The sequence below is a fragment of the Microbacterium sp. MYb72 genome, assembly GCF_002979415.1.
Lineage (GTDB): Bacteria > Actinomycetota > Actinomycetes > Actinomycetales > Microbacteriaceae > Microbacterium > Microbacterium natoriense.
Window position 1 is genome coordinate 23,368 of sequence record NZ_PCOT01000011.1, and the last position, 56,765, is coordinate 80,132.

At 69.6% G+C, this 56,765-nt stretch carries 53 protein-coding genes, 2 tRNA genes and 1 other RNA gene (1 of these 56 running past the window's edge); 16 read left to right on the forward strand and 40 right to left on the reverse strand.

Annotated features, from left to right (window positions below; all coding sequences use genetic code 11):
* From pstS to pstB, 4 genes are all read left to right on the forward strand, one after another.
* The coding region (pstS, locus tag CQ047_RS08050) for a phosphate ABC transporter substrate-binding protein PstS (protein WP_258132539.1) at nt 1-1,028 on the forward strand (1,028 nt) is incomplete at its 5' end.
* A gap of 91 nt (nt 1,029-1,119) precedes the next feature.
* The gene (gene pstC / locus CQ047_RS08055; protein ID WP_105674043.1) at nt 1,120-2,070 is read left to right on the forward strand and encodes a phosphate ABC transporter permease subunit PstC; all 951 of its coding nucleotides are present in this window, start codon (nt 1,120-1,122) and stop codon (nt 2,068-2,070) included.
* A gap of 1 nt (nt 2,071) precedes the next feature.
* Nucleotides 2,072-3,169, forward strand: a complete 1,098-nt coding sequence (pstA, locus tag CQ047_RS08060) for a phosphate ABC transporter permease PstA (protein ID WP_105674045.1) — start codon at nt 2,072-2,074, stop codon at nt 3,167-3,169.
* A gap of 23 nt (nt 3,170-3,192) precedes the next feature.
* A complete protein-coding gene (gene pstB, locus CQ047_RS08065) occupies nt 3,193-3,972 on the forward strand; it encodes a phosphate ABC transporter ATP-binding protein PstB (RefSeq protein ID WP_105674047.1) in 780 nt (259 codons plus the stop codon).
* A 196-nt stretch (nt 3,973-4,168) separates the two neighbouring features.
* Here pstB and CQ047_RS08070 read toward each other — a convergent pair whose 3' ends face one another.
* The 5 genes from CQ047_RS08070 to CQ047_RS08090 form a co-directional block, all read right to left on the reverse strand.
* Nucleotides 4,169-5,053, reverse strand: coding sequence for an aminodeoxychorismate lyase (locus tag CQ047_RS08070; protein ID WP_105674049.1), 885 nt, complete (start codon nt 5,051-5,053; stop codon nt 4,169-4,171).
* A gap of 181 nt (nt 5,054-5,234) precedes the next feature.
* On the reverse strand, nt 5,235-5,864 hold the full coding sequence (locus tag CQ047_RS08075; RefSeq protein WP_105674051.1) for a DNA-directed RNA polymerase subunit beta: 630 nt from the start codon (nt 5,862-5,864) through the stop codon (nt 5,235-5,237).
* Nucleotides 5,865-5,893: 29 nt separating this feature from the next.
* A complete protein-coding gene (locus tag CQ047_RS08080; RefSeq protein ID WP_105674053.1) occupies nt 5,894-6,745 on the reverse strand; it encodes an anti-sigma factor in 852 nt (283 codons plus the stop codon).
* A complete protein-coding gene (gene sigK / locus CQ047_RS08085) occupies nt 6,742-7,341 on the reverse strand; it encodes an ECF RNA polymerase sigma factor SigK (protein WP_181155875.1) in 600 nt (199 codons plus the stop codon). The genes CQ047_RS08080 and sigK overlap by 4 nt, the downstream gene beginning before the upstream one ends.
* 30 nt (nt 7,342-7,371) lie before the next feature.
* Nucleotides 7,372-9,084, reverse strand: a complete 1,713-nt coding sequence (locus CQ047_RS08090) for a cytochrome c biogenesis protein DipZ (RefSeq protein ID WP_105674055.1) — start codon at nt 9,082-9,084, stop codon at nt 7,372-7,374.
* Nucleotides 9,085-9,228: 144 nt separating this feature from the next.
* On the opposite strand from CQ047_RS08090, the gene CQ047_RS08095 reads away from it, so the two are divergent.
* Entirely contained in the window at nt 9,229-9,888 is a 660-nt protein-coding gene (locus CQ047_RS08095) for a fasciclin domain-containing protein (RefSeq protein ID WP_105674057.1), read from the forward strand.
* Nucleotides 9,889-10,352: 464 nt separating this feature from the next.
* The gene (locus tag CQ047_RS18675) at nt 10,353-10,847 is read left to right on the forward strand and encodes a hypothetical protein (RefSeq protein ID WP_146114296.1); all 495 of its coding nucleotides are present in this window, start codon (nt 10,353-10,355) and stop codon (nt 10,845-10,847) included.
* On the opposite strand, the gene CQ047_RS08105 is transcribed toward CQ047_RS18675, so the two are convergent.
* The gene (locus tag CQ047_RS08105) at nt 10,844-11,365 is read right to left on the reverse strand and encodes a CGNR zinc finger domain-containing protein (protein WP_105674061.1); all 522 of its coding nucleotides are present in this window, start codon (nt 11,363-11,365) and stop codon (nt 10,844-10,846) included. The genes CQ047_RS18675 and CQ047_RS08105 overlap by 4 nt on opposite strands.
* A 25-nt stretch (nt 11,366-11,390) precedes the next feature.
* Between CQ047_RS08105 and CQ047_RS08110 the strand changes: the two genes are divergently transcribed.
* A complete protein-coding gene (locus tag CQ047_RS08110; protein WP_105674063.1) occupies nt 11,391-11,591 on the forward strand; it encodes a hypothetical protein in 201 nt (66 codons plus the stop codon).
* Here the strand turns inward: CQ047_RS08110 and CQ047_RS08115 are convergent.
* From CQ047_RS08115 to CQ047_RS08170, 12 genes are all read right to left on the reverse strand, one after another.
* Nucleotides 11,581-12,123 (reverse strand): DUF1697 domain-containing protein, encoded by a 543-nt coding sequence (locus tag CQ047_RS08115; RefSeq protein ID WP_258132540.1) that lies wholly within the window; start codon nt 12,121-12,123, stop codon nt 11,581-11,583. The genes CQ047_RS08110 and CQ047_RS08115 overlap by 11 nt on opposite strands.
* Nucleotides 12,120-12,701: an isochorismatase family protein gene (locus tag CQ047_RS08120; protein WP_105674065.1), complete on the reverse strand. Its 582-nt coding sequence runs from the start codon at nt 12,699-12,701 to the stop codon at nt 12,120-12,122. Before CQ047_RS08120 ends, CQ047_RS08115 begins: the two co-directional genes overlap by 4 nt.
* A 61-nt stretch (nt 12,702-12,762) precedes the next feature.
* Nucleotides 12,763-12,838: transfer RNA gene (locus CQ047_RS08125), tRNA-Thr, on the reverse strand.
* A gap of 51 nt (nt 12,839-12,889) precedes the next feature.
* Nucleotides 12,890-14,407 (reverse strand): alpha/beta hydrolase, encoded by a 1,518-nt coding sequence (locus tag CQ047_RS08130; protein ID WP_105674067.1) that lies wholly within the window; start codon nt 14,405-14,407, stop codon nt 12,890-12,892.
* 35 nt (nt 14,408-14,442) lie between these two features.
* Nucleotides 14,443-15,600 (reverse strand): DNA polymerase III subunit delta', encoded by a 1,158-nt coding sequence (locus CQ047_RS08135; RefSeq protein ID WP_105674069.1) that lies wholly within the window; start codon nt 15,598-15,600, stop codon nt 14,443-14,445.
* A 49-nt stretch (nt 15,601-15,649) separates the two neighbouring features.
* Nucleotides 15,650-16,279, reverse strand: a complete 630-nt coding sequence (gene tmk, locus CQ047_RS08140) for a dTMP kinase (RefSeq protein ID WP_105674071.1) — start codon at nt 16,277-16,279, stop codon at nt 15,650-15,652.
* Nucleotides 16,276-19,110, reverse strand: coding sequence for a type I DNA topoisomerase (gene topA / locus CQ047_RS08145; protein WP_105674073.1), 2,835 nt, complete (start codon nt 19,108-19,110; stop codon nt 16,276-16,278). Before topA ends, tmk begins: the two co-directional genes overlap by 4 nt.
* Nucleotides 19,111-19,188: 78 nt before the next feature.
* Nucleotides 19,189-19,518, reverse strand: a complete 330-nt coding sequence (locus CQ047_RS08150) for a helicase (RefSeq protein ID WP_105674075.1) — start codon at nt 19,516-19,518, stop codon at nt 19,189-19,191.
* Nucleotides 19,518-19,868: a TadE family type IV pilus minor pilin gene (locus tag CQ047_RS08155; RefSeq protein WP_105674077.1), complete on the reverse strand. Its 351-nt coding sequence runs from the start codon at nt 19,866-19,868 to the stop codon at nt 19,518-19,520. Before CQ047_RS08155 ends, CQ047_RS08150 begins: the two co-directional genes overlap by 1 nt.
* Nucleotides 19,868-20,065, reverse strand: coding sequence for a DUF4244 domain-containing protein (locus CQ047_RS08160; protein WP_105674079.1), 198 nt, complete (start codon nt 20,063-20,065; stop codon nt 19,868-19,870). The genes CQ047_RS08155 and CQ047_RS08160 overlap by 1 nt, the downstream gene beginning before the upstream one ends.
* A 33-nt stretch (nt 20,066-20,098) precedes the next feature.
* Nucleotides 20,099-20,995 (reverse strand): type II secretion system F family protein, encoded by an 897-nt coding sequence (locus CQ047_RS08165; RefSeq protein ID WP_105674081.1) that lies wholly within the window; start codon nt 20,993-20,995, stop codon nt 20,099-20,101.
* Complete coding sequence (locus CQ047_RS08170; protein WP_105674083.1) at nt 20,989-22,002, reverse strand: TadA family conjugal transfer-associated ATPase; 1,014 nt, start codon at nt 22,000-22,002, stop codon at nt 20,989-20,991. Before CQ047_RS08170 ends, CQ047_RS08165 begins: the two co-directional genes overlap by 7 nt.
* A gap of 391 nt (nt 22,003-22,393) precedes the next feature.
* On the opposite strand from CQ047_RS08170, the gene acs reads away from it, so the two are divergent.
* The gene (gene acs / locus CQ047_RS08175; protein WP_105674085.1) at nt 22,394-24,361 is read left to right on the forward strand and encodes an acetate--CoA ligase; all 1,968 of its coding nucleotides are present in this window, start codon (nt 22,394-22,396) and stop codon (nt 24,359-24,361) included.
* Between the two features lie 74 nt (nt 24,362-24,435).
* On the opposite strand, the gene CQ047_RS08180 is transcribed toward acs, so the two are convergent.
* Nucleotides 24,436-24,894 (reverse strand): RidA family protein, encoded by a 459-nt coding sequence (locus tag CQ047_RS08180; protein WP_105674087.1) that lies wholly within the window; start codon nt 24,892-24,894, stop codon nt 24,436-24,438.
* Nucleotides 24,891-25,115 (reverse strand): hypothetical protein, encoded by a 225-nt coding sequence (locus CQ047_RS08185; RefSeq protein WP_105674089.1) that lies wholly within the window; start codon nt 25,113-25,115, stop codon nt 24,891-24,893. The genes CQ047_RS08180 and CQ047_RS08185 overlap by 4 nt, the downstream gene beginning before the upstream one ends.
* Nucleotides 25,116-25,193: 78 nt before the next feature.
* Here CQ047_RS08185 and CQ047_RS08190 point away from each other — a divergent pair, with 78 nt between their 5' ends.
* From CQ047_RS08190 to CQ047_RS08210, 5 genes are all read left to right on the forward strand, one after another.
* A complete protein-coding gene (locus CQ047_RS08190) occupies nt 25,194-27,782 on the forward strand; it encodes a transglycosylase domain-containing protein (RefSeq protein WP_181155876.1) in 2,589 nt (862 codons plus the stop codon).
* A complete protein-coding gene (locus CQ047_RS08195) occupies nt 27,779-28,720 on the forward strand; it encodes a metallophosphoesterase (RefSeq protein WP_105674091.1) in 942 nt (313 codons plus the stop codon). Before CQ047_RS08190 ends, CQ047_RS08195 begins: the two co-directional genes overlap by 4 nt.
* A 91-nt stretch (nt 28,721-28,811) precedes the next feature.
* Nucleotides 28,812-28,888 (forward strand) — tRNA-Pro (locus tag CQ047_RS08200).
* 67 nt (nt 28,889-28,955) lie between these two features.
* Nucleotides 28,956-29,420 (forward strand): VanZ family protein, encoded by a 465-nt coding sequence (locus CQ047_RS08205; protein WP_105674093.1) that lies wholly within the window; start codon nt 28,956-28,958, stop codon nt 29,418-29,420.
* A complete protein-coding gene (locus tag CQ047_RS08210; RefSeq protein ID WP_105674095.1) occupies nt 29,417-30,172 on the forward strand; it encodes an HAD-IIB family hydrolase in 756 nt (251 codons plus the stop codon). The genes CQ047_RS08205 and CQ047_RS08210 overlap by 4 nt, the downstream gene beginning before the upstream one ends.
* A gap of 60 nt (nt 30,173-30,232) precedes the next feature.
* Here the strand turns inward: CQ047_RS08210 and CQ047_RS08215 are convergent, their stop codons facing one another.
* From CQ047_RS08215 to ffs, 16 genes are all read right to left on the reverse strand, one after another.
* Nucleotides 30,233-31,492, reverse strand: coding sequence for an alpha-hydroxy acid oxidase (locus tag CQ047_RS08215; RefSeq protein ID WP_105674097.1), 1,260 nt, complete (start codon nt 31,490-31,492; stop codon nt 30,233-30,235).
* 22 nt (nt 31,493-31,514) lie between these two features.
* Nucleotides 31,515-32,213, reverse strand: coding sequence for a FadR/GntR family transcriptional regulator (locus tag CQ047_RS08220; protein ID WP_105674099.1), 699 nt, complete (start codon nt 32,211-32,213; stop codon nt 31,515-31,517).
* 308 nt (nt 32,214-32,521) lie between these two features.
* Nucleotides 32,522-33,133, reverse strand: coding sequence for a thymidine kinase (locus CQ047_RS08225; RefSeq protein ID WP_105674101.1), 612 nt, complete (start codon nt 33,131-33,133; stop codon nt 32,522-32,524).
* A gap of 7 nt (nt 33,134-33,140) precedes the next feature.
* Nucleotides 33,141-34,613, reverse strand: coding sequence for a malate:quinone oxidoreductase (locus CQ047_RS08230; RefSeq protein ID WP_105674103.1), 1,473 nt, complete (start codon nt 34,611-34,613; stop codon nt 33,141-33,143).
* An 87-nt stretch (nt 34,614-34,700) separates the two neighbouring features.
* The gene (locus tag CQ047_RS08235; protein ID WP_105674105.1) at nt 34,701-35,774 is read right to left on the reverse strand and encodes an aspartate-semialdehyde dehydrogenase; all 1,074 of its coding nucleotides are present in this window, start codon (nt 35,772-35,774) and stop codon (nt 34,701-34,703) included.
* Nucleotides 35,775-35,972: 198 nt separating this feature from the next.
* The gene (locus CQ047_RS08240; protein ID WP_105674171.1) at nt 35,973-37,253 is read right to left on the reverse strand and encodes an aspartate kinase; all 1,281 of its coding nucleotides are present in this window, start codon (nt 37,251-37,253) and stop codon (nt 35,973-35,975) included.
* Between the two features lie 114 nt (nt 37,254-37,367).
* A complete protein-coding gene (locus CQ047_RS08245; RefSeq protein WP_105674107.1) occupies nt 37,368-38,291 on the reverse strand; it encodes a DMT family transporter in 924 nt (307 codons plus the stop codon).
* Nucleotides 38,288-38,881 carry a recombination mediator RecR gene (recR, locus tag CQ047_RS08250; RefSeq protein WP_105674109.1) on the reverse strand — a complete coding sequence of 198 codons (594 nt, stop codon included), beginning with the start codon at nt 38,879-38,881 and terminating at the stop codon, nt 38,288-38,290. Before recR ends, CQ047_RS08245 begins: the two co-directional genes overlap by 4 nt.
* A complete protein-coding gene (locus tag CQ047_RS08255; protein WP_181155878.1) occupies nt 38,881-41,289 on the reverse strand; it encodes a DNA polymerase III subunit gamma and tau in 2,409 nt (802 codons plus the stop codon). Before CQ047_RS08255 ends, recR begins: the two co-directional genes overlap by 1 nt.
* 212 nt (nt 41,290-41,501) lie before the next feature.
* Nucleotides 41,502-43,982, reverse strand: a complete 2,481-nt coding sequence (locus CQ047_RS08260; protein ID WP_105674112.1) for a glycoside hydrolase family 65 protein — start codon at nt 43,980-43,982, stop codon at nt 41,502-41,504.
* Nucleotides 43,979-44,773: a beta-phosphoglucomutase family hydrolase gene (locus CQ047_RS08265; protein WP_374954055.1), complete on the reverse strand. Its 795-nt coding sequence runs from the start codon at nt 44,771-44,773 to the stop codon at nt 43,979-43,981. The genes CQ047_RS08260 and CQ047_RS08265 overlap by 4 nt, the downstream gene beginning before the upstream one ends.
* Before the next feature lie 82 nt (nt 44,774-44,855).
* Nucleotides 44,856-46,076, reverse strand: a complete 1,221-nt coding sequence (locus CQ047_RS08270; RefSeq protein WP_105674116.1) for an acetate/propionate family kinase — start codon at nt 46,074-46,076, stop codon at nt 44,856-44,858.
* Nucleotides 46,073-48,190 (reverse strand): phosphate acetyltransferase, encoded by a 2,118-nt coding sequence (gene pta, locus CQ047_RS08275; protein ID WP_105674118.1) that lies wholly within the window; start codon nt 48,188-48,190, stop codon nt 46,073-46,075. The genes CQ047_RS08270 and pta overlap by 4 nt, the downstream gene beginning before the upstream one ends.
* Nucleotides 48,191-48,194: 4 nt before the next feature.
* Nucleotides 48,195-48,914, reverse strand: a complete 720-nt coding sequence (locus CQ047_RS08280; RefSeq protein WP_181155879.1) for a hypothetical protein — start codon at nt 48,912-48,914, stop codon at nt 48,195-48,197.
* Nucleotides 48,911-49,504, reverse strand: a complete 594-nt coding sequence (locus CQ047_RS08285) for a rhomboid family intramembrane serine protease (RefSeq protein WP_223586027.1) — start codon at nt 49,502-49,504, stop codon at nt 48,911-48,913. Before CQ047_RS08285 ends, CQ047_RS08280 begins: the two co-directional genes overlap by 4 nt.
* Nucleotides 49,505-49,546: 42 nt before the next feature.
* An RNA gene (gene ffs, locus CQ047_RS08290) (signal recognition particle sRNA small type) lies at nt 49,547-49,643 on the reverse strand.
* Between the two features lie 107 nt (nt 49,644-49,750).
* Between ffs and CQ047_RS08295 the strand changes: the two genes are divergently transcribed.
* Genes CQ047_RS08295 through CQ047_RS08305 form a run of 3 tightly spaced genes read left to right on the forward strand, consistent with a single transcriptional unit; the run spans nt 49,751 to nt 54,170 of the window.
* On the forward strand, nt 49,751-50,740 hold the full coding sequence (locus CQ047_RS08295; protein WP_105674175.1) for a MoxR family ATPase: 990 nt from the start codon (nt 49,751-49,753) through the stop codon (nt 50,738-50,740).
* Nucleotides 50,741-50,752: 12 nt separating this feature from the next.
* Nucleotides 50,753-51,943 (forward strand): DUF58 domain-containing protein, encoded by a 1,191-nt coding sequence (locus CQ047_RS08300; protein ID WP_105674121.1) that lies wholly within the window; start codon nt 50,753-50,755, stop codon nt 51,941-51,943.
* The gene (locus tag CQ047_RS08305; protein ID WP_105674123.1) at nt 51,930-54,170 is read left to right on the forward strand and encodes a DUF3488 and transglutaminase-like domain-containing protein; all 2,241 of its coding nucleotides are present in this window, start codon (nt 51,930-51,932) and stop codon (nt 54,168-54,170) included. Before CQ047_RS08300 ends, CQ047_RS08305 begins: the two co-directional genes overlap by 14 nt.
* Nucleotides 54,171-54,189: 19 nt before the next feature.
* On the opposite strand, the gene CQ047_RS08310 is transcribed toward CQ047_RS08305, so the two are convergent.
* The 4 genes in view from CQ047_RS08310 to CQ047_RS08325 are tightly spaced (at most 32 nt apart) and all read right to left on the reverse strand, a layout consistent with a single transcriptional unit that may run on beyond the window.
* Entirely contained in the window at nt 54,190-55,083 is an 894-nt protein-coding gene (locus tag CQ047_RS08310; RefSeq protein WP_105674125.1) for a rhodanese-related sulfurtransferase, read from the reverse strand.
* A gap of 29 nt (nt 55,084-55,112) precedes the next feature.
* Nucleotides 55,113-55,832: a hypothetical protein gene (locus tag CQ047_RS08315; RefSeq protein WP_105674127.1), complete on the reverse strand. Its 720-nt coding sequence runs from the start codon at nt 55,830-55,832 to the stop codon at nt 55,113-55,115.
* Between the two features lie 32 nt (nt 55,833-55,864).
* Entirely contained in the window at nt 55,865-56,590 is a 726-nt protein-coding gene (locus CQ047_RS08320; protein WP_105674129.1) for a hypothetical protein, read from the reverse strand.
* A protein-coding gene (locus CQ047_RS08325; RefSeq protein ID WP_105674131.1) for an ABC transporter ATP-binding protein crosses the window boundary here: on the reverse strand, nt 56,583-56,765 show its final stretch. Its footprint extends 546 nt past the window's final position; 183 of the gene's 729 nt are visible here — the last part of the coding sequence; the start codon falls outside the window, past its right edge — the gene reads right to left on this strand; its stop codon occupies nt 56,583-56,585. The genes CQ047_RS08320 and CQ047_RS08325 overlap by 8 nt, the downstream gene beginning before the upstream one ends.

Here is a 56,765-nt window from a genome sequence, read left to right on the forward strand (position 1 = left end):
GCGGCACCGGCGGCTCCACCGACGCTCCCACGTCCGACGCCCCCGCTCTCTCGGGCTCGCTGGTCGGCTCGGGCTCCTCGGCCCAGCAGGTCGCCATCCAGTCGTGGACCGCTGAGTTCCAGAAGACCAACCCCGACGCCGTGGTCGAGTACGACCCGGCCGGCTCCGGCGCAGGCCGCGAGTCCTTCCAGCAGGGCGCAGTGAACTTCGCCGGCTCCGACCGGGCGTTCAAGACCGACGAGGTCAAGGCCGGCGGCTTCGGCGCCTGCGTCGACGGCTCCGACCTCATCGAGGTCCCCGCGTACGTCTCCCCCATCGCCATCGTCTTCACGCTCGACGGCATCGACTCGCTCGACCTCGACCCCGAGACCATCGCCGGCATCTTCGCCGGAAAGATCACCAAGTGGAACGACCCGGCGATCGCCGCGACCAACAAGGGCGTCGACCTCCCCGACCTGGCGATCTCGCCGGTGCACCGCTCCGACAAGTCGGGCACCACGGGCAACTTCACCGACTACCTCGCCCAGACCGCTCCCGACGCCTGGACCTTCGGCAGCGTCGAGGAGTGGCCGACCGAGCTCGGCGGCGAGTCCGCGGAGAAGACCTCGGGCGTCGCCAACGCCGTCAAGGGCGGCCAGGGCCTCATCGGCTACATCGACTCCTCGCAGGCCGCCGACTTCGCGTCGGTCAGCGTCAAGGTCGGCGACGAGTTCGTCGCGCACTCCGCCGAGGGCGCCGCGATCACCCTCGACGCCTCCAAGGTCGAGGACGGCCGCACCGAGGGCGACCTCGCGTTCGCGATCGACCGCACCACGACCGAGAAGGGCGCCTACCCGGTGCTCCTCGTCAGTTACCTGATCGCCTGCGCCGAGTACGAGGACGAGAACGTCGCCGCCCTGACCAAGGCGTTCTTCACGACCGCCATCAGCGCCGAGGGCCAGGACGCCGCCGCGAAGAACGCCGGCAGCGCCCCGATCTCCGACGACCTGCGCACCAAGGCGCAGGCCGCGATCGACCTCATCAAGTGACCCAGTAGACGGTGTCCGGGGTGCCACGGCATCCCGGACACCGTCTGTCCGCACCCGATACCCGAACATCACCGAGCAGGAAGCAGCTCCCATGACAGCCACGACAGCGGAGGCTCCAGCCCGCATCGTCGCGAAGAAGCGCGCCGGCGACATCTGGTTCTCCGGCACGGCGGTCGCCGCCGGCTCCATGATCATGATCACGCTCGCCGCGGTCGCGATCTTCCTCATCGTGCAGTCCATTCCCGCCTTCACCGCCGACCACGAGACCGCATCACTGCTGACGACCGGCTTCTGGGACTACGTCGGCCCGCTGCTGTTCGGAACCCTCTGGGCCGCGTTCCTCGCGCTGCTCATCGCCGTGCCGCTGTCGCTCGGCGTGGCGCTCTTCATCACCCACTACGCACCGCGCCGCCTCGCGCAGACCATCGGCTATGTCGTCGACCTGCTGGCCGCGGTGCCCTCCGTCGTCTTCGGCCTGTGGGGCATCTTCGTACTCGCCCCCGCGGTGCAGCCGGTCTATGTCTGGCTCAACACCAACCTCGGCTGGATCCCCTTCTTCGGCGGGGTCGTCTCGCCGACGGGCCGCACCATCCTCACCGCCGCGATCGTGCTCGCGGTCATGGTGGTGCCGATCATCACGGCCATCTGCCGCGAGATCTTCCTGCAGACCCCCCGCCTCCATGAGGAGGCGGCGCTCGCCCTCGGCGCCACGCGCTGGGAGATGATCCGCATGGCCGTGCTGCCCTTCGGCCGCTCCGGCATCGTGTCAGGATCGATGCTCGGCCTGGGACGCGCCCTCGGCGAGACGATGGCCGTGGCCATGGTCCTCTCCGTGAGCAAGGCCGTCACGATCGAGATGCTCACCTCGACGAACCCCTCGACGATCGCCGCGAACATCGCGCTCACCTTCGCCGAGGCCTACAAGACGAACATCAACGTCCTCATCGCGACCGGTCTGATCCTGTTCATCGTGACCTTCGCGGTGAACGCGGTCGCGCGCTGGTTCGTGAACCGCCGCAAGGAATTCTCGGGAGCGAACTGACATGACCGTGATCGCCCCCCAGACGCCTCGCGCGATCCAGACCTCGCGCGCATCGCTCTCCTCCGGCCACCTGCCCCGCTGGACCCCCTGGGCCCTCCTCGGCATCGCGCTCGTCGTCGCCGCCGCACCGTTCGGCGTGATGGCCGCGGCATCCGGATCCGCCTTCAACATCGCCGGAAGCCTCGTCGTCGGCGCCATCCTCTACCTGATCATCGTCTACGTGACCTCGCGCATCGTCGAGGGGCCGCGCAAGGCGCTGGACCGCTTCGTCACGGGCGTTGTCACCTCCGCGTTCCTCATCGCGATGGTGCCGCTGGTCTCGGTCGGCTGGACCGTGATCTCCAACGGCATCGCGCGCATCGATCCGCTGTTCTTCAACTCCTCGATGCGCGGAGTGCTCGGCGAGGGCGGCGGAGCGCTGCACGCCATCATGGGCACGCTGCTCGTCACGCTCGCCGCCACGATCATCTCCGTGCCGATCGGCCTCATGACGGCCGTCTACCTGGTCGAGTACGGTCGGGGCACGCGGATGTCGAAGATCATCACCTTCCTCGTCGACGTGATGACCGGCATCCCGTCGATCGTCGCCGGTCTGTTCGCCTACGCCGTGTTCGCGCTGATCTTCGGCCCCGGTGTGCGCATGGGCATCATGGGCTCCGTGGCGCTGTCGGTGCTGATGATCCCGGTCGTCGTGCGCTCCACCGAGGAGATGCTGCGTCTGGTGCCGAACGACCTGCGCGAGGCGTCGTACGCGCTGGGCGTGCCGAAGTGGCTCACGATCGTGAAGGTCGTGCTTCCCACCTCGATCGCCGGCATCACGACGGGCGTCATGCTCGCCATCTCGCGCGTCATCGGCGAGACCGCTCCGCTGCTGCTCACCGCCGGCTTCACCGACGCGATGAACTACAACCTCTTCGGCGGACGGATGCAGACGCTGCCGGTGTTCATCTACTCGCAGTACGCGTACCAGGGCATCCCCGCCGAGGCCTACGTGGACCGCGCCTGGGCCGCCGCCCTCACACTGATCGTCATCGTCATGGTGCTGAACCTGGTCGCGCGCATCGTCGCGAAGGTGTTCGCCCCGAAGACCGGCCGCTGAGCCACAACCCGAAGGAACCTCACGTGTCCAAGAGCATCGAAGTCAACGACCTCAACGTCTACTACGGCGACTTCCTCGCCGTCGAGGGCGTCTCTCTCGACATCGAGCCGCGCAGCGTCACCGCGTTCATCGGCCCGTCGGGCTGCGGCAAGTCGACCTTCCTCCGCACGCTGAACCGCATGCACGAGGTCATCCCCGGCGCTCGCGTCGAGGGCCAGGTGCTCCTCGACGGAGACGACCTGTACGGCGCGACCGTCGACCCGGTGACCGTCCGCCGCCAGGTGGGCATGGTCTTCCAGCGCCCGAACCCGTTCCCCACCATGTCGATCCGCGAGAACGTGCTGGCCGGCGTCAAGCTCAACAACAAGCGCATCTCGAAGTCCGACGCCGACGCGCTGGTGGAGAAGTCCCTGCAGGGCGCGAACCTGTGGAACGAGGTCAAGGACCGTCTCGACAAGCCGGGCTCCGGCCTCTCGGGCGGCCAGCAGCAGCGTCTGTGCATCGCGCGGGCCATCGCGGTCTCCCCCGACGTGCTGCTGATGGACGAGCCCTGCTCGGCCCTCGACCCGATCTCGACTTACGCGATCGAGGAGCTGATCGGCGAGCTCAAGACCGAGTACACGATCGTCATCGTGACGCACAACATGCAGCAGGCATCCCGCGTCTCCGACAAGACGGCCTTCTTCAACATCGCCGGCACCGGCAAGCCCGGCAAGCTCATCGAGTACGACAACACCACGAGCATCTTCACGACTCCGTCCGTCCAGGCCACCGAGGACTACGTCTCCGGCCGCTTCGGATAAGCCCCGGCCGCTCTGGCTCGGTCCTCCGTCTCGGGGGGGCACAGCTTCGGAGTCCGGATGAGAAACGCCGTGCGATCGTGAGATCTGCACGGCGTTTCTTCGTTCCGCTCCGAAGCTGTGCTCGGACACGGGTTCCGAATCTATGCCCGGAATCGGCACGACGACTCTCCGGGATCAGCCCCCGACCTCCCCGGGGTCAGTCGCGGGGAGACAGGAGGTATGCGTTCAGCTCGGCCGTGAGGGCGGAGTCGACGGGCAGCTCCACCCCGTCGACAGCGGTGATCGGAGCGGCGAGACGGACGCTCGAGACGAGCCAGGCGGCATCCGCCGTGGCGAGGTCGGATGCCGGGATCTCGGCGTACCCGACCTCGAAACCGCGGGCCGTGAGGTGGTCGTAGACGCTGAGCTGCGTCGTCCCGTGCAGGATGCCGCCGTTCGGCGCCGGCGTGACGAAGCGGTCCCCGAAGCGGAGGATGAGCGAGGCGGTCGGCGCCTCCAGGATGAATCCGTCGCTGGAGAGGAAGACCGCGTCATCCGCACCTCGACGGTGCGCCTCGCGCAGCGCCGCCATGTTGACCGCGTACGAGAGGGTCTTGGCGCCCAGCAGCAGCCACGGCGCACGCTCGGCGACGTGCAGGTCGTACCCGCGGTCGAGCGTCACGACGCGGATGCCGTGCACGCGCGCGGCCGAGAAGTCCGCCGCGGGCGCCGCCGTCACCCAGGCCGTCGGCGTGGGCCCGTGCTCGACGCCACGACTGAGGATGAGCTTGATCACGGCCTCCCCCTCGCCGCACTCCGCCGCGGCGACCGCGACCGCCTGCCGCCACTGCTCCTGATGAGGCGCCGGGAGGTCGCACAGCCGCGCGGAGTGCGCGAGTCGCTCCAGATGCGGCACGACCTCCTGCGCGTGCCCGTCGACCACGCCGATCGATTCGAACACGCCGTCTCCGCGCTGGGTGCTGAGCTCGCCCACGCTGAGCGCGGGGGCCGCGGCATCCACCAACGTGAAGGTGTCTGCGAAGTCGGCGCGCTCCTCGGATGCGGCGACGGGATCGATCATGAGTGCGAAGCGCCGGGTCATGATCCGAGCCTAGAGGTCGGGAATAGCGGAGGCGAGATCGCGTTACACTTGATCGGCCGGGCCGCATAACCCCGGGCTCCAATTTTTGCCGCTGCGAGCGGCCTTCCGCCGAGAGGCGTTCTTGCGGCCCGGTCTTCTCATACCCGGGCCCATCGGGCCTCCTCCGCCCTGACGCCTCCGGTCAGGCCAGCGCGTCCATCCGCCACAGCACCGCGGCCGCGGACAGGTCCTGCCCGTAGGCGCTCAATCTCAGCGCCCTCGTGGTGAGCTCGCTCGCCCTCGCCGGTTCCGTCACCTCGTAGTCGTCGGCCAGGTGCGTCGCGCCCGACGCCTGCACGCGGCAGAACGCAGCCGCCCTGTCGAGCGCGACCGCGAAGTCGCCCCGGAAGGCGCCGCGCAGGATGGTGTCGATCAAGGCGACGAGCTCGTCGGGGTTCGCCTGGACCGGCGCTCCGGCGATGACCGCGTCGGCCGACGCGAGCTCGACGCGTCCGCGCTCGTAGAGCAGCGCCGCCGTCTGCGGGTCGCCGTGGATCGCCAGCTGCAGCACGTAGAGCCGCCACAGCGCACCCGGGAGCGTGCGGGAGGGGGCTTTCGACCACAGCTCCGCGATCTCGTCGATGCCGTGCTCGGCAGTGAACGCGACGAGACGCTCGGCGCTGACGCCGCTCTCGTCGGCACGCACCCTGGTGAGCAGGGCGGATGCCGTCGCGTGCGCGACCCGCGTCTCCTCGGCGGGGTCGTGGGAACCGACGATGTTGTCGAAGGCGCTGGTGGGGCGGCGCACAGGGCGATGGTGCTGCTCGGGCATCCCTCCAGGGTACGCGCGTCGAGCAGCGTTCAGGCGGTGGGGATGACGATGACCGGGTCTGAGGTCGGGACGCCGGTGGGTGATCCTCCGGACTGCTCGACCGTCACGGCGATCGCGTCGCCCGCCTTCATCTCACCGCGCAGCTCCGCGGTGGCCTTCCCGTCGTCCACGGAGAACGTGCCCGCCGACACCGCCGTGTCCCCGCGCACGAACCACAGCTCGTACGTCTGCCCGTCGGCCGGAGCGGCGATGCCCTCCGTGACGAGCACGGCCCTGCCCAGGGATGCCGACCAGTGCGCCGTGGCGCTGCCGCCTGCTGCCACGGGCACCTCCGCCTGCTGCGCATCGCCTGATGCCTCGATCTGCTCCAGGGCGACGACGGCCGCCGGACGGTTCAGATAGGAGCTCAGGGCCGTCGCGCCCATGCCGATGCCGACCAGCAGCACGAGGCATGCGGCGAGCGCGAAGAGGATCCGCAGTCCGCGACGACGTTCACGGGGAGCCGGCTGGGGGTCCCCCGCGGGCGTGTCCTGCGGGAGAGCCGCAGAAGAGTGCGGGCGGCTCGCGGCATCGCGGCCGCCGTCATCGGTCCTGTCACGGGTCTCGGCGGCCGGGGTCGGAGCAGGAGGAGCCGACGCCGTCTCCCGGTCGCCCTGCGGCGCGTCCGCGATGGCGGAGAGGAGAGCCGAGCGGATGTCCCTCGGAGGCGTCACCGGAGGGACGGGCAGCGCGAGCGCGGCAGCGGCCTCGGCATCCGCTCGGGCGATCCGCCGCCATTCAGGGTGCACGGCCAGGGCGGTGCGGAACCGTCGCTCGTCATCGGGAGACAGCGCGTGCAGCGCCGCCGCCGCGGAGAGCTCTGCGAACTCCTGCTCGTTCATGCCGTCACCCCCATCGCGCTGCGGAGACGCATGAGCCCGTCTCGCATCCGTGTCTTGATCGTCCCCAGCGGTGCTCCCACGAGCACCGCGATCTCGTTCTGACTGTATCCGCCGTAGTAGGCGAGGACGAGAGCCTCCCGCTGCGCCTCGGGTAGCCCCGAGAGCGCATCGACGACCTTCTCTCCCTCGATGCCCAGTTCGACCTGCTCGGCGACGCTGTCGTGCGCCACCCCGATGTCCCTGAGTCCCGCCCGCACATCGCGATCGGCACTGGACTGGGATGCGCGCACCCTGTCCACCGCTCGACGATGGGCGATCGTCATCACCCAGGTCCGTCCCTGCCCTTTGTTCGGAGCGAAGCGGTCGGCGGATTGCCAGATCTCCAGGAACACCTCCTGGAGCACCTCCTCGCTCTGCGAGCGGTTGACGAGCACGCGGAGGATGAGACCGAACACGCGGGGCGACAGCGTGTCGTAGAGCGCGGCGAACGCCGCCTGGTCGCCGTCGGCGATGCGCCCGAGGAGATCGGCGACGGCATCCCGCGCCGTTCCGTCCTCGGGTACGTCCACCCCGTCGATGACCATCTCCACCAGCATGCCGCATCTCCTCTCGATCCCGTGCAGACCTCACCCGAAGGTGAAGGAATAGACCTGCACTCCGGTGGGCACCTCGAGGGTGAACGACCCCTGGACGACGGCATCCGCCTTCTCCAGGGCGTAGGAGCGCGGAGTGCCGTCGACGCGGATGCGCTGCTCATTGCCCTTGTCGTCGCGCACGACGACCTCGCCAGAGCCGGCGACGACCATGCGCACCTCGGCGGCGTGATAGTTCAGGCGGATGCTGCCGGAACCGCCGGACGGCGTCGCGTACTGCGTCTCCACCGTCCAGCCTCCGCCGAGAGCGAAGCTGTCGTCCGGCTGCTTGTCGGGGAGCGCGAAGTCGCGGGTGCCGGAGCGGTACTCCGTGACGCCGCCGTAGTTCACGTCCTTCGAGGAGCCGAGGAACGTCTCCCGCGTCGTCGAGCCGACGTCGGGCGTCTCATCGACGACATCCGTCGCCGCGGGCAGCTGGACAGCGGGATCGGCGTCCTTCAGCAGCTCCCGGATGAGCTTCTCGGTCGCGGCGTAGTTGCCCTCGCCGAAGGAGATGTGGCGGACGATCCCCTGCGCATCGATGAGGTAGTGCGCCGGCCAGTACCGGTTGCGGTAGTTCGTCCACGTCGCGAGGTTGTTGTCCAGGGCGACCGGGTAGTCGATGCCGAAGTCGGCGACTCCCGCAGCGACGTTGCCCGGATCCTTCTCGAACGCGTACTCCGGGGAGTGGATGCCGATGACCTCGAGCCCCAGGTCGCGGTACGCGGCATCCCAGGCGACGACATGCGGGAGCGAGCGCTGGCAGTTGATGCAGGAGTACGCCCAGAAGTCGATCAGCACGACCTTGCCGCGGAGGCTCTTCAGATCCACGGCCTCACCCCCAGGGGTGTTGAGCCACTGCTGGATCCCCTTGATCGAGGGCGCCGTGCCGCAGGATTCGAGTTCGGCGGCGCCGTTCGTGCACTTGTCGAGATCCTTGTTCTCGTCGTTCACGAGGCCGCCGAGATCGAGAGCATCCGACACCTGATCGGAATCGGCCAGCCCCTGCTGCAGAGATGACGTGTAGTCGGGCAGAAGGCGCTGCAGCGCCTGCGGGACGTTGAAGACCAGCCCCACGGCGAGCGCGATCATCGCGATCCCCGCGGCGATGCGCAGGCCGCGCTCGCGGGTGCGGAAGGCGCGGATGCGCTCGATGACGCCCCTTCCGGCCAGGGCGAACACCAGGAGCGGCACCGCGACGCCGATCGCGAAGGACACGGTGAGCAGGATCGTCCCGATTCCGATGCGGCCCGTGGAGCCGGCCACGATGATGGCGGCGAGCACGGGGCCCGCGCACGGCACGAACACGGCGCCGAGGGCGAGGCCGACGCCGAACCCGCTGCCCCGGTTCTTGACCTCCCGCTGGCCGAAGCGCTGGAAGGGGCGCTCGAGGATCCGCTCGAACCTCGGCACGAGGAGGCCGACGCCGATGATGACCAGCACGGCGATGCCGACCCAGCGGATGATGTCCTGCGGGAGATTCAGCAGCCCGAGCAGGAGCGATCCGCCGAGGGTGACGAGCGTGAAGCTCAGCACCAGGCCCGCGATCACCAGGTACGGCCGGCTGCGCTTCGCCGGCACGACCTCACCGTCGAACTTCGCCGACTGCGCTCCCCCCGTGAGGAAGATGACCGGGAGCACGGGCAGGATGCACGGTGAGATTCCGGTGATGAGCCCGCCGAGCAGGCCGATGATGATCAGGTCCATGAGGTCCTCGCTTCTGTCGCCCTCTGTTCGCTCTCGACCCCCGTTTCGGATTGGACGGAACTTTCTCCCATCCGATCGGCGAGGGGCTCCGAACAGATGTCGACGCCACGGACGGACCGTGGCCCAGTTCTGAAGGAGCTCGAGATGTTCAGCACCAAGAAGAAGGTCACCGCAGCAGTCACCCTCACGCTGGCGAGCGCATTCCTGCTCTCCGCCTGCACCATGGGCAGCACCCCGGCCGAGGAGACGACGAAGCCGTCGGCGCCGGAGTCGTCTGAGTCGTCGGCACCCGAGACAATGGACCCGGCGGCGAATCTCGTCGGCCCCGGATGCGCGGCATACGCCGACGCGGTTCCGTCAGGAGCCGGATCCATCCAGGGGATGTCTCAGGACCCCGTGGCGGTCGCCGCATCCAACAACCCGATGCTGAAGACGCTCGTCGCCGCGGTGAGCGGTCAGCTCAACCCGGACGTGAACCTCGTCGACACCCTCAACGGCAGCGAGTTCACCGTCTTCGCCCCGGTGGATGACGCGTTCGCGAAGATCGACGCGGCGACGATCGACGGGCTCAAGACCGACAGCGCGACGCTGTCGTCGATCCTCACCTACCACGTGGTCCCCGGTCAGATCGAGCCGTCCGACATCGACGGCACGCACAAGACCGTCCAGGGCGCCGACCTCACCGTGACCGGCAGCGGAGACGACCTCATGGTCAACGACGCGAAGGTCATCTGCGGCGGCGTGCAGACCGCGAACGCCACGGTGTACCTGATCGACTCCGTGCTGATGCCCCCGGCCCAGTAAGGCGCGGGACGCCGAGCGGGGGTTCTCGGCGCCTCTCGTCCCTCGGGGGAGGACGACGAGAGGAAAGAAGGGCCGCCGGTGCGGGGAGTCGCCGGCGGCCCTTTTCGCGCACACTAGACTGAGAGGACACGGGCCTCTAGCTCAGTTGGCAGAGCATCGGACTTCAACAGAATAGGAGCGCCCCGGGGGAAACTCCGGGGATGACACCACTCAAAGTCGGGGAACCCTTCCTGGGAGACCAGATGGCAATCCCGAGCCAAGCCGGACGCGAGTCCGGAAGGTGTAGAGACTGGACGGGTGGCACCTACAGCGCGAGCCAAGGTGAAGGGACAGTCCAGACCACGAACGCCCTGCTGGGCGGCGGCGAAAGCCGAAGTGGCAAGTTAATCCGCGGGTCGAGGGTTCGAGCCCCTCGGGGCCCACCGTGAATGCAGAACGTCGGACGTGCGCGCTAGCGTCCTCTCATGAAGCGTTGTGGGACGTGCGGTGCGAGCAAACCGCTCGCCGATTTCAATCGCAAGAGATCCAGCGCCGACGGTCACCAAGAGGTCTGCCGGCTGTGCAACAGAGAGTCTTCTCGACGCTATTACCAGCAGAATCGCGACCACCACATCAAGGTCATCCGCGCACGCACGAAAGCGCGACAGGCAGAGAGCATCTCGTTCGTCGCCGAGTATCTCTCAGCGAATCCGTGCGTCGACTGCGGTGAATCGGACCTCCGCGTCCTCGATTTCGACCATCGCCCCGGGTCGGCGAAACGCGGAGAGGTGATGCGACTCGTTCGCAACGGTCACAGCCTCGCAGTGGTCGCCACCGAGATGGGGAAGTGCGATGTGCGATGCCGGAACTGCCACGCGATCGTCACCTACGATCGGCTCGGTCCGAACTGGCGATCGGCGGCCATGACACACGATCACGCCCCACGATCCGAACCTGAGCCCGAAGCGACGGGCGACTAGTCTCCTCCGCGTGCGCGATGGCGGCGCACGGCGGCGCGGTTCGCGCATCGCACCGAGCAGAATCGCTGGCGACCGTTGCGGGTCACGTCGACGACGACGTTCGTGCAGGGCTCGGCCTCGCAGCGGAGCAGACGCGTCATGCCCCGGGTCGACAGGTGCAGGGCCGTGCCCACGGAGATCACCGCCCTCAGGACGAACGCGAGCCGCTGGCCGTCGTCTCGGTAGTGCAGGTGCCAGCCCTCGTCGTGATGATCAGTGAGCCGCGGATAGGCGGCCGCCGTCGCCATCTGCGCGTTCAGCAGCTCGGCTCGTGGCCGGCCGGGCTCGGCGTCCACGACGCGCAGCCACTCGTCGATCACCCCGCGGGTCAGCTCGTGGTCGTCGGGTTCGTCGGGGAAGTCCATCGTCATCCCGAACTCCCGCGTGCGCGCCTCGATTCCGGCGCGGTCGGCCGGCCAGTCGTTGGCGAGGGATGCCGCCAACAGGACCGCGTACTCACCGTAAGGGTTGAGATGCATAAGGCCATTACATCACGCTGGATGCATGACCTCCCTGCACACACTTCCGATCCCCCGCCAGACCGCCCCCGTTCACGAGCACGCCTGGCTCGTCGACTCGCGGCATCCGACCAGCGAGGGCCTCGTGCTCTACGTCCGCTGCGACGGGTGCGGCGTCCGTCGAGTCGACGTGCAGGCGCATCCGCAGACGCCGCCGGTCGCGCTGAGCCGCGCTCTCAGGCCGTGAGCTCGGCGAGCGTGCGCACGGTACGGAGGTTCCGCGCCGTGCCGGCCACCCCGAGCGCGCGATCGAGGACGGCCTTGGTGAGCTTGGTGTTCTGCACGCCGCCCTCGTCGTAGTCGATCCAGAGGTCCCGGCCGATCAGCGCGATCCGCTCCCCCGCGACGAGCCGCTCCGTCAGAGCGTCGACGGCACCCTCGGCCGGCTCCGACTCCAGGAACATCGCGTGCAGCATCTTGTCCTGCGCCGCATCCGGAAACGGGTTCTCCGCGAGCGCGACCTCGAGCTCGGCGTGACTCCGGGCGATCACCGGAGTGTCGACCCCGAACGCCTCCGCGATCAGCGCCCGCACCTCCGCACACGCCGCACCGAGGTCGGCGGGCGCGTCGCACAGGATGTTGCCGCTCGCGATGTACGTGGAGACGGTCGTCAGAGCCGTTCGCGCGCCCAGCAGCTCACGCAGCTCGGCCATGGGCACCCTGTTGCGTCCGCTGACGTTCACCGCGCGCAGGAGCAGTGCGCAGCGCTCCGCGGTCACGCCTCCGCGCTCTCGATGAGCACGGCGCCGGCGTGCGCGAGCTCGGCGAGAGCCGCGGCGCTGGGCTCCGGAGCGACCCCTGCGACGAGGTCGGCGAGGATCCGCACCTGGACGCCGTGTGCGATCGCGTCCAGGGCCGACGCGCGCACGCAGTGGTCCGTGGCGATGCCCACCACGTCCGCGCTCAGCACGCCGAACTCCGTCAGCACCGCGGACACCGTCTCTCCGGCATCCGTCGTCCCCTCGAACATCGAGTACGCGGGCCGCCCCTGCCCCTTCCGGACGTGATGCGTGACGGCATCCGTCGCCAGGAGCGGGTCGTAGGCCGCACCGTCGGTGTCGGCGACACAGTGCACCGGCCACGTGTCGACGAAGTCGGGCTGTTCGGAGAAGTGCCCGCCGTTGTCGCCGTCGGCGTCGTGCCAGTCGCGCGACGCGACGATGACACGGTAGTCGGCGGCGTGCTCGGTCAGGAACGTGGAGATCGCGGATGCCACGGCATCCCCGCCCTCCACGGCCAGCGCACCGCCCTCGGTGAAGTCGTTCTGCACATCGACGATGAGAAGCGCTCTGCTCATGATTCCGAGGGTACGCGCTCGGGAAACCAAAAGGCCCCGTGATCTTCATCACGGGGCCTGCTGGAGCCGCTTGTCAGAATCGAACTGACGACCTTTTCATTACGAGTGAAATGCTCTGCCGACTGAGCTAAAGCGGCGCGGTCTCCGATATTACCTGTTTCGGAGCGCGCTCGCGAATCGAGCCGGCATCACTCGCAGCGCAGGCCGTTCTCGGGCACCGTGTCGTCCAGGAAGAAGGCCTCGACGGCCTTGTCCACGCACGTGTTGCCCTTGTTGTAGCCGGTGTGGCCCTCCCCGACCCGGGTGATCAGCACGCCCTCGTCGAGCTGCTTGGCGAGCGACTCCGACCACTCGTACGGCGTCGCCGGGTCGTTGGTGGTGCCGACGACGAGGATCGGCCCCGCACCCTTGGCGTGGATCTCCCCGCGCGTGCCGGTCGGCGGGTACGGCCAGACCGAACAGGAGTCCGGGCCGTCCCAGTACTTGGCGATGGTCGGCGCGCCCTCGGCGATCTTCGCCGTCGACGCGGCCTCGGCCGCGGGGTCATCCTCCACCGGATAGTCCATGCAGTTGTACGCGCGGAACGCCTCGCTGGAGTTGTCGGCGTATGTGCCGTTCTCACGGCCGTTGTAGAAGTCCGCGAGCTGGAACGCGATCGACGGGTCGCCCTGCAGCGCTCCGCTCAGCGCATCGGTGAGGTAGCTCCAGCTGTCCTCCGAGTACAGCGCAGCGATGATCCCTGTCATCAGTGCATCCGCACCCATCCGCCGACCGTCGCCGTTCTTCAGCGGAGAGGCGTCGACGCTCGCGAGCAGCGCTCCGAGATCGGTCATGGCCTCATCGACCGAGCCGTTGAAGGGGCATTTCCCCGAGTCGAGGCAGCTCTTCATGTACGCACGCAGCGCGGACTCGAAGCCGATGGCCTGCGTCGCGCTCACCTCGAGTCCGGAGACGGCGGGGTCGATCGCCCCGTCGAGGACGAGTCGGCCGGCGCGCTCCGGGTACAGCTCTGCGTAGGTCGCGCCGAGGAACGTCCCGTAGGAGTAGCCGAGGTAGTTCAGCTTCTTGTCGCCGAGGACGCCGCGGATCAGGTCCATGTCGCGCGCCGCATTGATGGTCGTGATGAACGGCAGGATGCCGTTGCTGTTCGCCTCGCACGCCTCGGCGAACTTCTTGTGGGCGGCGAGGAGCTCGGTCTCCCACTCGGCGGTTCCGCGGGGAGCCGCGGGGATGGAGTACAGGTAGTCGTCCATGCCCGCCGCGTCGAAGCAGGTCACTGCGGTCGACCGGCCGACGCCGCGCGGATCGAAGCCGATCACGTCGTAGTTCGCGATCAGGTCGGCGCCGACGGCGTAGTCGAGGCTGTTCTGGATGAGGTCGACACCGCTCGCGCCGGGACCGCCGGGGTTCGTGAGCAGCGAGCCCTTCGCCGTGCCGGACGCCTGGTGGCGGATCACCGACAGGGTGATCTCCCCGTCGCCGGGGTTCTCCCAGTCGAGCGGCGCCGTGACGTCGGTGCAGTCGAAGCCCGTGCCGCATTCGGTCCAGGTGAGGGTCTGCCCGTAGAAGCGCAGCAGGTTCTCGGCCACGCCCTCGGTGTCGGGAGCGTTGGTCGCCGACGGCTTCGACGACGACTGCTCGGGGATCATCGAGTACAGGCAGCCGGACAGCATGACAGATGCCGCGGCGAGCCCAGCGACCACCATCGCGGCGCGTCGGAAACGGGAAGTCGGTCTGTTGTTCACGGTGTCCTCCCGCTCGTGACGGTCACGAGCAAGCTCTCCAGGGCGAGCAGCGGTGCGACGTTGCGCTCCAGCGACTGGCGTGTCTCGGCAAGGTGGTCAAGTACGACCAGAGTACGTGTCTCCGGCCAGGCATCCGCGAGCGCGCTCAGCTCGGCGCGCAGTTCGCGGTTGATGAGGTCGTCGCCGCGACCGAACTGCAGCATCACGACATCGCGGAACATCGACTGCAGATCGGTGAGCACGCGGTCGATGCCGTCGCGCAGGCTGCGCGTCGCCCTCTTCTTCTGATCGTCTTCGAGCGCGGACAGCTGCGAGCGCAGCGCCGGCGGCACGGCCTGCCCCTCGGCGATGCCCACGGTACGCAGCAATGAGGCGCGCTCCGCGGCGTCGCGCTCGGCCGTGAGGGTCTTCGCGTCTTCCGTGGCCGCCTGGATGATGCGCCCGGCGACCTCCACGGCGTCGCCGACCCCTCGGACGCTGAGCACCGAGCGCAGCGTCTCGTCGCGACGACGTCGAGCGGCGTCGTCTGTGGCGAGGCGCTGAGCCATGCCGATGTGACGCTGCGCGTGACGGGCGGACTGCTCGGCGACGGCCGCGTCGGCGCCCGTGCGCAGACTGATCAGCCGCGCGACGTCGGCGACGTCGGGCTCGCGCAGCCGCAGCGAGCGGACCCGGGATCGGATCGTCGGCAGCAGATCGGCCTCGCTCGGAGCGCACAGGATCCACACGGTCTGCTCCGGCGGCTCTTCGAGGGCCTTCAGCAGCACGTTCGAGGTGCGCTCGACCATGCGATCGGCATCCTCGACGACGATGACGCGGTACCGCCCGGCCGAGGGCGCGAAGTAGGAGCGCTCGACGAGTGCGCGCGCCTCGGCGATGGTGATGATGACCTTGTCGGTGCGCAGGGCGGTCACGTCGGGATGGGTGCCCGCCAGCACCTGCCGCATGGACGACTCGTCTTCGGGGGTGTCGGCCACGAGCGCCGCGGCGAACGCGTGGGCGAGGGTGGACCTCCCCGACCCCGGGGGGCCCGTGATCAGCCACGCGTGCGACAGCGCAGCCGGGTCGGATGCGGCGCCGCGGAGCGTCTCGACGGCGGCATCCTGCCCCCACACATCGCCCCACGGGAACTCGGCGGCGACGGTCTGGGGCATGTACTCAGCGTAACCTGCGGCGCCGACACCGACTCCCTGGAGGCAGGGCTCAGCCGAGGAGCGACTCCACGCGGACGCGGATCGCCGCGGCGATCTCATCAGCGGATGCCGCGGCGTCGAGCACCAGGAACCGCTCGGGCTCGGCGTCGGCCAGGCGGAGGTACGCGTCGCGCACTCGGGAGTGGAACTCGGTCTTCTCCGCCTCGAGCCGGTCGAACGGCTTGTCGTCCGAGTCGAGCCGCTCTCGCGCGGCCTCCGGATCGAGGTCGAGCAGCACGGTCAGATCGGGAAGCGCCCCCTCGGTGGCCCACAGGGACAGCTCGCGGATCTCGTCGCCGTCCAGCACGCGCCCTGCACCTTGATACGCGACGGACGAGTCGAGGTAGCGGTCCTGCAGGACGACCTCTCCGCGGTCGAGCGCCGGGCGCACGACCGTCGCGACATGATGTGCCCGATCCGCGGCGTACAGCAGCGCTTCGGCCCGAGGGGCGATGTCTCCGCGGTGGTGCAGCACGATGTTGCGGATCAGCTCGCCCACCTCGGAGCCGCCGGGCTCCCTGGTGCGCAGCACCGCATGCCCGGCATCCGTCAGCCAGCCCGCGAGCAGGTTCGCCTGAGTGGTCTTGCCCGAGCCGTCTCCGCCTTCGAGAGTGATCCAGACCCCGCGACCTGCGGTCACGAGCCCGCCTTCTTCGCGGCGTTGGCGGCGCGCGTCGCCGCGGCCTTCTTCGCCGCAGCCGAGCGAGCGGCCGCCTTCTCGGCATCCGTCGGCGCCTTCTTGGCCGCCGCCTTCTTCGCTGGCGCCTTCTTGGCGGGGGCCTTCTTCGCCGGGGCCTTCTTCGCCGCAGCGCCGCGCCTCGGGGCCGGACCCTTCGCACGCTTGTCGGCGAGCATCTGGACGGCGATCTCGAACGTGATGTCCTCGGTCTTCTGCCCCCGCGGGATCGTGACGTTCGTCTCCCCGTCGGTGACGTAGGCCCCGAAGCGTCCGTCGCGGATGCGGATCGGCTTGCCGCTGACGGGGTCGGCGTCGAACTCTGCGAGCGCGCTCGATGCACGACGCGCGCCGGCGCCGTACTTCGGCTGCGCGTAGATCGCGAGCGCCTGGTCCAGTGTGACGTCGAAGATCTGCGATTCGCTCTCGAGGGACCGCGAATCGGCGCCCTTCTTGAGGTAGGGACCGTACCGGCCGTTCTGCGCCGTGATCTCGTCGCCGGACTCGGGGTCGACGCCGACGACGCGCGGCAGGCTCAGCAGCTGGAGTGCGGTGTCGAGGTCGATCGTGTCCACGGACATCGAGCGGAACAGCGAACCGGTGCGAGGCTTGGGAGCCGTGTCCTTCTTGGCGCTCTTGCCGCGGGTGGGCTTCGGCGCCTCGACGACCTCGCCGGTCGACGCGTCGACACCGGCATCGTCGGACACCGGGTCGTTCTCCTGGACGTAGGGGCCGAATCGTCCGTCCTTGACGACGATGATCTTGCCGTTCTCCGGGTTCTCGCCGAGCACGCGGTCGCCGGCGACGGGGGCCTCGATGAGCTCCTGTGCCTTGGCCGCGGTGAGCTCGTCCGGCGCGAGATCCTCCGGGACGTTCACGATGCGCGGCTTCTCGTCGGGAGCCTCCGGGTTCGCGACCTCGAGGTAGGGGCCGTACTTCCCGAAGCGCAGCGTCGCCGTGTCCGTGATGCGCGTGGAGTTGAGCGCGCGCGCATCGATCTCGCCGAGGTTGTCGACGACCTGACGCAGCCCCACCTGCGACTCCGTACCGAAGTAGAAGGACTTCAGCCACTCGACGCGCTTCTGCTCGCCCCTGGCGATCGCGTCGAGGTCGTCTTCCAGGGCAGCGGTGAAGTCGTAGTCGATGAGGTCGGCGAAGTGCTCCTCGAGCAGACGCACGACGCTGAACGCGAGCCAGGTCGGAACGAGAGCCTGTCCGCGCTTGGTCGCGTAGCCGCGATCGATCACGGTGCCGATGATGCTGGCGAACGTGGACGGACGGCCGATGCCGTGCTCCTCCAGCGCCTTGACCAGCGACGCCTCGGTGTAGCGCGGCTTCGGGGTGGTGCGGTGGCCCTTGGCCTCGGCGTCCGTCATCCGCAGCTCATCGCCGACGGCGACCGCCGGCAGGGACTGGTCGTCGGCCGCGTCGCTGTCGCTGCGCTTCTCGTCGCGCCCCTCCTCGTACGCTTCCAGGAAGCCCTTGAAGGTGTAGACAGTACCGGATGCCGTGAACTCGGCCTTCTGCCCTGCGGCGTCGACGGCGATCGTGACGGTCGTGGTCTCGTACTTCGCGTCGGACATCTGGCTGGCGACGGTGCGCTTCCAGATGAGGTCGTAGAGGCGCTGCTCTTCACGGTCGAGCTGTGAGGAGACCGAGGCCGGAGTGCGGAAGGTCTCGCCCGAGGGGCGGATCGCTTCGTGCGCCTCCTGGGCGTTCTTGCTCTTGGATTTGTAGACGCGCGGCTTGAGCGGCACGGCCGCGTCGCCGTAGAGCGAGACCGCCTGGTTCCGCGCCGCCTGCACCGCCTGGGTGCTCAGCGCCGTGGAGTCGGTACGCATATAGGTGATGAAGCCCTTCTCGTAGAGGCGCTGGGCGACGCTCATCGCCTGCTTCGCGCTCATGGAGAGCTTGCGTCCGGCCTCCTGCTGCATCGTGGAGGTGGTGAACGGGGCGTAGGGGCTGCGCGTTCCGGGCTTCGCCTCGACCTTGGTCACCGTGCCGGCGCCGGCGGCGTCCACGGCGAGCGCGAGAGCCGCGGCCTTCTTCTCATCGAGGACGACGACGGCCTTCTTCAGCTTTCCGAGGTCGTCGAAGTCGGTGCCGCGGGCGAGCTGTCCGCCGTCGACGCGCACCAGCCGCACCTTGAAGGCGGATGCCGAGGACGCGAGAGCCTCGACGTCCCAGTAGTCCGCCGACACGAACGCCATGCGCTCGCGCTCACGGTCGACGATCATGCGGGTCGCGGCGGACTGCACGCGTCCGGCGGAGAGGCCGGTCTTGACCTTGTACCAGAGCACGGGCGAGACGTCCCACCCGTAGAGGCGGTCGAGGATGCGGCGGGTCTCCTGCGCGTCGACGAGGTCGATGTCGAGCTCACGGGTGTTGCCGACGGCCGCCTGGATCGCGTCCTTGGTGATCTCGTGGAACACCATGCGCTTGACGGGAACCTTCGGCTTCAGCGTCTCGAGCAGGTGCCAGGCGATCGCCTCGCCCTCGCGGTCTTCATCGGTGGCGAGCAGGAGCTCGTCCGCCGTCTTCAGAGCTCGCTTGAGTTCAGCGACCGTCTTGGTCTTGCGGTCGGACACCACGTAGTAGGGGTCGAAGTCGTTGTCGACGTCGATCGAGTACTTCCCGTACGCCTGCTTGTCGGCGGCCGGGATGTCCTTCTTGTCCGCGAGATCGCGGATGTGGCCGACGGAGCTGAGCACCTCGTAGCCGTCGCCGAGGTATCCCTGAATCGACCGCATCTTCGTCGGGGACTCGACGATGACGAGCTTCTTGCCTTCAGCCAAGGGTGCGTCCTTTCTTCGAAGCACACCATACACACCACCGCGATGGGTTCGTCGCAGTGGTTCGTGTACGTTCCGCCGTCAACTCCCCTCGGGTGGCCCTGCTCGGGCTCGGGAGACGGCAGCGAGTCCAGCGTACGCCGCCTCGACCTGGACGGTCGCCACGAGCCCCTCCAGGACGCACACGGTGAGCACAGCATCGGAGGCCGCCGCGACGCGTGCGGCGAGGGCGCAGGGCTCCTCCGACGCCGCGACGGCGCCGGAGGCTGCATCCGCCGCCGCGAGCGCCGCCGCGTCGGCTGCACCGGCCGCGCGCTGCGCCGTCACAGCCGCCCCGCCGACGGCGGCGAGCCCGAGAGACAGCCCGGCCGCGACGACGAGGACGCCGGCGGCCAGCACCGAACCGGCCATCAGCGGCCGCCGCTCAGGGCGCAGCTCGACGCGCGCATCGGCAGCGTGAGGACGCCGCCGATCGCGACGTCGACGCTCGCGGTGACGCAGACCAGTCCGCCGTCGTCGCGGCTGGCGACCCCCGCACCAGGAACAGCAGCGGTCACCGCCCCGGCCGCGGCTCCGGCCCCCTCTCCGCGGCCGAGGATTCGTGCGGCGTCGGCTGCGGCATCCTGCAGCGACACCTGGCGCGCGGCGGCGCTCAGGGCTCCCGCACCGAGCAGGATCGTGAGGACGACTGCGGGCAGAGCGAGGGCGAGTTCGGCGGCGACGGATCCGCGATCGCAGCCGGCGCCGAGGCGACGAGACATCACGACACCGTCAACGACCGGCGCACCATGTCGGTGAGGATGCCGCGCACCTCGTCGGAGCGCAGGACGAAGATGAGTGCGCCCGCGAACGCGACGGCGGCCATCGTCGTGATGACGTACTCCGCGGTCGCGGCTCCGGTGTCGTCGCCGAACAGCTGCGCGGCGCGGCGACGGGTGAGAGGAGGGATGGTGGTCATGGTGTTCCTTTCTTTCTGTGTGGTCCCTGTCGTTCACAGGGAGAGCGACGTCGTCGTGAGCACGCTCAGCAGCAGCGGCGCCACGCCGAGGAGCATGAAGGCGGGCAGAGAGCACACGCCCAGTGGGATCAGCAGTCTGGTGGACAGAGCCGCGGCGCGCAGCCGACCGGCGATCCGCGCCTGGTGACGATCCTGGGCGGCCGACGCCCGCAGCAGCTCGCCGGCCGGGACACCGGCGGCGCGCGACAGCGCGAGCACCGTGTCGATGCGGTCGCGACCGCCGTGGCGCGAGGCGGGACTCTCGGACACCAGCTTCAGTGCGCGTTCGACCGAGGCCCCGCCTGCCAGCGCCACCGCGACGAGCTCAGCCTCCATGCCCGGCGTCCCGGGTGCCGGCTTCGCCCGCTCGAGGAGCCGTTTCGTCCAGGTGCGCGCGGCGAGCATCAGCAGCAGACCCGCCGCGACGCACGCCGCGCCGATCGGAGTGCCGACGATCACGCCCACGGTGTCGAAGCCGAGTGCGAATCCGAGGAGAAGACCGGCCAGCGGCATGAGGAGCAGCAGCCTCGCGGTGCCGGCGGGCTCGGCCAACGCGATCCGCACGTCATCTGCGGCCGAAGCCGCGTCGCGCAGCGTCTCCGCGATCATCCGCAGCACCTCGGCCAGCGGCGCCCCTACGGTGGTCGCGATCTCCCAGGCGGCGGCGAGATCCAGCCACGCCCCTCCCTCCGCCTCGATCGCCGCGACGAGCGGAGTGCCCTCATCCGTCCTCGCCACCACGGCGGCCGCATGCGCGTCGCCCGTCTCCGCCAGGTGCCTCCAGGCGACGAGCGGAACCGCTCCGGCCTGGAGCAGCACCGCGAGAGTCTGCACGGAGGTCGCGGCATCCGCCCCTGTGTCGACGGGGCGCCTGCGCCGCAGCCTCACCACGGGATGACCTCTTCGATGTCGAGACGATCATTTTTCATGACGAATCTCCCCGTCTGCGCGATGCGCCTGGCACCGCCCGGCGCCCTTGCCAGATGCAGGACGACCGTGAACGCGCTGACCGCCTGCCTCGCCAGGGCGGTGGCGTCCATCCCGGCGAGGGCCCCCAGCGCCTCCAACCGCGCGGGCACGTCGCTCAGCCCGCTGGCGTGCAGGGTTCCCGCCCCGCCGTCGTGCCCGGTGTTCAGAGCGGTGAGCAGCTCGCGCACTTCTTCGCCGCGGCACTCGCCGACCACGAGCCGGTCGGGGCGCATCCGCAGCGACTCCCGCACGAGCCTGGCGAGGCTGATACCGCCAGCCCCCTCGAGATTGGCCTGTCGCGCCTCGAGGGCGACGTGGTGAGGATGCCGAGGGCGGAGCTCCGCGACGTCTTCGATCGTCACGATCCGCTCCGTCTCCGGTACGGCGGCGAGCAGCGCGGACAGCAACGTGGTCTTTCCGGTGCCGGTGCCCCCGGTGATGAGGATGTTGGCTCGTTCGTGGACGAGCCGCAGCAGCCACGCCTGCAGCCTGGCGTCGAAGGCGCCGAGCGCCGCGAGGGCGTCGAGATCGGCCGCACGCACACGAGGGATGCGGATCGACAGCGCCGTGCCCGACGTCGAGACGGGGGCGAGCACCGCATGGACGCGGATGCCGGAGTCGAGGCGCACGTCGACGCAGGGCGCCTGATCATCGAGGTGCCTGCCTCCGAGCCCCACGAGCCCGACGGCGAGATCGCGGACCTCGCGTTCGGATGCCGCCCATCCTGGTGCAGCCTCCGCTCCCCGTCCGCGATCGACGAAGAGGCCGGACGGGCCGTTGACGAAGATGTCGGTGACCTCCTCGTCGACGCAGTACTCGACGAGCGGACCGAACCGCGGATCGACGACCAGCGGACCGGCAGGCGTAGACGCTGCGGCCGCACCGGACTGCTCGACGCCGCGTGGACGGATGATGAAGGGATCGCTCATGCCCCGACGCTAGGGCTGTCGTCGTGCTCGCAGATCGCCCGAGAGGTCTCATCCCCGGGAGCTGTGCACAACTGCTCCGAACACGCATCGGTGCAGAGAAGACCACCTTGACGAGGGAGCGCTCCCAAACGAAGAAGGGCGGCACCTCGCGGGGGGAACGAGATGCCGCCCACGGCGGCACTCGATCGGGGGAATCTGGCACGCCAAGGCCGGAATGAGAATTCGGCTGTGGTCGAGTGTACGCAAGGCGACCGTCCTGACAAAACCAGGACGAGTACCGACTTTCGGCAGTATGCGGTGCAGATGCGCGAGACTAGATTCTCGTTGACCTGAACGTGCCGCCCACCGCCTTGCCGTGCACGACAGCTTTGCCGCAAAGGAGCGCCTGCCGATGAGCAGCCAGATCGACCATCTTCTCGATGAGACCCGCCAGTTCCCGCCGTCCGAGGAGTTCGTGGCGCAGTCCATCTCCTCCCCCGCTCTATACGAGAGCGCAGCGGCCGATCGCGAGGCGTTCTGGGCAGGACAGTCACGCGAGCTGCTGCACTGGCACACGCCGTTCACGCAGGTCCTGGACTGGTCGACGCCGCCGTTCGCGAAGTGGTTCGACGACGGCGAGCTCAACGTCGCCTACAACTGCCTCGACCGCCACGTGGAAGCGGGCAACGGAGACCGCGTCGCCCTGCACTGGGAGGGCGAGCCCGGCGACTCCCGGTCGATCACGTACGCGGAGCTGACCGACGAGGTCAAGCGCGTGGCGAACGTCCTCGAAGGACTCGGCATCGGCCACGGCGACCGCGTCGCCATCTACCTCCCGATGATCCCCGAGGCGATCGCGGCGATGCTCGCGGTCGCCCGACTCGGCGCGATCCACTCCGTCGTCTTCGGCGGCTTCAGCGCCGACAGCCTCCGCTCCCGCATCGACGACGCCGGAGCCAAGCTCGTCATCACCGCAGACGGCGGCTATCGCAAGGGCAAGGTCTCCGCTCTGAAGCCCGCCGTCGACCAGGCCCTCGCCGACCGCGGCGACGGTGAGCAGCAGACCGTCGAGCACGTGCTCGTCGTCAAGCGCGGCGGCAATGACGTCGACTGGAACGACGACCGCGACATCTGGTGGCACGACGTCGTGCCTGCGGCATCCGCAGAACACGAGGCCCAGGCCTTCCCCGCGGAGAACCCGCTGTTCATCCTCTACACGTCGGGGACCACTGGCAAGCCGAAGGGAATCCTGCACACCTCGGGCGGCTACCTGACCCAGGTCGCCTACTCGCACAAGTACGTGTTCGACCTGCACCCAGAGACCGACGTCTTCTGGTGCACCGCCGACATCGGCTGGATCACCGGGCACAGCTACGTGGCCTACGGTCCCCTCGCCAACGGCGCAACCCAGGTGCTGTACGAGGGCACGCCGGATGCTCCGCACCCGGGTCGCTGGTGGGAGATCATCGAGAAGCACAAGGTCTCGATCTTCTACACGGCGCCGACCGCCATCCGCTCCTTCATGAAGATCGGCCGCGCGATCCCCGCGAAGTTCGACCTGTCGTCGCTGCGTCTGCTCGGCTCGGTGGGCGAGCCCATCAACCCCGAGGCGTGGATGTGGTACCGCGAGGTGATCGGCGCCGGAACGACCCCCATCGTCGACACCTGGTGGCAGACCGAGACCGGCGCGATCATGGTGTCCGCCCTGCCAGGGGTGACCGCGACCAAGCCCGGTTCCGCCCAGGTTCCCCTGCCCGGTATCACGATCGACGTGGTCGACGAGTCGGGCGTCGAAGTCGGCAACGGCAACGGCGGCCTGCTGGTCATCACCGAACCGTGGCCCAGCATGCTGCGCGGCATCTGGGGCGACCCCGAGCGCTACCGCGAGACCTACTGGGAGAATTTCGAGGACGAGGGGTACTACTTCGCCGGCGACGGCGCGCGTCTCGACGACGACGGAGACCTGTGGCTGCTCGGCCGGGTGGACGACGTGATGAACGTATCGGGTCACCGCCTCTCCACCGCCGAGATCGAGTCGTCGCTGGTGGCGCACGAGGCCACGGCGGAGGCCGCCGTCGTCGGCGCGTCGGACGAGACGACCGGCCAGGCCGTCGTCGCCTTCGTCATCATCAAGGAGAGCTACCTCGCCGCGCACGATCCTGCGGGTCTCGCCCAGCAGCTGCGGCTGTGGGTCGGCGAGCAGATCGGCGCGATCGCCCGCCCGCGCGACGTCTACATCGTCGGCGAACTCCCCAAGACGCGCTCGGGGAAGATCATGCGCCGCCTGCTGCGTGACGTCGCGGAGGGTCGCGAGGTCGGCGACACCACGACGCTGGCCGACACCGCGGTCATGAGCATCATCTCCGCGCAGGTGAAGTAGACCGAACGGAAAGAGAACGCCCCTCCTGAAAGCTCAGGAGGGGCGTTCTCGTTCTGTCAGGATGCCGGATGCCGTCAGGCGAGGATGAAGACGACCTCGACCTCGACGGGGCTGTCCAGGGGCAGCACCGGGACGCCCACCGCTGCACGCGCGTGGCGGCCCGCCTCGCCGAAGATCTCGCCCAGCACCTCGCTCGCGCCGTTGATGACGCCGGGCTGGCCGGTGAAATCCGGAGTGGAGGCGACGAAGCCGCCGACCTTAAGCACGCCGGCGATGCGGTCGACGCCGCCCGCGGCATCCGCAGCGGCCGCGAGCGCGTTCAGCGCACAGGTGCGTGCATAGAGGTTCGCGTCCTCGGCGGTGACCTCGGCGCCGACCTTTCCGGTCGTCGGCAGCGCCCCGCCCGAGAAAGGCAGCTGACCCGAGGTGTAGACGAGGCCCGCGTGCACCACGGCGGGGACGTACGAGGCGACGGGCGCCGCGACGGCGGGGAGCTGGATGCCGAGCTCGGCGAGACGGGCGGAGACGGTCATGCCGCGCCCCCTTCGAACTGGCGGGCGGCCTCGGCCGCGGCGGCCAGACCGGCGTTCGCCGAGGCGTCCGCCGTCACCGGGCGCTTGAGGTAGGCGACGAGCCCTCCCTCTGGGCCCTGCACGACCTGCACGAGCTCCCAGCCCTGCTTGCCCCAGTTGTTCAGGATCGCCGCCGTGTTGTGGATCAGCAGCGGCGTGGTCAGGTACTCCCACGTGGTCATGGCACTCCTCGTTCTGACGGCATCCGTGCCGTATCGCGTCAAAGGCGGTATTCAGGGAACTCCCCTACGATCAAGCGTATGCCCCAACAGAATCGCACGGTGAAGAGCGTGCTCGGCGGCCTTCTCGGGCTCGTCGGACTCAGCGTCGTAGCCGGCCTCCTCGTCACGGCCAGCGCCACCCCCGTCCTCGCAATGACGGGCATCACCGGTTCCAAGGCCCTCACCCTCTTCGAGGAGCTCCCCGAGAACCTCAAGGTCAACGCCCCCATGGAGCAGTCGACCATCTACGCCAAGGGCACCGACGGCAACCCGGTCGCGCTCGCGTCGTTCTACGACCAGAACCGCATCCCGGTCTCGTACGACCAGGTCGCTCCGGTGATGTACGACGCCATGCTCGCCAGTGAGGACAAGAACTTCTACTCCCACGGCGGAGTGAACCTCGGAGCGACCATCAAGGCCGCCTTCGGAAACGTCACCGGCTCGACTGATCGCGGCGCGTCGACGATCACTCAGCAGTACGTGAAGAACGTGCAGATCCAGGAGTGCGAGCAGAAGGTCGACACCGCTGCGAAGGACTACGACGACCAGATCAACCAGTGCTGGCTGAACTACGCGGTCGCCACGGGCAGCGACGGAATCGAGCGCAAGCTGCGCGAGATGCGCTACGCCCTCCAGATCGAGAAGGACTACTCGAAGAACGACATCCTGCTCGGCTACCTGAACATCTCCAGCTTCGGCGGCCGCGTCTACGGCATCGAGGCCGCCGCGAACCGCTACTTCTCGACGACCGCGGCGAACCTGACCATCGCCCAGGCCGCCACCATCGCCGGAATGGTGCAGGCTCCCAACACCTATCGCATCGACCTCCCCGGAGGCACCTACACCACCAAGGACGGCGTCGCGCACAACAGCGCTGAAGACGGCTACAAGGACACCCTGACCCGTCGCAACTACGTTCTCGAGCGCATGCTCATCGATGGGAAGATCACGCAGGCGCAGCACGACGAGGCCAAGGCCACGCCGATCACCCCTGTGCTCCACGACGCCACGCAGGGATGCGCCACGGCTGGCGACAACGCGTACTTCTGCCAGTACGTGAAGTCGGTCGTCGAGAGCGACAAGGCCTTCGGGGACTCCCCCGAGGACCGTCGCGCCAACCTGCGCCGCGGTGGACTGCAGATCTACACGACACTCGATCTGAGCGTGCAGAACCCGGCGATCGAGGCCGTGAAGTCGCGTGTCCCTCAGTCGATGCCCGGCATCCTCGTGGGCGGAACCGGCGTATCGATCGAGACGAGCACCGGCCGTATCATCGCCATGGCCCAGAACACTGCGTTCAACGAGTCGGCGACGGCCAACCTCGCCGCCGGCGAGTCCTCTCAGGTCTTCGCAGCAGACCGTGCGCACGGTGGCAGCACCTACGGATTCGAGACCGGATCGACGTACAAGCTCTTCACCCTGCTCGACTGGCTCAACAAGGGCCACTCCGTGAACCAGGTGCTGGACGGCCGCTTGAAGACCTTCACGCCCTTCACGGCGTGCGGAGACAAGATCACGAACAACACGAAGATCAACAACTTCGGCAACGGCGGCGGCTCGGTCAGCAGTGTGGCCCGCTTCACCGCCCAGTCGCTCAACACCGGATTCCTCGCCATGGCGCAGCAGCTCGACCTGTGCGACATCAACGAGGTCGCCAAGAGCCTCGGAGTCCACTACGGCAACGGCGACGACATCACGGTCGGCGGCACCGACGTCAACCAGGCCCCCAACTCTCCCTTCGCATCGGTGCTCGGCTCCAAGAGCGTCGCCCCCCTGCAGATGGCCGGCGCATACGCGGCGGTCGCCAACAACGGCATCTTCTGCGAGCCCAAGGCCATCGACAGGGTGGTGGGTCAGGACGGCCAGGACAAGGCGATCCCCGAGACCAAGTGCACGCAGGTGCTCACTCCCGAAGTGGCTGCGACCGCAGCATTCGCTCTCGCCGGCGTCATGAACGGCGGAACCGGTGGCAACGCGAGGCCGAATGACGGCATCCCCGTGATCGGAAAGACCGGTACGGCCGAGAAGTCGCACACCATGCTCGCGGAGTCGAGCACGAAGGTCGCGACGGTCGTCTGGGTCGGAAACATCGACGGCCGCGAGACGCTCAACAACTTCCGGGCCAACGGCACGCGACTCGGTGACATCCGCTACGGGATGGCGAAGGCCATCCAGACCGCGGCCAACGCGGTGTACGGAGGCGACGCCTTCCCGAAGCCCGACACCAAGCTCACCCGTCAGGTGCAGAGCGACGTCCCGAACGTCGTGGGCAAGTCGATCGAGGAGGCCACGGCGATCCTCGATGAGGCAGGGTTCACCGCCACGGTCAGCTCTCCCGTCGACAGCGATCTGCCTGCGAACGTCGTCGCCGCTCAGAGCCCTTCGGGCCAGGCCGCGACGGGCACCACCATCACGCTCTCCCCGAGCAACGGGCAGGGCGCGACCGTGCCTGCTGCGGTGATCGGGCAGTCGAGATCGGATGCGCAGAACACACTGTTCGGCGCAGGTTTCAGCGCCGTGGCGTTCGACAACACCTGCAACCCGCCCAACGCGAAGGTGACGAGCACCAACCCCGCAGCGGGCACCGCGGCGAACAAGAGCGCGACGATCCAGGTCTCGTGCCAGTGACGTCATCTCGCACGGTCCACCCGGCCCTCATCGCGCTCGGCGCGGTGGGGGCCGCTGGCGCTGCCGCCGCGGTCTGGGGCATCGGCATCGAGCGCTACCTCTTCACGGTGCGGGAGGCGACGGCATCCGCGCTCGCTCCGGGCTCCGCTCCGCTGCGCGTGCTGCACATCTCCGATGCGCACATGGCGCCCTGGCAGCACCGCAAGCAGGACTGGCTGGCGTCCCTCGCCCAGTTGAAGCCCGACCTCATCGTGAACACGGGCGACAATCTCGGGCACCGGGACGGACTCGATGGCATCCGCCGTGCGTTCGAGCCGTTCGCGGGCATCCCCGGCGTCTTCGTGCACGGGTCGAACGACGTGACGGAACCCTCTCCGCGCAATCCGTTCCGCTACTTCATGGGCCCCTCGAAGAAGCACCAGAAGTCGCCGCTGCTCGACACCGCGGCGATGGACCGCTTCTTCACCGACGAGCTCGGCTGGACCGACCTGAACAACGCCGCCGCACGCCTGACCGTCGCCGGTGAGACCGTCGACCTCTTCGGCGTGAGCGACGCGCACCGCGACTGGGACCGCCTCGATGTGCTCCCCGACGCGATCGGCGCCCTCGGCCCGAGGGATGCCGGAACTTCGGTTCTCGGTGTGACCCACGCGCCCTACCAGCGCGTGCTCAACGGCTTCACCGACCTCGGCGCCGATGCGATCTTCGGCGGACACACGCACGGCGGTCAGGTGTGCCTCCCCGGCTTCGGCGCGCTGGTCGCGAACTGCGACATCCCGCTGAAGCAGGCGAAGGGCCTGAGCACGTGGACGCACGACCACCGCACCGTGCCGCTGAACGTCAGCGCCGGCTGCGGCCACTCGATCTACGCCCCCGTGCGCTTCGCGTGCCGTCCTGAGGCGACGCTGCTGACGCTGACGGCTCGTCAAGGCGCGTGAACGCAGGGCATGTCACGATCCACCCCGTCGATTCGATCGCCCCGATTCGCCGTTTCCGCTCCTTCTCTTGTAGACTCGGAGGGTTGCAAAACGGGGTGTGGCGCAGCTTGGTAGCGCGCTTCGTTCGGGACGAAGAGGTCGCAGGTTCAAATCCTGTCACCCCGACCAGTAACACCGGAAGGCCGCCCTCAGGGGCGGCCTTCTCTGTACGGCACACACGCGAGGGGGAACGCACGTGAGTACACGACGGCGCCGCATCGCGCGCATCACGACCCTCGTGATCGGCATCCCCTTCCTCGCCCTCATCGGGTTCCTTGCGCTCACTCCCCGCCGTGTGGAGCAGTCGATCCCGAACGTGCTCGACCTGATCCTCGGCGCCGTCCACCGGCTGGGCTGGACCTCGCTCGACTTCACGACCCTCGAGGTCGCAGCCAACGTCTTGGTGTTCATCCCCGTGGGGATCGTCGCCTACGTGTTCCTCCCCCGCCGCGCGCGCTGGCTCGCGCTCGCCGTCGGCCCCGCAGCATCCATCGCCATCGAGCTCACACAGCTCCTCGCCCTGCCGAACCGCGACCCGTCGATCAACGACGTCATTGCGAACTCGATCGGCGCCACGATCGGCGTCGCGCTCTGCCTGCTGAGCAGCTGGGCGTTCCCGTCACGCGTCTCCGCGCGTCCGTCTACCCTGGAAGCATCATGACCTCGCCTGCCCTCGTCGCCTTCGACCTCGATGACACGCTCGCACCGTCGAAGGGCGCCATCAGCCCTCGCATCGCCGACCTCCTTCTCGCGCTGCTGCGCCGCGTCGACGTCGCCATCATCTCCGGCGGCAACGAGGAGCAGTTCCGCAGCCAGGTGATCGCACAGCTGGTCGATGCGGATGCCGCCGACCTTGCGCGCCTGCACCTGCTGCCCACGTGCGGCACCCGCTACCTGCGCTACGACGGCACCGGCTTCGCCGCCGCCTACGCGCACGACCTCACCGACGACGAGAAGTCCGCCGCGCTGACGGCGCTGCGCGAGGAGGCCGAACGGCTGAACCTGTGGGAGCCGGAGCCGTGGGGCGAGATCCTGGAGGACCGCGGCTCGCAGATCACCTTCTCCGCCCTCGGGCAGAAGGCTCCGAGCGACGCCAAGCACGACTGGGACCCCAGCGGCGCGAAGCGCCTCGCCCTGCGCGACGCCGTGGCCGCCCGCCTGCCCGGACTCGAGGTGCGCGCCGGCGGCTCGACCTCGATCGACATCACCCGCGCAGGCATCGACAAGGCCTACGGGATGCTGCAGCTCGTCGAGCACACCGGCATCCCCCTGTCCGCCATGCTCTTCTACGGCGACCGTCTCGACGAGGGCGGCAACGACTACCCCGTGCTGGCCCTCGGCGTGCCGTCCGTGGCCGTCGACGGCTGGGAGGACACGGCCGACAAGCTCGACGCGCTGCTGCCGACGCTCTGAGGACGAGCGTCGGCAACAGCGCGTGTCATCTCGCGCCGTTCGCTCGACGACCGGTGACGGTCAGCGAGCGTTCGCCTCGACGGCTGCGCGGGAGACGGGGACCAGGCGGGTGAGCTGCGTGACGTGCGCGGGCTCCAGCTCCGCGAGCGACGAGACGCCGAGCAGCCGCATGGTCCGCTCGATCTCGCTGCGCAGAATCGCGATCGTGCGATCGACACCGGCGCGACCGCCCGCCATCAGACCGTAGAGGTAGGCGCGCCCGACGAGCGTGAAGTCGGCCCCCAGCGCCACGGAAGCCACGATGTCGGCGCCGTTCATGATGCCGGTGTCGATCATGACCGTGAAGTCGTCGCCCACGGCCTCGCGCACCGACGGCAGCAGGTGGAACGGGATCGGCGCGCGATCGAGCTGGCGACCGCCGTGGTTCGAGAGCACGATGCCGTCGACGCCCGCATCCTTCAGCCGCACGGAGTCCTCGACGTTCTGCACGCCCTTGATGACGATCCGGCCGGGCCACAGGTCGCGGATCACGGCGAGGTCTTCGTAGCTGATCGTCGGGTCCATCGCCGCGTCCAGCAGCTCGCCGACGGTGCCGCCCGTGGTGCTGAGCGAGGCGAACTCGAGCTTGGGGGTAGTGAGGAAGTCGTACCACCACCACGGACGCGGAATCGCGTTGACGATGGTGCCGAGGGTCAGCTGCGGCGGAATGCTGAAGCCGTTGCGCTTGTCACGCAGACGAGCGCCCGCGACAGGGGTGTCGACCGTGAAGTGCAGGGTGTCGAAGCCGGCTGCCGCGGCCCGGCGCGTGAGCTCGTAGGAGATCTCGTGGTCGCGCATCACGTACAACTGGAACCAGTTGCGCCCGTGCGGATTCGCCGCCATGACGCCCTCGATCGACGTCGTGCCGAGGGTCGACAGCGTGAACGGGATGCCCGCCGCGGCAGCCGCACCCGCGCCCGCGATCTCGCCCTCGGTCTGCATCAGACGCGTGAACCCGGTCGGCGCGATGCCGAAGGGAAGCGCCGAGGGGCCGCCGAGGATGTCGACGGACGTGTCGACGTCGGGTGCGGGACGAAGGATGCCGGGGTGGAACTCGACGTCCTGGAAAGCCTGGCGCGCGCGGGAGAGCGACAGCTCCCCCTCCGCCGCGCCGTCCGTGTAGTCGAAGGCGGCCTTGGGTGTGCGCCGCTTCGCGATCGTGCGCAGATCGTCGATGGTGAGCGCGGCGTCGAGCCGCCGTTTCTTCCCGTTCAGCTCGGGTTTCTTGAACTTCATCAGTTCGAGCAGTTCCACGGGGTTGGGGATCTGGCGCTGGACCATGGTGCTCCTTCGGTCGGGGGCCTCAGCGGCCCAGAACGTGTTCGTAGTAGCCGGTGATGTGCGCGTGCACCAGGGCGCGGGCGGCATCCGCCTCTCCCCCGTCGATCGCTTTCACGATCGCGCGGTGCTCGGCGCGCAGCCGGTCGGCCATCGCGCTCCACTCGCCGATGGATGCCGACCCCTCCAGCACGTACGACTCGATCGACGTGCGGAGTCCGGCCATCATGGCGGCGATCACGGAGTTCCCGCTCGCCTCGGCGAGGGCGAGGTGCAGCTGTGCGTCGAGGGCGAGGAACTCCTCGGCGGTGAGGCCGTCGGCATCCATCGCCTCGAGCACGCGGTGCGCGGCCTCCGTGTCACGGTCGGGCGCAGCGGCGAGTGCCGTGACGACCGCAGCCTCCAGCACGAGTCGCGTCTGCACGACATCGTCGATCGGAAAGCCGTGGGCGGCCACCTGCAGCCTCAGCAGCGTCGACAGTCCGCCGGACGGCGTGGCGATGACGATCGCCCCGGACTGAGGCCCGGAGCCCGTCGCCGTGCGGATCAGCCCCATGACCTCCAGCACCCGCAGCGCTTCGCGGACGCTGGATCGGCCGACGCCGAGATCTGCGGAGAGATCCCGCTCCGACGCGAGGCGGTCGCCGGGGCCGAGTCGACCGTCGAGGAGGCCGCGCTCGATGTGCTCCAGCACGAGGCGCCAGGCGCGCGGCTGCTCCGGCATCCGTCCTCCCGAGGTCGAGTGTGTGGTCTGACCACAGTATCCCGTGTGGTCAGACCACGCAAGCGACGTTCATAACTCCTCAAAGAACGCGCGAATCGTACGCTGTCGCCCCGTCGGGCGCAGGAGTGCTGCCGTCTATGAGGAGTTATGAACGCGAAGACGAGATCACGCGAGGACGGCGCCACCGAGGCGCACGATGCGGAACAGGGCAGAGCAGAGCGGGCGTCAGCCCAGGCATACACCCCGACAGCCCGGCATAGGCCCGCGTCGGCCCGGCATACGCCCGGGTCAGACGGCGTGGGCCTCGGTCAGCCCAGGCGTCCGCCGGACTCCTGGAGGTAGCAGGCGCCGCACAGCGACTCGTACGTCGTGACCTCGGGCGCGATCGCACCCTCGGCGCCCTCGTCGATCGCGACCTGATCGCCGTCGAACACGAAACGGCCGCCGACGACGCGGCCGTTGAACACCGCCTTGCGTCCGCAGCGGCAAATCGTCTTGAGCTCCTCCAGCGAGTGCGAGATCGCCAGCAGACGAGCAGAGCCGGGGAAGGCGTGCGTGAGGAAGTCGTTGCGGATGCCGTAGGCGATCACCGGGATGCCGTCTTCGATCGCGATCCGGAACAGGTCGTCGATCTGCGCCGGCGTGAGGAACTGCGCCTCATCGACCAGGAGGCAGGCGATGTCCCTGTCGCGGTTGTGCGCGGCGAACAGGGCGCGGGCATCGTCGTCGGCGCCGACGAGGAAGTCGACCTCACGCGTCATGCCGAGGCGACTGGAGATCTCGGAGGCGCCCTTGGTGTCGATCGCCGGCTTCGCGAGCAGCACGTGCTGGCCGCGCTCCTCGTAGTTGTACGCGGCCTGGAGCAGCGAGGTGGACTTGCCCGAGTTCATCGCGCCGTAGCGGAAGTAGAGCTTCGCCACGATGCGATTACGCGTTGATGCCGAGGACCTCGGCGGTCGCCGCCGTGGACCTCTCGGCAGCGGCGGCATCCTCGTTCAGCTTCTCGCCGAACGTCGGGATGAGGGCACGCAGCTCCGGCTCCCAGCTCGGGTACTCCTCGGGGAAGCACTTCTTGAGCAGGTCGAGCATGATCGGCACGGCCGTGGACGCGCCGGGCGAAGCGCCGAGCAGACCCGCGATCGAGCCGTCCGCCGCGGAGACGACCTCGGTGCCGAACTGCAGGATCCCGCCCTTCTTGGCGTCCTTCTTCATCACCTGAGCGCGCTGACCGGCATCGATGAGGGTCCAGTCCTCGTCCTTCGCCGTCGGCATGAAGGTGCGGAGGCTCTCGACCTTCTTGCGGTGGTTCTTCAGCAGCTCACTCACCAGATACGTGATCAGGTCGGGATTCGCGAAGGCGACCCGCAGCATCGGCCAGAGGTTGTGCGTGCGCACCTGGGTGACGATGTCGAGCATCGAGCCCTGCTTGAGGAACTTGGGGCTGAAGGTCGCGAACGGGCCGAACATCAGGGAGGCCTCGCCGTCGACGACACGCGTGTCGAGGTGCGGCACGGACATCGGCGGAGCGCCGACGGATGCCTGCGAATACACCTTCGCCTGGTGCTGCGCGACGATCTTCGGGTTGGAGGTCTTGAGGAACTGGCCGCCGATCGGGAAGACGCCGTAGCCCTTGATCTCGGGGATGCCGGAGCGCTGCAGCAGCTTGAGAGCCCAGCCGCCGGCGCCGACGAAGACGAAGCGCGCCTTGATCTGGTTCGGGGTATGGCCGAGGGTGTTGCGGTAGCCGAGCAGCCAGCCGCCGTCCTTCTGCTTCTTCAGGCTCTTGACCTCGTGGTTGAGACGCAGGTCGACGCCCGAGGCGGTGAGGTGATCGAAGAGCTGGTGGGTGAGCGCGCCGAAGTCGACGTCGGTGCCTGCGGGCACACGGGTCGCCGCGAACGGCTCGCCCTTGCGGCGCTGCTGCATGAGCAGGGGCGCCCACTTGTTGATGACCCGGGAGTCCTCGCTGTACTCGATGCCGTCGAACAGCGGCTGCTTCTTGAGGACCTCGTACCGGTCCTTCAGGTACGCCACGTCCTTCTCGCCACGCACGAACGTCATGTGCGGGGTCGCGTTGATGAACGTCTTCGGCGCGTCCAGGACGCCCTTCTCGACGAGGGACGACCAGAACTGGCGGCTCTGCTGGAACTGCTCGTTGATCGAGACGGCCTTGGCCGGGTCGAGCGGCTGACCGGGCGTCTGCGGCATGTAGTTCAGCTCGCAGAGCGCCGCGTGACCGGTGCCGGCGTTGTTCCAGGGGTTGGACGACTCCTGCGCCACATCGGAGAGTCGCTCGAAGGCGACGATCTTCCAATCCGGCTGCAGCTGGTGCAGCAGGGTACCCAGGGTGGCGCTCATGATGCCACCACCGATCAAGACGACATCGACGGTTTCGGTCACCAGAACAGTCTAGTTCGCGGGCACGACCCGGCTGACCACACGGACCGGCCGGTCAGACCGGATCCGCATGGCCAGGATGCTCTCGGGCTATGACGCCGCGACGCTCAGTCGCTCGGCCAGGACCTCGGCGATCTGCACCGCGTTCAGCGCCGCGCCCTTGCGGAGGTTGTCGTTGCTGATGAACAGCACGAGGCCCTTGCCCTCGGGCGCCGACTGGTCGGCGCGGATACGGCCGACGAAGCTCGGGTCCTTGCCCGCCGCGTACAGCGGAGTGGGGACCTCTTCGAGCACGACGCCGGGCGCCGCTGCGAGGACCTCGGTCGCGCGCGCAGGGGTGATGTCCCGCGCGAACTCGACGTGAATGGAGAGCGAGTGCCCGGTGAACACGGGGACGCGCACGCAGGTTCCCGCGACGCGGAGGTCGGGGAGCTCGAGGATCTTGCGGCTCTCGTTGCGGAGCTTCTTCTCCTCGTCGGTCTCGTTGTCGCCGTCGTCGACGAGGCTGCCGGCGAACGGGATGACGTCGAAGGCGATGGGCGCCACGTACTTCTCCGGCTGCGGGAAGTCGACCGCGGAGCCGTCGTGCACGAGACGGAGGGTGTCGCCCTGGGCGAGCACGCCCTCGACCTGGCCGAGCAGCTCCTGCGCTCCGGCGAGACCGGATCCGGACACCGCCTGGTAGGTCGAGACGATGAGGCGCTCGAGACCTGCCTCGGCATCCAGCACCTTCAGCACCGGCATCGCGGCCATCGTGGTGCAGTTCGGGTTCGCGATGATGCCCTTGGGGCGCTCGTCGATCGCGTGCGGGTTGACCTCGCTCACCACGAGGGGCACCTCGGGGTCGTTGCGCCAGGCGCTGGAGTTGTCGACGACCACGGCGCCGGCCTCGGCGAAGCGCGGGGCGTAGGCGCGGCTGGCGGTCGCGCCGGCCGAGAAGAGTGCGATGTCGATGCCCGCGGCATCCGCGGTCTCCACGTCTTCGACGATGACCGTCGCTCCGCCGAACTCGATCGCCGTGCCCGCCGATCGCGACGACGAGAACAGGCGCAGCTCGCGAATCGGGAAGGACCTCTCGGCGAGAATCTCGCGCATCACGGTGCCCACCTGGCCGGTGGCGCCCACGATGGCGACGGAGAGTCCTGAGTCGGAGATGCGGGTCATGATGTTCCTTGGCGTCGTACGTACTGCGTGCGAAGCGCGAGGCGCAGCGTCGGGATGCGGATGCCGCGCCTGGCGCCGATGTCAGGGTTTCCGCGAGTCTACCGCGGCGGGGAACTCGCCCAGGTCGTCGTGGCGGTTTTCACACCGTCGATGTCAGGATGCCGACGGCCCGGCGATTGCGTGCGAGCGAGCGGCGTCTCAGCGACCGGTGCCGGCGTGGACCGTGGCCTCGGCATCGCCGTCGAGCCCGTAGGCCGTGTGCACGGTGCGCGCCGCCTCGGCGAGGTCGGTGTCGCGCAGCACGACCGAGATGCGGATCTCGGAGGTCGAGATCATCTCGATGTTGATGCCGCCGGCCGACAGCGCCTCGAAGAGCGTCGCCGAGACACCGGAGTGCGTGCGCATGCCCGCCCCGACGACTGAGAGCTTGCCGATCTGGTCGTCGTGGATGAGGTTCTGGAAGCCGACCTCGGTCTGGTCGCCCGCCAGGGCCTTGAGCGCCGCGGCGGCATCCGCCTTGGGCACGGTGAAGGAGATGTCGGTGCGCCCGGTCGCGGACACGTTCTGGACGATCATGTCGACGTTCGCGCCCGACTTGGCGACGATCTTGAAGATCTCGGCCGCCTTGCCGGGAACGTCCGGCACGCCGGCGACGGTGATCTTTGCCTGGCTGAAGTCGGTGGCGACTCCGGCGACGATCGGCTCTTCCATGTCTGCTCCCTCGGATTCGCGGGGGTTCTTCATGCCCTCGCCCAGAACGTACGTGCCCTCGGACGACGAGAACGTCGAACGGGCGTGGATCAGGACGCCGTGGCGGCGTGCGTACTCGACGGCGCGGATGTAGAGCACCTTGGCGCCGTTCGCGGCGAGCTCGAGCATCTCCTCGCTGGTGATGTGGTCGAGCTTCTGAGCCTTCGGGATGACGCGGGGGTCGGCGGTGAAGATGCCGTCCACGTCGCTGTAGATCTCGCACACGTCGGCGTCGAGCGCCGCCGCGAGGGCGACGGCCGTGGTGTCGGAGCCGCCGCGGCCGAGAGTGGTGATGTCACGGGTGTCGCGGTTGAAGCCCTGGAAGCCGGCGACGATCACGATCGCCCCCTCATCGAGAGCCTCGCGCAGCCGCACGGGGGTGACGTCGACGATGCGGGCGGCGCCGTGCTGCGAGTCGGTGATCATGCCCGCCTGGCTGCCGGTGAACGACCGCGCCTCGAAGCCCATCGAGTGGATGGCCATGGCCAGCAGCGCCATCGAGATGCGCTCACCGCTGGACAGCAGCATGTCGAGCTCGCGGGGCGCAGGGATCGGCGCGACCTCGTTGGCGAGATCGAGCAGCTCGTCGGTGGTGTCGCCCATCGCACTGACGGCGACGACCACGTCGTGCCCCGCGCGACGCGTGTCGACGATGCGCTTGGCGACGCGCTTGATGCTCTCTGCGTCGGCGACAGAGGAGCCGCCGTACTTCTGCACGATGAGGGCCACGTTCACTCCCTGGGATGTCGGGCGGATCCGCCCACGCCCATTCTACGGAGACCCCGTATGCGCCGACGCGCATGTGACGGGGCCGGGCTCGGGGCGTCCGTGATCACGGGGCCGTCAGGGCGCGGGCGGCAGCGGCGCGGGAGCGGATGCCGCGGGGCGGAGTCGGCCGCCCGTGCCGGCGAACCAGCATCCGGCGATGATCAGCGGGAAGCCGATCACGAGTCCGAGCGTCAGCGGCTCGGAGAGGACGATGGCGCCCAGGATGATCGCCACGACCGGATTGACGTAGGTGAACAGCGGAGCGCGCACCGGGCCGACCTCGCGGATCAGGGCGAAGAAGGCGAGGAACGCCACCGCGGTGCAGATGACGGCGAGGGCGATCAGCGCTCCGATCGACGGGAGGGTCGGCATCCGGTGCTGGGTGAGCAGAGCGATCGGCAGGTACAGGATGCCGATCATCAGAAGAGAGAGGGTGATGGTGCCGATCGACGGCACATCGCCGAGCTTGCGCGCCACGATGAACGGCGCGATCGCGTAGAGCACCGCGACGAGCAGCACTTCGCCGGCCGCCAGCAGACTCACGTGCCCGCCGAACAGACCCGGTCCCGCGACGACGATCGCGACGCCGATGAAGCCGACGACGAGACCGATCGCGCGAGCGGGGCGCAGCACGCCGCGGTCGCCGCCGCCGAGGGCGATCAGGGCCGCGAACAGCGGCACCGTGGCGACGAGCAGCCCGGTCATGCCCGACGGCAGCGTCATCTCGGCATGCCCCAGCAGCAGGAAGGGGCCGGCCATCTCGACGAGACCGAAGGCGAGCACCCACGGCCACATCTTGAGAGCGGCTCTGAGCGCGCCGGAGCGGATCGCGAACGGCAGCAGAAGGAGCGCCGCGATGAGGGTGCGTCCGGCGACGATGGCCGGCGGCGAGATGGACTCGACAGCGACGCTGATGAACAGGTACGGCACGCCCCAGAGGAGGCACATCGCCGCGAAGAGGAGCCATCCCCGGCGGGTGAAGCCGGTGTGGGCGTTCACAGAACGCGCCGGCCCTCGAAGGCGCGTCCGAGGGTGACCTCGTCGGCGTACTCGAGGTCGCCGCCGACCGGGAGTCCGGAGGCCAGTCGCGAGACCGTGATCTGCATCGTGGTGAGGAGACGGCTGAGGTAGCTCGCCGTGGCCTCGCCCTCGAGGTTCGGGTTGGTCGCGAGGATGACCTCCTGGACCCTGCCGTCGGCGAGGCGGGTCATCAGCTGTGCGATGCGCAGGTCGTCGGGGCCGATGCCGGCGATCGGGCTGATCGCTCCGCCGAGCACGTGATACAGCCCCCGGAACTCGCGGGTGCGCTCGATCGCCGCCACGTCCTTCGCGTCTTCGACCACGCAGATCAGCGCCGGGTTGCGGCGGGGGTCGCGGCAGATCGCGCAGCGGTCCTGCTCGGACACGTTGCCGCAGATCTCGCAGAACCGCACCCGCACGCGGATCTCGGTGAGCAGCTCCGCAAGGCGCGCGACGTCGAACGTCGGCGTCTGCAGGATGTGGAACGCGATGCGCTGAGCGGACTTGGGGCCGATGCCCGGAAGCCGCCCGAACTCGTCGATCAGCTCTTGGACGATGCCGTCGTACATCAGGAGAACCTCGTCGGGGGCTCGTAGGGCTCTTCGCGCACGAACGTCGCGCCGAGCACCTGGCGGATCACGGCCTCGCCGTAGCGCTGCACTCCCCCGGCGGGGGTGCGCTCGGTGACGACGGGCGCCGGCGCGGAGCGCCGGGGTTCGGGCGCAGCGGATGCCGCTGTCGGCGCCGATGCGCTCTGCTCGGGGCGCCGCGGCGGAGCGCTCGACATCGCCGGTTCGTAGGCGGGGTCGTAGGGCGGCTCGTCGTCGTAGTACGGCGGCTCATCGGGCAGCGGGGGCCCATCGACGGACATCGGCGATGCCGCGGTCGGCGATGAGGAGACCGACGTCGCGGGCGCGGACGGGGCAGCGGATGCCGTCGATCCCGGCGCGGACGGAGAAGGAGTAGCCGGAGTCGGCGCAGCGTGAACCGACGCCGCGGTCACCGGCACCGGCGCAGCCGACGTCGACGCTGCGGGGATCGGCGTCTCCGCCCCTCCGCCCGAGGCCGCGCCCTGCCCGCCGGCCGACGGGATCGACGCGACGGCCCACTCCGTGACGGGACCGGCGGAATCACTGCGGACCTGCGGACGGGATGACCCCGCTGACGCAGGCTCCGAAGCGGGCGCATCGCCGGACGGAGAAGAGGGCGACGAGGCGGCCGCGGGCTGTCGCGGTGCACCCCCGGCGGGCATGGGGGCCGGGCGGTACTTGACCGTCACACCGAGCTCCTGCTCGATCGCCGTGCGCAGATGGTCGGACGGACCGGAACCCGGAACCGTCCCCTTGAACTTCTGTACGTCGTGCTGACTCGTGAAGCCGAGAGTCAGCACCTCGCTCGCGGTGTCGAACGCGAGCGGCTGCACCGCAGTGGCGAGCAGCCAGGACGTGCGGCTGATGTCTTCGAGACGCTTGAGGACGGCCGACCACGACCCCGAGATGCGCTCGAAGGTGACCGGGCCGGACGGCGCCGGAGCGGATGCCGCGGCGGGAGCCTCAGACGTCGACGGGGAATCCGGCGCCGGCTGAGCGGCCGAGTCCACGGAGATCTCACCGCGCTCTGCCTCGCCCGCTCCGCTCCCTCGCGGGGCGACCACGGGCGCAGACGACGGCTGGACGGCCGGCGTCTGTGCCGCTGGAGCCGCCGGTGCGGGGGCTGCCGGAGCTGATGCGGGGGTCGCAGGAGCCGGAGCAGCGGAAGCAGGGGCGGAGGCTGCAGGAGCGGGAGCCGCGGATGCAGGGGCCGGAGCCGCCGCGGGGCGAGCAGCGGCGGAGACGGGCGCGGGTGCCGCGGCATCCGCACCTCCCCCGGCGAGGACGCGGGCGACCAGGAGCTCGAGATGCAGACGAGGAGAGGTCGCGCCGGACATGTCGTCGAGAGCGGCGCTCACGATGTCGGCGGTGCGCGAGAGACGGGCCGAGCCGAAGGAGGCCGCCTGTTCGCGCATGCGGTCCAGCTCATCGGCGGCGATGCCGCGCAGCACCGCGGAGGCACCCGCGCCGACGGCGGCGATCACGATCAGGTCGCGCAGCCGCTCGAGGAGGTCATCGACGAATCGACGCGGATCCTGCCCGGTCTGCACGACCTTGTCGATCGCCGGGAACGCGGCGGCCGCGTCACCCGCAGCGAGCGCGTCGACGATCTCATCGAGCACGGTCGCGTGCGTGTAGCCGAGAAGAGCCACGGCGCGCTCGTACGCGACGGTCACGGTCTCCGAGCCGGCGGGCGAGTCGGAACCGGCGATCAGCTGATCGAGCAGCGACAGCGTGTCACGGGGCGATCCGCCTCCGGCGCGCACGACGAGCGGAAGGACTCCCTGCTCGACGACGACGCCCTCCTCGGTGCACAGCTTCTCGACGTACTCCAGCATCGCCGCGGGCGGAACGAGCCGGAACGGGTAGTGGTGCGTACGCGAACGGATCGTGCCGAGCACCTTCTCGGGCTCGGTCGTGGCGAAGATGAACTTGACGTGCTCCGGAGGCTCCTCGACGAGCTTGAGCAGGGCGTTGAAGCCCTGCGGCGTCACCATGTGCGCCTCGTCGAGGATGAAGATCTTGTACCGGTCGCGGCTCGGTGCGAACGTCGCACGCTCGCGCAGATCGCGCGCGTCGTCGACGCCGTTGTGGCTCGCCGCGTCGATCTCGACGACATCGAGGGATCCGCCGCCCGCGCGCGACAGCTCGATGCAGCTCGGGCACTTCCCGCAGGGGACGTCGGTCGGGCCCTCGGCGCAGTTCAGACAGCGCGCCAGGATGCGGGCCGAGGTCGTCTTGCCGCAGCCGCGGGGACCGGAGAAGAGATAGGCGTGGCCGACCCTGTCGCCGCGCAGCGCGGTCATCAGCGGATCGGTCACCTGGGACTGCCCGATCATCTCGCCGAACGACTCGGGCCGGTAGCGGCGATAGAGGGCTGTAGTCACCAGACCAGCCTACGGCGTACCGCGGACACTCGGGGCTCCCCCTCGAGGGACTTCGCGCCCCGCCCGGTATCCGCTCAGCCGCGCCCCGGCATCCGCTCATCCCCGAGCCGACGACGACGCCCCACCCTGCCGCCGGCGCCCCACCTGATCGTCGTCAACCAGGTGCGGCGCCGACGAGCAGAGGGGGCGTCGACGGATACGGAGTGCGCGGCTCAGTCGATCGGCTCGATCACCGGGATCGACGTCGTGATGACGGGAACCGACGCCGACAGGCGCGTGCCGTCCTCGCGGCGCGCACCCTCGAACTGACGCAGCGTCGGGCGACCTGCGATGACGGGCCCCTGATCGGCCAGCGCCACGACGACGGCATCCTCCGTCGTGGCGACGAAGGCGGCGCCGCGCACGGTGAACGGCACAGGCTCGCCGGAGCGCACCTCGACCGTCAGCGCGTCCCTGGCCACCGTGACCTGGATCGCAGAGCCCTGCCACTGCAGCGGGTACGAGAGCGACGGCCAGTCGGCCGGGAGCCGCGGGTCGAAGCTGAGCTCGCCCGCGTAGTCGCGCATGCCGCCGAAGCCGCTCACCAGCGCCGTCCACACGCCGCCCGCCGACGCCACGTGCACACCGTCCGCCGCGTTGTGGTGCAGGTCGTGCAGGTCGACGAAGATCGACTGCTCGAAGTACTTCAGCGCGAGGTCCTGGTAGCCGACCTCGGCCGCCAGGATCGACTGCACGACGGCGGACAGCGTCGAGTCGCCCGTCGTCAGCGGGTCGTAGTAGTCGAAGTCGGCGCGCTTCTCCTCCGGCGTGAAGTGGTTGCCCTGCAGGAACAGCGCGAGCACGACATCGGCCTGCTTGAGCACCTGGAACCGGTAGATCACGAGGGGGTGGAAGTGCAGGAGCAGCGGACGCTGGGTCGCCGGAGTGTGCGCGAGGTCCCAGACCTCGCGCTCCAGGAACAGCGAGTCCTGCGGGTGGATGCCGAGGCCCTCGCTGTACGGGATGAACATCGCCTCCCCCGCGCGCTCCCACTCGTCGGCCTCGCCGGCGCCGAGGCCGGTGCGCTCCACAAGGAGGGCGTAGTCCTCCGGGAAGTCAGCGGCGATCTCTCGCACCACCTTCGCGGCGTAGCGCAGGTTGTAGCGCGCCATGACGTTCGTGTAGAGGTTGTCGTTCACGACGGTGGTGTACTCGTCGGGCCCCGTGACGCCGTGGATGTGGAAGGTCTCCCGGCCGTCGGACACCCGCCAGAAGCCGAGCGTCGCCCAGAGCCTGGCGGTCTCGATCGCGATGTCGGCGCCCTCTCGGCGCAGGAACTCCTCGTCTCCGGTGGCGCGCACGTACTTGCCGAGCGCGAAGCTCACGTCGGCGTTGATGTGGTACTGCGCGGTGCCGGCAGCGTAGTAGGCCGAGGCCTCCTCGCCGTTGATCGTGCGCCACGGGAACAGGGCGCCGGCCTCGTTCAGCTGCTCGGCGCGGCGGCGCGCGGCGGGCAGCATCAGAACACGGGCTCGCAGTGCGTTGCGCGCCCACTGCGGCGACGTGTAGGTGAGGAACGGGAGCACGTAGATCTCGGTGTCCCAGAAGTAGTGGCCGCTGTAGCCGGACCCGGAGACGCCCTTGGCCGCGACGCCCGTGCCGTCGGCGCGCGCGGACGCCTGGGCGAGCTGGAGGAGGCACCAGCGGGTCGCCTGCTGCAGATCGTCGTGACCGCCGATCTGCACGTCGCTGCGCTCCCAGAAGGCGGCGAGCCATTCGGCCTGACGCTGGAACTGCGCGGCCACGCCCTCGACGACGACGCGGTCGAGCGACCGGCGGCAGCGGTCGACCAGCTCGCGCGGGGGCACTCCGCGGGACGTGTGATAGCTGACGAGCTTCGTGACCGTGATCGGCACGCCCGCCTTCGCCTGCACGCGGAACACGTTCTTGGCGATGTCGGACTCGATCAGCGTGCGGGCGCTGTACTCGTTCTCCGTCTCGACGATGTGGTCGGCGACGACGGCCACCGTCATGCCCGACGCCGCGACGCGGTACGACAGCGCGGAGCGCAGGCCGTCCTGCCAGTGCTCGGCGGGCTGCAGCACCCGCTCGGCGATCTTCTCGGCCTTGCGGGGGTCGAAGCCCGCGCCCTGCGCCTCCACAGGGGTGCCGGCGTAGACGCCCGCGCCGTCCTGCCGGTTCAGCAGCTGGCAGCTGATCGTCACGGGGGCGTCGGAGTTCTCCACGACGACCTCGAGCCGGAGGATCGCGAGGTGGCGCTCCTCGAAGCTGACGATGCGCTCGTCGCGCATGCGCACCCGCTTGCCCGACGGGGTCTCCCAGACGACGACCCGCTCCAGCACACCGGTGCGCATGTCGAGCGTGCGGCGGTACTCGCGCACGTCGGCGTCGTCGAAGGAGATGGGCTCGTCGTCGACGTAGACGCGCATGACCTTGGCGTCCGGAGCGTTGACGATCGTCTGCCCCACCTCGGCGAAGCCGTACGCCTGCTCTGCGTGACGGATCGGCCAGGTCTCGTGCAGGCCGTTGATGAATGTGCCGTGCTCGTGCGCGCCGCGTCCCTCGATGTGGTTGCCGCGGAGTCCGAGGTAGCCGTTCCCGACGCCGAACAGCGTCTCACCCACCCCGTCTTCTGTGTAGCGCGTCTCGATCAGGCGCCAGGGGTCGACGGGGAAGCGGTCGCGGTCGATCATGCAATCTCCTCGGAGTCGGGTGCGAAAGCGGACAGGTCGTCGACGACGACGGTGGCTCCTGCGGCGCGCAGCGCGTCGGCGCCGGTCCCGCGGTCGACGCCGACCACGGTCGCGAAGCCTGCGGCCGCGGCGGATGCGGCACCGGACGTCGCGTCCTCGACGGCCACGCTGCGGGCAGGGTCGACGCCGAGGGCGACGGCCCCGGCGCGGAACATGTCGGGCGCCGGCTTCGAGGCCAGCCCGTCGTTCTCGGCGACGACGCCGTCGACGACGATGCGGAAGAAGGAGCGGATGCCGGCCGCGGCCAGCACCTCCTCCGCGTTCTTCGAGCTCGACACCACGCCGAGCGGGATGCCTGCGGCGCTCAGCCGCTCGATCAGGGCGAGGGAGCCCGGAAAGGGCGCGATGCCCTCGCTGCGCAGCGACGCGGCGAAGGCGTCGTTCTTGCGGTTGCCGATGCCGCAGATCGTGTCGGCGTCCGGGGTGTCATCGACCGCACCCCACGGGATCTCGACGTTGCGGCTGCGCATCAGGCTGGCGACGCCGTCATAGCGCTTCTTGCCGTCGACGTAGTCGAAGTAGTCGGCATCCGTGTAGGGGGGTTCGATGCTCCATTTCGCGAAGACATCGTCGAACACGACCTTCCATGCGCGCATGTGCACCTCGGCGGTCGGCGTGAGCACGCCGTCGAGGTCGAAGAGCACGCCGTCGGCGGCGAGCAGATCGGGAAGGGCTTCGGGCACAGGAGCCTCCAGGAGAAGGACGAGGGGGTCGGCACCTCTCCGTGCCACTGTGCCAGCGTAGTGCGGAGGGCCGGGTGAGGTAACCCCCGAATACGCCGGTGTCGGACTCGTGGGGCGCGCGGGCGGATGCTCAGAGCATCTCGGCGGTCTGACGCGCGATCTGCAGCTCCTCGTTCGTCGGCACGACGAGCACCGTCACCGGGGAGTCGTCGGTGGAGATGCGCCGGATTCCGCGTTCACGGGCGGTGTTGCGGGCGGGATCGATCTCGACTCCGGCGAATCCGAGCGTCGCCATCGCCTCGGCGCGCACGGGCGCCGCGTTCTCCCCGACTCCCGCGGTGAACGAGATCACGTCGACCCCTCCGAGCTGCGCGATGTAGGCGCCCGCGTAGGCGCGGAGCCGGTGGACGTAGACGTCGAAGGCGAGCGTCGCCGCCTCCTCCCCCGCCTCGCGACCAGCGAGGATGTCGCGCATGTCGCTGCGCCCGGCGAGCCCCGCCAGTCCGCTGCGGGTGTTGAGCAGAGCGTCGAGGGCGTCGATCGTGTATCCGGCCCGGCGCGCGAGATGCACCAGCGCCGCGGGGTCGATGTCTCCCGACCGCGTGCCCATCACGAGCCCCTCGAGCGGGGTGAGCCCCATCGACGTCTCGACGGATCGGCCGCCGTCGATCGCCGTGACGGAGGCCCCGTTGCCGAGGTGGAACACGATCTGGCGGAGCGTCGAGAGGTCGCGCCCGAGGAAGGCCGCGGCGGCCTCGCTGACGTACTGGTGGCTGGTGCCGTGGAAGCCGTAGCGCCGCACCCTGTGCTCGCGGGCGAGCTCCGCATCGATCGCGTACGTGTACGCCGCGGGCGGGAGCGTCTGGTGGAAGGCGGTGTCGAAGACCGCGACGTGCGGCACATCGGGGAACACGGCCTCCGCCGCGAGGATGCCTGCGAGGTTGGCCGGGTTGTGCAGCGGCGCCAGCACCGCGAGCTCCTCGATCTGGCGCTCGACGTCGGCGTCGATCAGCGTGGGGGCGAAGAATCGCGCTCCGCCGTGCACGACGCGGTGACCGACGGCCACGGGCGGATGCTCCTCGAGGGAGGGCCCGTGGGCGGCGAACTGCTCGAGCATGACCGCGAAAGCCGCATCGTGGTCGACGATGTGCTGCTCGCTGCGATAGTCGGCGTCGAGCATCGTGACGACGGCATCCGCTGTCGTGTCCGGTCGGACCGTGTGCCGAACCGGGCTCGACTCCTGGCCGATCCTCTCGATCAGGCCGCTCGCGAGCTCGTGCTCGCCCTCGATGTCGATCAGGCTGTACTTGAGCGACGAGGAGCCGCTGTTGATGACGAGGATCGCGCTCATGCCGCCCCTCCCTGGGCCTGGATCGCCGTGATCGCCACGGTGTTCACGATGTCGTCGACCAGCGCCCCGCGGGAGAGGTCGTTGATCGGCTTGTTCAGCCCCTGCAGCACGGGGCCGATCGCGACCGCTCCCGCCGATCGCTGCACGGCCTTGTAGGTGTTGTTGCCGGTGTTCAGATCGGGGAAAACGAACACGGTGGCCCGTCCGGCGACGGCCGAGTCGGGGAGCTTCGCCTTGGCGACGGCGGCGTCGGCCGCGGCGTCGTACTGGATCGGACCCTCGACCAGCAGCTCCGGCGCCCGCTCGTGCACGAGGGCCGTGGCCGCGCGGACCTTGTCGACATCGGCTCCTGAACCGGACTCCCCCGTCGAGTACGACAGCATGGCGATCCGCGGCTCGATGCCGAACTGCCGCGCGGTGGCCGCGGAGGAGATCGCGATGTCGGCGAGCTGCTCGCTCGTCGGATCGGGGATGACGGCGCAGTCGCCGTACACGAGCACGCGGTCGGCGAGCGCCATCAGGAACACGCTGGAGACGACCTTCACGCCGGGCTTCGTCTTGATGATCTCGAACGACGGTCGGATCGTGTGCGCGGTGGTGTGCGCGGCGCCGGAGACCATGCCGTCGGCGAGTCCGGTGTGCACCATCATGGTGCCGAAGTACGACACGTCGGTGACCGTGTCGGCGGCCTGCGCGAGCGTGATGCCCTTGTGCGCGCGCAGCCGCGCGTACTCGGCGGCGAAGCGCTCGACGAGCTCGGGGTCGTGCGGGCTGAGCACCTGCGCCGCCGAGATGTCGGCGCCCAGCTCGATCGCCCTCGCGCGCACCGTGGCCTCGTCGCCCAGGATCGTCAGATCCGCCACCTCCCGGGCGAGCAGCGTGGACGCGGCCTGGAGGATGCGATCATCGTCGCCCTCGGGCAGGACGATGCGCCGCCGGTCGGCGCGGGCGCGCTCGATGAGGCCGTACTCGAACATCAGCGGCGTGACGACGCGCGACTCGGCCAGGCCCACCTGGGTGGTGAGCTCGGCGACGTCGACGTGCGTCTGGAAGAGGCTGAGCGCCCGGTCATAGCGCGCCCTCGAGTCGGGCGAGATGCGCCCGCGTGCGCCCATCACGCGCACCGCGGTGTCGTAGGTGCCGAGATCGGTCGCGATGATCGGCACCGTCGACGTGAAGCCGTCGAGCAGCCGCACGATCGGCTCCGGCAGCGGGAACGGACCGTTGAGGATGATGCCGGAGACGCGCGGGAAGGTGCCGGACGCGTCGGCGAGGAGGGTGGCGAGCAGCACCTCGGTGCGGTCGGCCGGGATCACGACCACCGATTCCTCCGTGATGCGGGGCAGCACGTTCACCATCGACATGCCGGCGACCACGATGGTGAGGGCCTCGCGGGCGAGACGGTCGGGGTCGCCCTTGATGAGGCGTCCGTCGACGGCGGAGAGGATGCCGCGGATCGACGGCGCGACGAGCGTGCGGTCCTCGGGGATAGCCCACACCGGCGTGCTCCGCGCCGGACGCACGGCCGAGACCGCGTCGGCGACGTCGTCGAGCGCATCGGGGTCGGCGCGGTTCACGATGACCGCGAACAGCTCGGCGCGCTCGGCCTCGAGCTCCGCGAGCGCGAGGGCGGCGATCTGCCCGACGGCGGCGGCCGAGCGGGCCGTGGTGGTGCCGAGCTGCTCCGCCTGGCGCTGACCGTCGCGGCCCGAGAGCACGAGCAGCACGGGAGCGGCGAGGTTCGCCGCGATGCGCGCGTTGTAGCCGAGCTCGGCCGGGCTCGCCACGTCGGTGTAGTCGCTGCCGACGATCACGACGGCGTCGCACTGCGCCTCGACCGCCTTGAAGCGGGAGACGATGGTCGACAGCGCGCGCTCTGGGTCGTCGCGCACGTCGTCGTAGGTGACGCCGACGCAGAGGTCGTAGTCGAGATGGACGCCGTCGTGCGCGAGCATCAGCTCGAGGATCTCATCGCGATCCGCCACCGAGCGGGCGATCGGGCGGAACACGCCCACACGCGGGCTGACGCGCATCAGCGCGTCGAGCACTCCGAGCGCGATCGTCGACTTGCCGGTATGGCCTTCGGCCGAGGTGATGTAGATGCTCTGCGCCACGGGCTCAGCCTAGACGCGCCGCCTGTGCGGCGCCCGCGTCCGGCGCCGTGCATCCGCTCGTGAGGGCGTCGACCACGGCGGTCGCGTCCTCCTGGTACCGCGTGTAGTAGTCGGCATCCGTGTTGACCTGCACGCGGTGGATCGCGTGCGACGCCGGCATCTGCTGCCAGCCCTCGAGCGTCGAGAGCTTGCCGTAGAACAGCGTGGCGGCCGTCGCCGGGTCCATCCGCTGCTCGGCGCTGCCCCACCAGTCCTGCTGCTGGAAGAGCCCGATGCTGGTGGTCCTGGTCCCGTCGGGGTTGCGGAATCCCGACGTCTCCCAGTCGCCGTAGTCGATGTTGCGCAGGCTGCTCTCGCCCATCGCGGTCATCACCCCGAGGATCTGCCCGTCGCGTCCGAATCCGAGGGCGGATGCCGTGAGCATGATGGTCGCGGCGTTGTCCAGCTGCTCCCCCTCCCAGCCGGCGATCCCCGCATCCGGGAAGCCTGCGGGCTCCGTCGCGCAGTAGACGGCGGGTTCGTGGGCGAGTCCGAGCGGGATCAGCACGGCCGCGCCGACCACGACGACGATCGCCGCGCTCCACAGCGAGATGCGGCGCAGCATCCGCCTGCGCTGCGACCGGAGCTGGGCGCGGCGGCGCGGGGACGGCCTGCGTCGGCGCGGGCGAGCACGGGCGGAGGAGCGGCGGGCCGTCGGCCTGCGCCCTGTGCGCGTCTTCGTCATGTGCGGCGGTCCGGATGCCGTCCGGCGAACGCGGCGAGCGCACCGCCGACGGCCCCGAACAGGTGGCCCTGCCAGGAGACGCCGGCACCCGCGCCGAAGATGCCCGTGAGCATGGTGCCGCCGTAGATCCCGATGACGACGAGCGCGACCACGGCGTAGAGGATGCGGTGCGAGACGCGGCCCGGCGCGAACACCCTGGCGACGAGGTAGCCGAAGTAGCCGAAGACGAGACCGGAGGCGCCGACCGTGAGGGTGCCGGGGGCGTTCACGAGCCAGGTGCCGAGCCCGCCGATGACCGTCGCGAACGCGGTGACCGCCCAGAACCTGCGGGGGCCCTCGATCGCGACGATGCAGCCGAGGACGAGGAAGGGCACCGAGTTGCCGATCAGGTGCGGCCACCCGGAGTGCAGGAGCGGCGCGAGCACGATGCCGCCGAGTCCCGCCGGGTCCCAGGAGCGGATGCCGAAGACGGAGAACGAGCCGGGGAGGATGCTGTCGGCCAGCTGCACGATCCACATCACGGCGAGCAGTGCCACAGGAGAGGCGAATCGACTCAGCGTTCTCGGCTGCTGCTGCTCCACGGTGCTCACCCGTCGATTCTCGCAGGACGTCCTGAGGAGTCGCCGGGCAAAAGAAAAGACCCTCCGCGCACCCAGCAGAGCCCGGTTACCCTTGCTGCGTTTCCGCCCTGGGGGAATTGGCCTGGATGCCGCCGCGCGGAGAGCCGTCGACAAGTCTAGCCGACGAGAGCAGGGCCGATGAACAGGTTCAGGGACCTGCAGAGAGGTTACGATCGGATCACGCGCGCAACGCTGCGCTCACGCGAGAGGGAACGCATGCTGGAGAACTCCCCCCTGAGTACGACCTCGATCACCGCCGAGCAGTTCGCGGAGCAGACCGCCGCGATCCTCGGCTCGGTGGGTCAGGTCATCGACGGCAAGCCGGATGCCGTGCGCAGCGCCCTCGTCTGCCTGCTCGCCGAGGGGCACCTGCTCATCGAGGACGTCCCCGGCGTCGGCAAGACGATGCTGGCGCGAGCCCTCGCCGCGAGCGTCGACGCCACCGTCCGCCGCATCCAGTTCACCCCCGACCTCCTGCCGGGAGACGTGACCGGCGTGAGCGTCTACAACCCGGTGGATCGCGAGTTCGAGTTCAAGCAGGGCGCCGTGTTCGCGCACATCGTGATCGCCGACGAGATCAACCGCTCGTCCCCGAAGACCCAGTCGGCGCTGCTGGAGGCGATGGAGGAGGGCCAGGTCACGGTCGACGGCTCCACGCATCCCCTGCCGCAGCCCTTCCTCGTCGTCGCCACCCAGAACCCCCTGGAGATGGAGGGCACCTACGCTCTGCCCGAGGCGCAGCGCGACCGCTTCATGATGCGCATCTCGATGGGCTATCCGGATGCCGCGGCAGAGGCGCTCATGATCCGACAGCGCGACGCGGTGAGCCCGCTCGCTGGGGTCACGGCCGTCGCCGATGCGGCATCCATCTCCGGCCTGATCGCCTGGGCGCGGTCGGTGCACGTCGCCCCCGCCATCGAGGAGTACACGGTCGCGCTCGCCCAGGCGACGAGGAACGACCCGAACCTCCACCTGGGTGCGAGCCCGCGCGCGACCCTGCAGCTCATCCGGTCCGCGAAGGTCTGGGCGGCGCTCGACGGCCGCGACTTCGTGATCCCCGATGATGTGACGGCCCTGCTGATCCCCGTGCTCGCCCACCGTCTTCTCCCCGCACGCGGAGCCCACCGCGCCGGCGCCCAGCCGGTGGAGGCGGCCCTGCGTCAGATCGTGGAGCGCGTGCGCGTGCCGGTGGCGTCGCGCGCCTGACCGGCGGACAGCATGAGACGACGTCGAGCCCTCACCGCCAGGGGCGCAGGTGCGCTCATCGCGGGTCTCGGCTGCCTGCTCGCGGCGAACCTCGTGGGGGCGCCGATCCTCATCTACGTCGGCATCCTCCTCCTCGCCCTCACCGTGTTCTCGCTGCTGGCGGTGCACATGCCGAGGCGCAACGGCGCGGTCGCCCGGCAGATCTCCACCGATCTCCTCACGGTGGCCGAGACGTCGCGTGTGACGCTGCGGTTCGATCTGCGCGCGATCCGCATCCCGCACGGTCTGTGGCGCGACGTCCTCCCCGATGCGGTGTCGGGCGACTCGGCCGGGGAGTACCCGCCCGAGAGCGGGCAGCTGAGCTACCTCATCACCGGCGTGCGCCGCGGCGTCTGGGCGATCGGACCGCTGGTGCTGCGCACCGTCGACCCCTTCGGCATCGCGCAGCGCGAGCAGGCCTTCGGCGAGACCCGCACCGTGACCGTCGTGCCCGAGATCATCACGCTCGCCCCGCTCGCCGTCAAGGTGGGGGCGGCGGGCGGCACCGCCCACACCTCCTCGAGCCGGCTCGGACAGGGCAGCGACAACCTCTCGCCGCGCCGGTACATCGCCGGCGACTCCATGCGGCGCATCCACTGGCGTGCGACCGCGCACCGCGGGCAGCTGATGGTCAGGCAGGAAGAGGAGGAGTCGAGTCCCGACGCCCTCGTCGTGCTCGATCGCAGCTCGGCGCGCTGGGCCGCGCCCGGTGAGGACGCCGATCCGGCCTTCGAGGCAGCCGTCTCGCTGTGCGCCTCCGCCGCGGTGCATCTCGTGCAGGAGGGCTACGGGGTCGACGTGGTCGACAGCGCGGGCATCCTGCTCGGCACCCTCCGCGGACACGAGGAGGACAGGGAGGGTCTGCTGGTCGCTCTCGCGATGGTCACTCCGCGGGGCGAGCCGCGCGACCTCGCGACGGTCATGGGAGGCACCCCGCCCGGCCCGCTCGTCTACATCACCGGGCGCCTCGACGAGGAGACGGCCGAACGGCTGCGCCCTGCCGGCGCCGCGGCGCCCATGCTCTTCGCCGCCGAGCTCGACGAAGGCGTGGAGCAGACCGCCGTCCACCACGGCTGGCGTGTGGCCGTTCTCGGCTCCGACCTCGCCGACGCGTGGGAGGACGCGCTCCCGGAGCGGATGGGGGTCGGCGATGTCTCGCGCTGAGCCCCGTGCTCCTCGCCTGTCGTGGCACCGCGACCACGAGCTGAACGAGAGCCGCATCGCCCAGGGCGCCCTCGCCGCCGCGGCGGCCTTCGTCGCGGTGTGGCCCTACACCTCCGTGATCAAGCCGGGCGCCTGGTCCTTCGCCGTCGTCACGGTGGTCCTCGTCATCGCGGCGGTCGGGGTCGCCGTGCGCACCCTGCTGCTCCGCCGGAAGCGCTGGATCCGGGAGACCGCGGCCATGATCGCGCAGGCGGTCGCGGCGCTCGGCGTCCTCACGATGCTCGTCGCCGGAGACACCGCGATCTTCGGAGTCGTGCCCACCTCATCGACCTTCACCGTGTTCAGCTCCCTCGCCGCGACGGCCTGGGAGCAGGTCGTGTTCGGCACCGCTCCGCTCGACAGCACGCCGGGTCTCCGCGTGATCATGGGCGCCGGCTTCGCTTTCGTCGCACTCCTCCTCGACCAGCTCGTCGCCCAGCGGAGCGCCGTCCTGGCCAGTGTTCTCGTCGCCGTCGTCGGCGCGACGCCGATGATCGTCACGCTCGGAGACGCGAACGTCGTGTGGTTCGTGATGCTCGGCGTCATGATCCTGCTGCTGTTCCGGCAGTCCGCGAAACGCGACCCGGAGTCCCCTCGGCGCGTGTCCACGGGCATCGCGGTGGGGGCCGGAGCCGCCGCCGTCGCCGCGGCGCTCGTCATCGCGCCCATCGTGCCCGTCTCAGCATCCCTCGCCGGGACGGGCGTCGGCGTCAGCGTCGACGCGTCGCTGCGCCTGGGGAACGACCTGCGTCAGCCCGACCCGGTCGAGGTTCTCACGCTCGCCACGGCGGAGAAGACCGCGCCGTACCTCCGACTGACCACCCTGTCTCGCTTCGACGGCAGGGTCTGGCATCCGGATCGCGGTGACACACAATCCCTGAGCGACGGCTTCGGGGCCGCGGAGTGGACGGAGGACGTCGCCGCGAAGGACGTCACGACCTCGATCCGCGTGCTGCGCATGTCGAGCTCGTGGCTGCCCGTCCCCTACCCCGCGACGAGCGTCCAGGGTCTGAGCGGCGCCTGGAAGCTGATGCCGGAGAACCGCACGATCGTCTCGAAGACCGCGGATGCCGTCGGCAACGACTACACGGTCGCGTCGCTCAGGGTGAATCCGTCGCTGGAGCAGATCAGAGCCGTGTCCGCGGCCGCGGCGGTGGTCGACCCGGACGACGAGCCGCTGGAGCTCCCCGACGTCATCCCGAACACGGCGCGCGAGGTCACGGCGGACGCCACGAGCGACTACGACCGTCTGATCGCACTGCAGACCTGGTTCCGCACCGAGTTCTCCTATTCTCTGGAGACGCCGGTCGATGAGGGCTTCGACGGCACCGGCGCGGACGCCGTCGCGCAGTTCCTCGACGTCCGATCCGGATACTGCGTGCATTTCGCCGGCGCCTTCGCCCTGATGGCGCAGAGCCTGGGGATGGACGTCCGCATCGTCGTCGGATACCTGCCGGGCACGCGCACCGACGAGAAGCGCGGCGAAGAGACCATCTACTCGGTCTCCAGCGATCAGCTGCATTCCTGGCCGGAGGTCCTCTTCCCCGGCATCGGCTGGGTGCCGTTCGAGCCGACGGCCTCTCTCGGCGTGCCCACGGCGTTCGCATCGGCGACGACGACGGGCTCCGGCCCTGGGGGCGCGGCCACCCCCGCGCCCACGACGGCCCCGACCTCGGAGGCCACGAGCGGCCCCGAGATCGATCGGACAGATGCGGGCGGAAACACCGGCGGCGCCGGCGCCCTGCGTCAGCTCGACCCGATGCCGGTCGTGCTCACCGCGTTCGGAGCGCTGCTCGTGCTCCTGCTGCCGGCGCTGATCCGCCTCGGCATCGGCACGGCGCGACGTCGCCGAGCACGACGGGGAGATGCGGCGTCCGCGTGGGCCGAGCTGCGCGCCACGCTGATCGACCTGCGCATCGCGCTGTCGGATGCCGATTCGCCCCGCTCGCGCGGCGCGGCCCTCGTGTCCGAGCACGGCGTGGATCCGGAGGCGATGCGGGTGCTGACGGATGCCGTCGAGCGCGCGACCTATGCGCGCTCTGCCGACCCGGCGGATCTGTCCCCCGCTCTGGGCGAGGTTCTCGCGCAGCTGCGTCGCAGCGTCGATCGGCCGTCGCGGCTCAGGGCGCTGCTGCTTCCGCGTTCGCTGTTCGCCGGGCGCGGCTCGCAGGCCCCGCTGCTCGTCTGACGGGAGTGCTCGGCCGCGCTCAGGCGTGCACGTGGACCGGGCACGGCACCGCGGCGCATGCGTCGCACACGACCAGCTGGACCCGGCACGAGAGGTCGGGGCAGTTGGCCGTGCGGTTCGTCGCCGTTCCGCACCCCGCGCACTCTCCGATCACGGCTGCGTGGTCGGAGAAGTCGACCGAGCCGCGCTTGTCGAACACGTAGAGCGAGCCCTCCCAGAGGCCGTCGTCTCCGTACTGCTCGCCATAGCGGACGATGCCGCCCTCGAGCTGATACACCTCGCCGAAGCCCCGCGACGCCATCAGGCTCGACAGCACTTCGCACCGGATGCCGCCCGTGCAGTAGGTGACGACCGGCTTGCCTTTGAGGTCGTCGTAGGCTCCGGAATCGAGGAGCTGCACGAAGTCCCGCGTGGTCTCCGTATCGGGGACGATCGCGTCGCGGAAGCGTCCGATCTGCGCTTCGAGCGCGTTGCGTCCGTCGAAGAAGACGACCTCGTCTCCTCGTTCGTCCATCAGCGCGTGCAGGGCCTCCGGCGAGAGCCGGGTGCCGCCTCCGATGACGCCGTGCTCGTCGACCCTGAGCTCCCCCGGTGCACCGAAGGACACGATCTCCTCCCGCACCTTCACGCTGAGCTTGGGGAAGTCGATGCTGCGGCCGTCGGCATCCACCCCCGTCCCCTCGCTCCACTTGATGTCGGCGCCCTTGAACGGCGCGTACGAGCGGAACGAGCGCGCCCACTTCTTGAGCGCGACGAGATCGCCGCCGAGCGTGCCGTTGACGCCGTCCTTCGAGATCAGGAGCCGCCCGCGGAGGCCGAGCGCCTCGCCGAGGTCACGCTGCCAGAGCCGGATGGCCTCGGGGTCGGCGAGCGGGGTGAAGACGTAGAACAGGACGATCTTGGGGGTTGCCACCAGGGAATCCTACGTCGTGACCACGCCCTTCAGAGACGGTCGCGGCGACGCAGCACCAGGACCACGACCACGGAGAGCGCGACCGCCCACCCCGTCGCCACGAGCGACGCGACGGGAGCGGCGAGCCCGTCGTCGGCGAGGCCCGCGGCCGACAGCAGCGCGCTGAGCGGAAGGATCCTCGCGACGTCCGGCGCGGCATCCGACAGCAGGAGAGCCGGCGACAGCGTCGCGGGCACGACGAACAGCACGAGGACCGGGCTGCGCACCAGCACACCGACGAGATACCCCCACAGCCCCGCCGCCGCGAGGATGCCGACAGCGGCGGCAGCCTCCGGAACGCTCAGCAGCGCGCGACCGGTGACGAGGAGGAACGCCGCCTGGATCACCGCGATCCCGAACACCCCGAACAGGAGCGTCGAGGCCACGGCGGAGACCGCGCGCGATCCGAGGACCACCACGCCGGAGGTGAAGAGATGATCGCGCGCCAGCACGCCCGATCGGTCGGCGAGCGCCGGGCCCAGCGCTCCCAGCACCGCCGCGAGGATCACCAGCCCGCCGACGAGAGATGCGCTCATCGTGGCTCCGAAGGCATCGACGACGGCGGGCGGCGCCGATCGCACATCGCTCGGCAGCGACGCCGCGATCGACAGCGCCGAGAGCAGCGCGACGGGGAGGAACACCCAGGGCAGGGGGTCTCCGCACAGCCGTCGCAGCTCCGCGGAGAGCCCGCGGACGACCTGCCCGCGCATCGGGCCGCCCCACGGCCTCGCCCCGCCGGCGCTCAATGCTCTCGCCGCCGCACCGCACCGACCGCGAGCACGACGGTGACGGCGCTCCAGCCGAGCAGCACGAGCGCGCTCCCCCACCACGGCAGCAGCCCGTCGACCGGCGCCCCGGTGACGCCCGCGAAGGCGCCGACCGGAAGGTACCTCTCGACGGCGGGCACGTTGAACAGCAGCGGGAGCTCGATCATGATCGGCACGAGCAGGACGATCGCGGACACCGCGTAGTAGCCCTTGATGACCCAGCCCAGAGACACCCCGATCACACTGCCGAATATGGCCGCGAACACCGACCCGCCGACGATCCCCCAGAATGCCCCGTCGATCTGCAGGCTCCGCCCCACGGAGGAGAGCAGGACCGCGGACGCCGCCGCCCAGATCGCCGCCCCGACGAGGCACAGGACCACGGCGGTGATCGCACTGGCGAGGAGCTTCGCGAGGAGCACCCGCCGGATGGATCCGATGACGAGCGACCTCGACATGGAGTGGTAGTAGTACTCCCGCGACACCGAGTAGCTGCCGAGGTACATCGCCGTGATGCCGATCGCGGCGAACAGGCCGAACACGATCCGCGTCGCGTTCCCGTCATCGAGATCGGTCAGTCCGTCCAGCGACGGGCCGACCGTGACCATCAGCGCGGGGATGAGGAGCGTGAACGAGAAGATCCCGAGCATCGCGAGCCCGCTGACGCCGCGCAGCAGCTCGCTCCGGAGGAAGTCAGACATGGACGTTCCCTCCCTCGGCGCCGTCGATGAGCCCGAAGTACCCCTCTTCGAGGGTCGTCGCCCCGTCGGCCGTCAGCGCCTCCAGCGGACCGTCGAACAGCTTGCGCCCGCGCATCACGACGACCTCGTCGACCGTCTGCTCCAGTTCGGCGAGCTGGTGGCTGGAGATGAGGAC

Excerpts from the sequence above, each read along its gene's own strand:
- CQ047_RS08300 (WP_105674121.1), top strand. The coding sequence starts at position 50,753 with ATGAGACGACGTCGAGCCCTCACCGCCAGGGGCGCAGGTGCGCTCATC.
- CQ047_RS08235 (WP_105674105.1), bottom strand. The coding sequence starts at position 35,774 with ATGACCCGCATCTCCGACTCAGGACTCTCCGTCGCCATCGTGGGCGCC.
- CQ047_RS08315 (WP_105674127.1), bottom strand. The coding sequence starts at position 55,832 with ATGCGCGGGCAGGTCGTCCGCGGGCTCTCCGCGGAGCTGCGACGGCTG.
- CQ047_RS08185 (WP_105674089.1), bottom strand. The coding sequence starts at position 25,115 with ATGACCACGTGGGAGTACCTGACCACGCCGCTGCTGATCCACAACACG.
- CQ047_RS08120 (WP_105674065.1), bottom strand. The coding sequence starts at position 12,701 with ATGAGCAGAGCGCTTCTCATCGTCGATGTGCAGAACGACTTCACCGAG.
- acs (WP_105674085.1), top strand. The coding sequence starts at position 22,394 with ATGAGCAGCCAGATCGACCATCTTCTCGATGAGACCCGCCAGTTCCCG.
- sigK (WP_181155875.1), bottom strand. The coding sequence starts at position 7,341 with ATGCTGGTGGAGATGGTCATCGACGGGGTGGACGTACCCGAGGACGGA.
- recR (WP_105674109.1), bottom strand. The coding sequence starts at position 38,881 with ATGTACGACGGCATCGTCCAAGAGCTGATCGACGAGTTCGGGCGGCTT.
- CQ047_RS08280 (WP_181155879.1), bottom strand. The coding sequence starts at position 48,914 with ATGACGAAGACGCGCACAGGGCGCAGGCCGACGGCCCGCCGCTCCTCC.
- CQ047_RS08075 (WP_105674051.1), bottom strand. The coding sequence starts at position 5,864 with ATGCCCGAGCAGCACCATCGCCCTGTGCGCCGCCCCACCAGCGCCTTC.
- CQ047_RS08110 (WP_105674063.1), top strand. The coding sequence starts at position 11,391 with ATGACCTCCCTGCACACACTTCCGATCCCCCGCCAGACCGCCCCCGTT.
- CQ047_RS08080 (WP_105674053.1), bottom strand. The coding sequence starts at position 6,745 with ATGAACGAGCAGGAGTTCGCAGAGCTCTCCGCGGCGGCGGCGCTGCAC.
- CQ047_RS08105 (WP_105674061.1), bottom strand. The coding sequence starts at position 11,365 with ATGCATCTCAACCCTTACGGTGAGTACGCGGTCCTGTTGGCGGCATCC.
- CQ047_RS08130 (WP_105674067.1), bottom strand. The coding sequence starts at position 14,407 with ATGGTGGTCGCTGGGCTCGCCGCGGCATCTGTCATGCTGTCCGGCTGC.
- pstA (WP_105674045.1), top strand. The coding sequence starts at position 2,072 with ATGACCGTGATCGCCCCCCAGACGCCTCGCGCGATCCAGACCTCGCGC.
- CQ047_RS08155 (WP_105674077.1), bottom strand. The coding sequence starts at position 19,868 with ATGTCTCGTCGCCTCGGCGCCGGCTGCGATCGCGGATCCGTCGCCGCC.
- CQ047_RS08095 (WP_105674057.1), top strand. The coding sequence starts at position 9,229 with ATGTTCAGCACCAAGAAGAAGGTCACCGCAGCAGTCACCCTCACGCTG.
- CQ047_RS08070 (WP_105674049.1), bottom strand. The coding sequence starts at position 5,053 with ATGACCCGGCGCTTCGCACTCATGATCGATCCCGTCGCCGCATCCGAG.
- CQ047_RS08180 (WP_105674087.1), bottom strand. The coding sequence starts at position 24,894 with ATGACCGTCTCCGCCCGTCTCGCCGAGCTCGGCATCCAGCTCCCCGCC.
- CQ047_RS08295 (WP_105674175.1), top strand. The coding sequence starts at position 49,751 with ATGCTGGAGAACTCCCCCCTGAGTACGACCTCGATCACCGCCGAGCAG.
- CQ047_RS18675 (WP_146114296.1), top strand. The coding sequence starts at position 10,353 with ATGAAGCGTTGTGGGACGTGCGGTGCGAGCAAACCGCTCGCCGATTTC.
- CQ047_RS08305 (WP_105674123.1), top strand. The coding sequence starts at position 51,930 with ATGTCTCGCGCTGAGCCCCGTGCTCCTCGCCTGTCGTGGCACCGCGAC.
- CQ047_RS08135 (WP_105674069.1), bottom strand. The coding sequence starts at position 15,600 with ATGCCCCAGACCGTCGCCGCCGAGTTCCCGTGGGGCGATGTGTGGGGG.
- CQ047_RS08150 (WP_105674075.1), bottom strand. The coding sequence starts at position 19,518 with ATGGCCGGTTCGGTGCTGGCCGCCGGCGTCCTCGTCGTCGCGGCCGGG.
- CQ047_RS08160 (WP_105674079.1), bottom strand. The coding sequence starts at position 20,065 with ATGACCACCATCCCTCCTCTCACCCGTCGCCGCGCCGCGCAGCTGTTC.
- CQ047_RS08090 (WP_105674055.1), bottom strand. The coding sequence starts at position 9,084 with ATGGACCTGATCATCATCGGCCTGCTCGGCGGGCTCATCACCGGAATC.
- pstC (WP_105674043.1), top strand. The coding sequence starts at position 1,120 with ATGACAGCCACGACAGCGGAGGCTCCAGCCCGCATCGTCGCGAAGAAG.
- CQ047_RS08220 (WP_105674099.1), bottom strand. The coding sequence starts at position 32,213 with ATGCCGGAGCAGCCGCGCGCCTGGCGCCTCGTGCTGGAGCACATCGAG.
- CQ047_RS08210 (WP_105674095.1), top strand. The coding sequence starts at position 29,417 with ATGACCTCGCCTGCCCTCGTCGCCTTCGACCTCGATGACACGCTCGCA.
- CQ047_RS08260 (WP_105674112.1), bottom strand. The coding sequence starts at position 43,982 with ATGATCGACCGCGACCGCTTCCCCGTCGACCCCTGGCGCCTGATCGAG.
- CQ047_RS08190 (WP_181155876.1), top strand. The coding sequence starts at position 25,194 with ATGCCCCAACAGAATCGCACGGTGAAGAGCGTGCTCGGCGGCCTTCTC.
- CQ047_RS08215 (WP_105674097.1), bottom strand. The coding sequence starts at position 31,492 with ATGGTCCAGCGCCAGATCCCCAACCCCGTGGAACTGCTCGAACTGATG.
- CQ047_RS08270 (WP_105674116.1), bottom strand. The coding sequence starts at position 46,076 with ATGAGCGCGATCCTCGTCATCAACAGCGGCTCCTCGTCGCTCAAGTAC.
- CQ047_RS08170 (WP_105674083.1), bottom strand. The coding sequence starts at position 22,002 with ATGAGCGATCCCTTCATCATCCGTCCACGCGGCGTCGAGCAGTCCGGT.
- CQ047_RS08320 (WP_105674129.1), bottom strand. The coding sequence starts at position 56,590 with ATGTCTGACTTCCTCCGGAGCGAGCTGCTGCGCGGCGTCAGCGGGCTC.